The sequence below is a fragment of the Variovorax sp. 01N425 genome (assembly GCF_056399465.1).
On sequence record NZ_JBFTRJ010000008.1, the window covers coordinates 57672 to 115342 of the forward strand.

The following is a 57671-nucleotide window of genomic DNA, read 5'->3' on the forward strand; positions in this document are numbered from 1 at the left end:
TTCAGTGTCGACGTGCGCAACTATGGCGCCGTGTGGCTCTACGGCGTGCAGGCGGTCGACCTGCTCGAAGGCAGCGGCGCGACCCAGTTCGGCAGCTACACCGGCGCGGCGGTGCCGGGTCCCGGCCAGTACACGGTCGTGCCAGGCTCGATCGCCATTGCGGGCAACCAAGGCAACGGCGTGAGCGGGACCGTGGCCGCCGCGAACAACGGCTTCACCGGCACCGCCGCCGCCCAGAACCTGCTGGCGCCCGGTGCGGTGCTGCCTGTCGGTGCGCAGGTCACCGTGCAGTTCGACGTTCGCATCAATGTCAGCGGCCGCACCGGCACGCTTCTCAACAGCGTGCGTGCGCAGGGCGCCCTCACGCCCGGCGGCGCGCCCGTGGCCTACGACGATTCGGTCGACGGCGCCAGCCCGGACCCGGACGGCGACGGCAATCCCAACAACAACGCCTCGCCCACGCCGGTGTCGATGCAGCTGCCCTCGCTCTCGCTCGCCAAGACCGCTTCGCTGCCGCGGCGCGTGGCCCAGGGCGTCTACGAGATCGACTATCGGCTGCTCGTCACGAACACGGGCGTCGCGCCGGCGCCGAACGTGCGCGTGATCGACAACCTGAACTGCACCTTCGACATGGACAAGCCCGAGGGCCTGGTCGCGTCGTGGGAACTGGTGGACGCGCCCAAGGTTCGCAGCGGCTTGCTCAACGCCGCGGGAAGCTTCACCGGGCGCGCGGCCTGCGACCGCGAGGCCCTGGCCAGCAGCGATGCATTCAGGCTGCCGACCGAGGCGGTGCTCAGCCTCACCGACGGCAGCCGCGGCCTCGAGCCCGGCCAGAGCGAGGAGGTCAGCTTCAGCGTCCGCATCACGCAGAAGCCTGGCGCAGGGGACCGCCGCGCGACCTTCAACAACAAGGCATGGGCTGCGGCTTTCGACCAGAACACCATCAACGTCACGCCCGCGATGCTGGTCGCGGCCACCGCGAATTCGGTGCAGTCGCTGCTGGCCGATCCGGCCGGCACGGTCTACAACGCCGTCACGCGAGAGCCCGTCCAGGGCGCGGTGGTCACGTTCACGCGGCAGTCGTGCAGCAGCGGATCGGTCACGCCGATGAACGCGGCGGAAATCTACGGCGGCTCCTCGGGCACCTACACGTTCAATGCCGACGGCAGCGTCTCGATGACGACCGGTGCCGACGGCAGCTATCAGTTCTACCTGCAATCGCCGCCGTTCATCGGCCTGTGCACCTACACGCTGCAGGTGGCGCCGCCGGCAGGCAGCGGCTATGTCTTCCCGTCGCAGCTGATCCCTGTGACGGCCGGCACCTTCGGCAGCTGCGGTCCGGTGGTGCCCGGTGCGCTGCCGCCCAAGGGGGCCGAGCCGACGACGCACTATTTCTCGGTCACGTCCGGCTTCAATGCTTCGAACGAGGCGTGCGACGTGGTGCACAACCACATCCCGCTCGACCCCGGCAATGTGCTCGGCCTGGTGCTGCGCAAGGAAGGCAGCAAGCGGCAGGTCGAGTTCGGCGACTTTCTGGACTACGCGTTGACGGTGACCAACAAGACGGGTACGCCGGTGACCGGCATCTCGATCAGCGACAGCCTGCCGCCGGGCTTTGCCTACGTGAGCAACAGCGCGCGCCTGAACGGTACGGCCACCGGCAATCCGGTCGGCGGCGCGGGCCCGAAGCTGGTGTTCAACTACCCGACGCTGACCCTGGGCATCGACCAGATGGCCATGGTGCGCTACCGCGTGCGGGTCGGCGTGGGCGCACCCACGAACGGCGATGCGATCAACCGTGCGCGTGCCCATTCGGGTCCGCTGCAGTCGAATCTTGCGAACTGGACCGTGCGCGTCACCGGGGGTGTGTTCTCGGACGAGGCCTTCATGTTCGGCAAGGTCTACATGGACTGCAAGGCCGACGGCAGGCAGGAGGGCAGCGACGAGATCGGCGTGCCCGGCGTGCGCCTGTTCATGGAGGACGGCACCAACGTCGTCACCGACGTGGAGGGCAAGTGGAGCCTCTACGGCCTCAAGCCGGTCACCCACGTGCTGCGCGTCGACCAGACCACGCTGCCGTCCGGTGCCCGCCTCGAATTGCTGGACAACCGCAACGCGGGCCGCCCCGAGAGCCGCTTCGTCGACCTGAAGAAGGGCGAATTCCACAAGGCCAACTTCATCATCGGCAACTGCGACAACCGCGCGACGCTGGACGACGTGGTGGCCCGCCGCGCGGCCATCGCCGCGATTCCGGACACCGAAGCCGAAGCCCAGGTGCGCATGCGCCTGAATGCGGAAGGGCAGATCGTTGCGGTGGGCGACTTGCGCTCGCTGCCCGCGAGCGGCCAGGCGCTGGCGAGCGGCAGCACGGGCTCGACCACGACGTCGTCCGCGCCGCTGATCGCCATGCCCGATGCGCCGGCCAATGCCAGCAGCTTCGTCGGTGCCGCCTCCGGCAGCATGAGCGGCACGCTGGGGACGGCGGCTTCGGCGGCGTCGACCCCGGCAGGCAGCCTCTTTGCCGCACTGAACGGCTTGCCGGCGGCCGCGAAAGGCGTGTCTGCCGAAGGCGGTGCGGCAACCGGTGTCGGCGCCTTTGCGAGTCGGCCGGTCAACACCTCCGCCGCCATGCTGGAGCCGCGCAGTGCACCGCTGCTGCCCGAGGCAGTGCCCAGTCCCATCGAGCTGGAGGTGCTGCTGCCGCAGATCGAAAGCAACGCGCTCGGCTTCCTCGGCCTGAAGAACGGCGACACCGTTCCCGCACAGTCGATCAACGTGCGCGTCAAGGGCGAGTCCGGCCTGGCGCTGCGGCTCAGCGTCAACGGCCAGGCCATCGACGAGCGGCGCGTCGGCAAGAAGACGCAGCTGCCATCGAAGAGCATCGGTGCCTGGGAATACATCGGCGTGGTGCTGCAACCCGGAACCAACCGCCTGCAGCTCGATGCGGTGGACGATTTCGGCAATGTGCGCGGCAGCGAACAGATCGGCATCGTCGCGCCCGACAAGCTCGGCGCGATCCAGATCGACCTGCCCGAGACCGCCTATGCCGACCTGCGCACGCCCGTGACCGTGAAGGTGCGGCTGGCCGATGCGGCGGGTGTGCCGGTGACGGCGCGCACCCAGCTCACGCTGGAGGTCGACCGCGGCCGCTGGCTCGACGAGGACCTGAACCCGGCCGAGCCGGGGACGCAGGTCTTCATGGACGGGGGGGCGGCCGAGTTCCGCCTGCTGCCGCCGGGCGAGGCGGGCGATGCGCGCCTGCGCGTGAGCGCCGGCAGCTTCGTCAAGGAAGCACGGCTTGTGCTCTTGCCCGAGATGCGCCCGATGCTCGGCGTGGGCATCGTCGAAGGCGTGCTCGATTTCACCCAGCGCGGCAGCGTGCCGCTCGGCGCCATGCCGGCCGGCGCGGCCTTCGAAGCCGAACTGACGGGCCTCGCGGACGAGCGCGAGAACCGCCGCGCGGGCGCCCGCGCCGCCTTCTTCTTCAAGGGCACCGTCAAGGGCGAGTACCTGCTCACGGCCGCCTTCGACTCCGACAAGACGCGTAAGGACCGGCTGTTCCGCGACATCCGGCCCGACGAGTTCTATCCGATCTATGGCGACTCGTCGGTCAAGGGCTTCGATGCGCAGAGCACGCAGAAGCTCTACGTGCGCATCGACAAGAACCGCTCCTACCTGCTGTACGGCGACTTCACGACCAGCAGCAGCACGGAGGTACGAAACCTCAGCCAGAGCAACCGCGCGCTCACCGGCCTCAAGCACGTGTACGAGACCGCGGACGTGCGCGCGACCAGCTATGCGTCGCGCACCGCGCAGACACAGCAGGTGGAGGAGTTCCGCGCCGTCGGCACGTCGGGCCCCTATTACCTGAGCACGACCGGCGGCGAGTTCGTCGACAACAGCGAGCAGATCGAGGTGGTGGTGCGCGACCGCAACCAGCCCGACATCGTGCTGCAGCGTACGCCGGCCACGCGCTTCGTGGACTACACGGTCGAGCCGCTCACGCGCCGCATCCTGTTCACGCATGCCGTCGCGTCCGTCGATGCCAACTTGAACCCGCAGTCGATCCGCGTCACCTACGAGGTCGACAGCGGCGGGCCCAAGTTCACCGTGGCCGGCACCGACGTGCAGGTCAAGGTCGGCGAACGGCTGCAGCTGGGCGTGGTCGCCAGCACCGACCAGAACCCGGATAACCGCCGCAGGCTGGGCGCGTTGACGGCCGTGGCCCGCCTCGGCGACAACACCACGGCTGCGGCCGAGGTGGTGCGCACCGATTCCGACGAGAAGGGCAAGGGCGAAGGTGCCCGCGTCGAAGTGCGCCATCAGACCGAGCAGCTCGCGGTGGTGGCGCTGGCGAGCAAGACCACCACCGGTTTCGACAACCCGGGCGCGAGCTTTTCGGCGGGACGCACCGAGGTCTCCGGCCGCGCCGAGTACAAGATCGACGAAGACATGGCGGTGCGCGCCGAAGTGCTCTACAGCAAGGATGCGCTGCTGGAAGGCGACCGCAAGGGCGCGAGCGCGAGCTTGCGCAAGAAGCTGGACCACGACATCGTCGCGGAGGTCGGCCTGCGCCACGGCCAGAGCCGCAGCGGCCTGGCCTCGGGTTCGGGCTTCGACTACGGCGAGATCTCCACCTACAACGGCAATCTGGGCAGCCGTGTCGGCGCCGGCAGCGTGACCGCGCTCGGCGGCGCCGCGACGGCCAATGCCAGCGCCGAGAGCGAGAGCCTGACCACCGTGCGCGCGCGCCTGTCGGCCCAGGTGCCGGGCGTGCCGCTGGCCCAGGTCTTCGTGGAGGGCGAGCAGGACCTGAAGAACTCCGACCGCCACACGCTGGCCGTCGGCGGCAACTACGCGATCACGGACAAGACGCGCGTCTATGCGCGCTACGAGCTCATCTCCAGCCTGTATGGCGCCGCCCAGCTCGATGCCGCGCAGTCCAACAACGTCGGCATCCTCGGCATCGAGAGCAACTACATGGACGGCGGGCGGCTGTACAACGAATACCGGCTCGCAGACAGCATCGACGGCCGTGCCGCCCAGAACGCCATCGGGGTGCGCAACACCTTCAAGCTCACCGACAGGTTCAGCCTGACCGGCGGCCTCGAGCACACGCGCCAGATGGGCGGCTACGCCAACAGCGCCAACAACGGCACCGGCTATGCGGCCGGGCTGGGTGAATCCACCGCGGTCACGGCGGGCGTCGAGTACCTCACCGACACCTACAAGCTCAGCGGCATCCTCGAAGGGCGCAAGGGCGACGACGCGAACACCCGTCTCTTCAGCACCGGGTTCGGCTACAAGATCACACCGGCGTGGAGCCTGCTGGCGCGCAGCGTGGTGAGCGACAGCGAAGGGCAGGGCGCGAGCGGCGGCAACGAGCGCCACCTCCAGCGCCACCAGATCGGCCTGGCGTACCGCCCGGTCGACGACGACACCTGGAACGCGCTGATGCGCTATGAGCGTCGCTCGGAGCGCATCGTGGGCCACGGAAATGCGGCCGGCGCGTTGACCGGGGGCAGCGCCTTCGGCGGCGAATCCGGCAACGCCAGCCTGCCGGGCAGCACCAGCGCGGACATCGTCTCGGCGCACCTCAACTACAACCCGGCGCGCGGCCGCGTGCTGAGCGCGCGCTACGCGGGCAAGCTCTCGCGCGTCGACGACGGCTTCCTGGCCAGCAGCTACTGGGCCCATCTGCTGCAGGCGCGCTACACCCAGGACATCAACAAGGACTGGGACTTCGGCGTGCAGGCCGGCCTGCTGTACGGCAAGGGCGGCGCGCTGCAGAAGACCCTGGGCGTGGAGGTCGGCTACCAGATGGCGAAGGACCTGTGGATCTCTGCGGGCTACAACTTCGTGGGCCTCAACGACCGCGACCTGACGGCCAACGAATACACCAGCAAGGGCGCGTACATCCGGCTGCGTTTCAAGTTCGACGAGACCCGGTTGGGCTTCCCATCGGCCGCTGCCGGTGCATCGAAACCTGCGGCTGCCGCGCCTGCAGCGCAGCCGGCATCCGTCGCCGGCAGCGGCGAACCTCTGCTTCCCACGTCCCCAGAAGAAATAACCAGTTCAGGCCAATGAACATGCAACGACTCAAGAACACGCTGCGCTCGATGGCGGGCACGGCATGGTGGTGGCTCCTGTGCGGGGCGTGGCTCGTGGCCGTGCCGCTTTCCGGGCATGCACAGCAGGTGCTCAGGCCGCAGACCGGTACGTTGATCAACGGCACGATCGTGGGCTCCAGCAACGGCTTGTCCATGAGAACTTACTGCGTCAGCGGGTTCCCGACCGGCCTGACGATGTGGGAGCGGCTGAACAGCGCCGCGGTCAGTGGCACCTTTGCCAATCTGACCGGCGGTTTGCGGGCCTATGAGCTGCGCTGCTCGCCGTTCACCGTCACCGAGGGCGCGACCGCCGCGACCATCACCTGGGGTGCGGCAACCCAGCGTGGCGTCGCTGGCCGACCCATCAACGGCATGACGCTGCGCGGTCCCCAGGCGTGTCCGGCCGGCACGGTGATTGCAGTGATGGGTGGCGTCGACCGCATGTTCAATGGCGCATCGGGCAACATCTATCCGACGCAGCTCACCTTCACCTGCCGACCGGTCACGGTGGTGGCAGGCGACTGGTTCCGCGTGGCGGCGACCGGCGGCGCAAGCTACACGCTGGGCATCACGACGAACGACGGCGGCACCGGTCCCGGCTCTGCAGTGCCGGGACCTCTGCGCGCGCCGCGCACCGTTTGCCCCTATTCGGCCACCAACACCTGCAATGGCCTGGAAGACCTCGGCGGCGGGGAGCTGATCGACGGCTTCTCCGGCGTGCGAAGCGAGTTTCCCGATGCGCGCGTTTCGCAGCGCATCAGCTTCGTCAACTACGCCTGGAGCCAGGCGCTCGGCCCCAGCACGAACACCGCCACCTGGCGCCCGACCGCGGGCCGTCTGCCCTTCTACCCGCCGACCGTCGCCAACAACACCGCCCGCTACCAGGACACCTACGAGACCTACGCATCGGCAGGCACCAGCTACAGCGGCGGTGCCCTGGCACCAAGCAACGTCAGCGTCCAAAACGTCGTCAGGACCGGTACCTGCAACACCTCGCACACGCTCGCAACGCAGGAGGACTACACCTGCACGAACATCATCACCGGCCGGCCCGACCTGCAGGTGCGGGTCGCCGTGCCGCCGGATGCCTGGACCAGCCACGGGCAGGAACGCATCGTCAGGCTCACGGCCAAGAACTTCGGCCCGGGGAGCACCACGGCCGCCGACAACTCGACCGCCGTGCTGGCTCTTCCCGCCGGATGGAACACCGGCACCTTGCCCGCCAACTGCGCAAAGGCCGGTTCGCCGGTGGTGGTGACGTGCCAGCTCAATCCCACGCTGCTCGCGGGCTCGAGCGGGCCCGGCATGACGGACGGCGGCGAAGCCAACTTCGACATCCCGGTGTTCCCGCAGCCCACCGTGGCGGCCGGCAGCTACCCGGTCGTCAATGGCGCCAGGGTTTGCGTCCAGGCGGCATCGTCCGGCAACCCCCACTACTGCACGGTGCCCAACGATACGAACCCGAACAACGACGACGGCATCGCGGTGGATGAAACCGACACCATCGTCCTCGCCTACCTCACGCCGCCGCTGATGCCGCCCCGCGTCACGACCACCGTGGTCTCCAACGGCGGGGTGGGTTCCTTCGCGTTCACCGGCACCAACGACGCGGCGCCTGTCAGCCCCATCGTCACGACGGTGGCCGGCGAGGGGGAATCGGGGCCGACCATGGAATTGGGGGTCGCGCGGAGCGACACGATCCTGCAGCAGTCCGCCCCGCCCGCGGGCTTCGCGCTGCGCAGCATCTCGTGTACCGGCATGGCCGCGGGCGGCACCGCGACCTATGACCTGGCGCTGAGGCGGGTGACCCTGAATGCGGCGGCCACGGACTACGGCGCCAACATCGCCTGTACCTTCACCAACACCCGCGTGGTCGTCACCGTCAGCAAGCTGGGCGAAGGCGGAACGGACAGCTTTTCGTTCACCGGCTCCAACGGCTTCGCGGCGCAAAGCATCACGACTTCTGCGGCCAACGTGCCAGAGGAGGGCGATCCATCCGGCCTGACCACCGTGGGCGCCGCAACCACCATCACCGAAGGCGTGCCGCCCGCCGGCTGGAAGCTCAAGGGCATCGCCTGCACGGGCATGGGCGCGGGCGGCACGGCCACGGTGAACCTCACCTCGCGCTCTGTCACCCTGAATGCAGCCGCCACGGCAGCCGGCAGCAACATTGCGTGTACCTTCACCAACACCAAGCTGCCGACGATGACGGTCAGCAAGGTGTCGATCGGCGGCACGGACAGCTTCGCCTTCACCGGTACCAACGGCTTCACCGCCACCAACGTGACGACGGAAGACGACGGCGTTGCCATCGCGGCGGCGGAACAGGTGCTCACGGCCGCGAACACCGCCACCAGCATCACCGAAAGCGTGCCGCCGGTCCCCTATGCGTTGACCGGCATCAGCTGCACGGGCATGGGCCCGGGAGGCAGTGCCACGCCGAACCTGGCCACGCGCACCATCGCGCTGAACGCCGCGGCCACTGCACCGGGCAGCGAGATCAACTGCACTTTCACGAACACGGTGCAGCCGCAGCTCAAGCTGGTGAAGACCGCCGGCGCCGCGAGCTTCGCAGTGGGCGTGCCGTCGAGCTACACGCTCACGCTGAACAACATCGGCCCGGTACCAACCTCCGCTCCCGCGACGATCAGCGACACCGTGCCCGCCACGCTGACGCTCGGCACCATGCCCGCCGGCTGCAGTGCAAGCGGGCAGGTCGTGAGCTGTACCGTGCCCGCGGGGCTCGCCGCCACCAGCGGCGCTGCGGCCTTCGTCATTCCGGTCACGCCCTTGCCGGGCGCCTCGCCGAGCGTGGCCAATACCGCGACGGCCACGGGCGGTGGCGACCCGTCCTGCACCGCGACGGGCAATTGCATCAGCAGCGTGACCACGCCGGTGCTGGGGGAGCCCCGCATCACCCTGCGCAAGACCAAGACCAACATCGCCGGCACCCACACCTTCGGCTTCACGCTGACCGGCGTGACCAACCCGACGGACAGCATCGCCGTGACCGCGCTGGCCACGCCGCAGGCCTCCACCACGGTGCACGTGGGCACGCCGGGCGTCGAGGCCTCCGTGCAGGAGTCGGGCGTGCCCGCGGGCTGGCCGGCCAACCCGGTGTCGGTGTCCTGCCTGGACTCCGCAGCCGCGACGAGCGGCAACCCAGCGACGCAGCTGGCCATACTCAACGGCAACACCGCAACCCTGCCGGCGAGCGTGATGCGGCCCGCGGCGGCCATTGCCTGTACCTTCACCAACACGGCCACCGCGCGCGTCGCGGTGAACAAGACCGCGTCGGCGACCGCCGGAGCCGGCGGCAGCATCACCTACGGCCTGAGCTTCGCCAACACCGGCCCGGTGGCCACCGGCACTTCGCTCGTGGTGAGCGAGCAATTGCCGCCTGGCGTGGTGGCCAATTCGGTGGTGCCCGGCACGGGTGTCACGTCGGTGAGCTGCGGCACGCTGCCGAGCGCTCCCGGTGCGCTGCTCAACTGCACCATGACGCTGCCCGCCGGCGGCATTCCGGCCACCACCGGCGTGCGCGGCTTCACCCTGAACGCGACCGCGCCGATCGTCGACACGGGGACCGTGCTGACCAACTACGCCAGCACCAACGTGAGCGGCGCGGGCCTGCCGGTTACGGCAGCCGGCGCCGGCTGCTTCTCCAGCGGCGCGGTGAGCTGCGCCAACGCACAGACCACCATCGTGGTCGGCCCCGCGGCCGGCGGGCAGTCGGGCGTGCGCATCGTCACCGACAACCAGTTGGCCAACGGCACCGCGCAGGACGTGCTCGAAGCGTTCATCCGCGATGCCTCCGGCAACGCGGTCCAGGCCGGCACGGTGGTGAGCTTCGGCGCCACGCCGAATGTCGCCTTCAACGGCGGCGCGGTCGGCGCGGCCGGCAGCTGCACCACCACGGCGGCAGGCCTGTGCCAGGTGAGGGCAACCAGCACCGTGGCCGCGGTCTACAGCACGACGCAGGTCACGGTCGGCGGCGCTGTGCTGAGCGGCAACTTCAGCGTCGGTGAAGACAGCTACCTGCCGAGTCCGCAGCCCTACCGCTTCGGCAGCCGGCCGACCGTGACCATCCGCAAGACCTCGCTCGGAGGGGTCGGCACGTTCAGCTTCACCGGAAGCAACGGCCTGGTGGCGCGGAACATCACGACCACCGTGGCCGGTACGCCGGTTGCAACGGCGGTGCAGACGCTCACCGCGGCGAATATCGCCACCACCATCACCGAAGGCGCGCCGCCCGCGGGCTACGCGCTGATCGATGCCTCGTGCACCGGCCTGGGCGCCGGCGGATCGGCCTCGCGCAACGGGCGTGTGCTCACCCTCGATGCGGCAGCCACCGCGCCCGGTAGCAACATCGTCTGTACCTTCACAAATTCCCTCGACACGGGCACACCACCGCCGCCCGTTGCGCCGACGGTGATGTGCTCGACGAACGCAGCGGTGTTCAATACCGGCTTCGACGGTCCCGTCGGGCCGCCGGTGGCCACCGGGCGTGACCCGGTGTGGGAATCGGGCATCGGCACGGCGACCGGCGGTCCGGCCAGTGTGGCGGCATGGGCGCGCTCGTACGTCGGAAACAAGGCGCCCGCCAGTTGGATCGCGTCGCCGTTCGGCAATGCCAATTGGGTGTCGCAATACCCGGGCTCGCATACCGGCAATGTCGACATCTACCATCGCTTCACTTTCAACATGGCGCCGTCGGTCAATCCGGCGACCTTTGCGCTGAAGCTGGACTTCTATTCCGACAACTCGGTGGCGGCCATCTATGTCAACGGCGTGCTGCAGAGCGTTCCGGGCGTGCCGCAGGCCCCCACCAATCCGTACTTCTACGCCGGCTTTGTCGCGGGTGCCGCGGCCACCACCAACCTGGTGAGCAACTGGCAGACCGGTTCCAACACGGTGATCGTCCACATCAAGAGCGGCGCGGGAGCCCAGGGCTTCCTGGCCCAGGCCACCACCAGCGCGTTGTGCGCGCCCGCGACGATCAATCTGCAGAAAACCACGCTCAACGGCGCCGGTGGACCCTTCGGCTTCAACCTGACGAACACCACGCAGGCCAGCGGCACGGTCAGCACTCTTGCTGTCGGCACGCCGGCGCAGGTGGACGGCAACACGGCCGCGGCGGGCGTGCAGGCCTTCAGCGCCAGCGTGAGCAACAAGGTCATCAGCATCACCGAACCCGCGGTACCGGGCTGGCACTTGACAGGGGCGAGCTGTACCGACGCCGGGGTGCCGGTCGGCAGCCTGGGCACCGGCGCGAGCGGGCGCACCTACACCATTCCCGCGGCCAGCGTGCAGCTGGGCAAGTCGCTGCAGTGCGTGTTCACGAATTCCGCCTCGGCCACGGTGACCATCCGCAAGGTGTCCCTGGGCGCGACCGGAACCTTCGGCTTCAGCGGAAACAACGGACTGGCACCGCAGAGCCTCACCACCACCGCGCTCGGCACGCCGGTTGCAGGCGCCATCCAGACCGTGGCGGTACCGAGCACGGCGACGATCATTGCCGAAGACCCGCTGCCCACCGACTACGCACTGACCGGCGTCAGTTGTACCGGCCTGGGCGCGGGCGGCACGGCAACGCCTGACCTGCCGAACCGCAAGGTGACGCTGGATGCGGCCGCCACGGCGCCGGGCAGCAACATTGCGTGCACCTTCACCAACACCTACACGCCGCCGTATCCACGGGTGCAGATCGTCAAGACCACCATCGGCGGCACCGGCAGCAACCTGTTCCGCTTCGCGCTCAGCGGGCTTTCGACGGCAAGCGACAGCATCACGGTGGTGGGTGACGACACCGTGGAAGGCGCGGCCAACATCACGGGCACCGCCAGCGCCGGTGTCACGATCAGCGAAACCTCGCCCGAGGGCTGGCCGGCCAGCCCGGTGAGCGCCAGCTGCGTGGACTTGAACAGCGCGACTCCGGCCGCCACGTTCGGCACGCTCACGGGCAATCAGCTGGCCATTCCCGGGGCCAACATGGTCGCTGGCGCGGCCATTACCTGCACGTTCGTGAACGGCTATCCCAAGAACGTGACCGGCCGGGTGTTCCTCGACAACGGCACGGGGGGCGGAACCGCGAACGACGGCCTCATCAACGGCGGCGAGGTCGGGCAGAGCGGCATCAGCATGCGGCTGACCGACTGCGCGGCAACCACCTTGTCGACCGCCGTCACGGACGGCAGCGGCAAATACGCGTTGGCCGTGCCTTTCACCATCGGTACGGGCGATGCGCTGTGCGTGGAAGAGACCAACACGGTTTCGCGCATGTCCACCGGTGCTTCGCTGGGTGCCGTCCAGCTGCCTTCCGGCCAGACCGTGGCGAACGCAGGCACCGGCTACACCTACACCCGTGACGGAACGCCGGATCGCATTGCCTTCACTTGGAACAGCAGCGGCCACGCGGGCCTGAACTTCGGCGACGTCGAGCGCAACACGCTGGCTGCCGACGGCGCCAAGAACGGCCTTCCGGGCAGCACGGTGAGCTATCCGCACACCTTCACCGCGCGCACGGGCGGTGAAGTGAGCTTCGATATCCCGAATGCCGTGGACACGCCTGCGATCAGCGGCTGGAGCGGCAAGATCTTTGCCGACACCGGCTGCACCGGCGCGCTGCAGGCCGGCGCGGCGCTGCTCTACCCGCCGGCCGTGCCGGTGACGGTGGCCACGGGACAGAACGTGTGCATCGTGATGCAGGAGTTCATTCCCGCCAACGCGATGAGCGGCAATAACAACACCAGCACCGTGCAGGCCAGCTTCGTCTACACCAACGCCGGCCCGGGCCTGAACGCCACCTACACGGTGACCGACATCACCACCGTGTCGACCAGTGCGCTGGAACTCAAGAAGGAAGTACGAAACGTGACACGCGGCGGCAGCTTCGGCATCAACAACCAGGCCAAGCCCGGCGAGACGCTGGAGTACCGCATCGCCTATACCAACAACGGAACGACCCCGATCAGCGGCTTGACAGTCAACGACACGACACCGCAATTCACGGCCTTCATTGCGGCGCAGGCGGACACGACACCGGCCACGCTCGCGAGCTGCCAGAAGAACACGCCCGCCAACCCGGCCCCGGCTCCGGCCGTGGATTGCAGTGCCGCGCAAGCAGAGGGTGGAACGGGTGCGCTGAGCTGGAAGTTCGCGGGGCCGCTGGACCCTGGCGCGTCGGGCACGGTCCTCTTTACTGTCAAGGTGAACTGAGCATGAGAAATACCTTGCCAAGAGCCGTCGACGGCGGCAGCGAATCGGACGCACGGTCCACGCCAGCGTGGCATCGAACGGCGGTGCAATCGATGAGATTGGGGAGATCCGAAGGCGCGCGCATTGCGGTGCTCGACCCGGCGATGCGTACGCGCGAATACGGACGCCGAGCCGTTCGACGACTCGGACATCAACCGAAGGCATTCGCGAGCACTGCCGAGCTTGCGCCGGAATTCGACATGGTCTTCCTGGCTGTAGAGGGCGATGCCGAGTCGGCCCTCCTGCAGCTCGCGGAGGTCAAGGCGCTGGTCGGGCGTGGGACGCCGGTACTGTGCCTGGCTTCGCGAGATCAAGTGCCGGTGCTGTCGGACTCGCACTGGAATGCGGCGAATGACGTGATCGTGCGCCCCACATCATTCGTCGAGTTCTGCTGTGTCGCGCGCATGTTCATGCGGCGCTTCGGTGTGCATGTGCACGAATCCGATCCAACATGGGATTGCTATCGCTTTTCTCTGATGAGCGATGCCGTCGAGGTTTCGGGTGAGAGGGTTCACCTTCGCGCGACGGAAGTCGACGTCGCGTTCGAACTGTTCTCCCATGCAGGCCAGACGCTCACGCGCGAGTGGTTGTACTCGACCGTCTGGGACAAATACGAAGACACGCAGTCACGAACCCTCGACGTCTGCATTTCTCGTTTGCGGCGCGTCTTGGATCTCAGGGCCAATGGCTGGGACCTCCGGGCCGTCCACGGCATGGGATACCGGTTGGACGGGCCCGCCGGGGAAAGTCGCGGCATCGCCTCGCGCGAGGCGGAAGGTGGTTTGGCAAAGGACGCATCGATCGCCCCGACTCCTCCTGGGCCTCGGACATTTTTCACAGTTGCAAACAAATGAATATCGCCTATGTCGGCTAGCCGACATAGGCGTTCAATCGCTTTTCACCTCGACGTTTCACCACGATAGATTCCGCCCAATTCGAGGTCTTGCACGGTCGCTCTGCCTCGGAAAACGCGATCGGCCGGAGATTCGAAGTGCAGTGCTTCAGTCCTTGGAGCAACTCACGCAGCACAGCGTGGTCGGCGATCTATGTCTATCTAGCACGAGGGAGTAAATGTGAACAAGTCATTTCGCAGCATCTGGAACGAGGCGCTCGGCGCCTGGGTTGCGGCCAGCGAGGGGTGCACCGCGCGCCGCAAGAAATCTTCAAGCATCACGATCGGCGCGGCCCTTCTGGCCACGGCTGTTTTCGGCAGCGCATCGCCCGCCTGGGCGGCCAACGGATGCGGTGCTGTCGCTTCAGGCGGGACATGTGCGTGTCGAATGCGACCTGGCGCAAAGGCGCGGCCTATTCGCTATCTGTTTGCATCAAGGCGGCGGCCAAGTAAAGGCCTTGAATTTGCCACGCCGCAAAAGCTGCGTGTGCTCCCGTGGAAGAACCCGAAATTCCAGCCATTGGAAGCGCGGTGCTTGCTCTGATAGCAGATGCCAGCGACCTCAGCGATCGCGGGCGGAGGATTTGCCGCGATCGCATCCCACACCGCCGCGCTGGCCTGCTGCCACACGTCGATTCGATCGAGCACCATGTCCGGGTCGAGACCGAAGACTTGAGCCGTTTGACGATGCTCGAGGTTGACGAACAGCGCCGGCGCCATCAGCGTGTACATGACCCAATGACGCGCAGGCAATTCCGGGTCGCGAACCTCGACCAGATCGGGCAGGTCGAGACCATTGCTTTCCAGAATGCGAAGCGCACGGGCCTCGACGGCTGCCGTCAGCAGACTCTCGGCGGTATAGAGGATTGAGAAATCCGCCTTGCGCCCCGACGGAGGGTCGATCCGCCCGTTGCGGTATTTCTCGGGCGGAGCCTTCCAGTCGCCATCCGGATGGCGGAAGACGCGGTGGAATTCCGAACCAACCGGAAGACCCATCATTGTGACGACGCGGCCTTCCCAAGGCACCGCGGCGACTGTCGCGTTATTTTGGATGCTCATGCAGTTGCGTGATTCAGGTCCTCCAAAGCATGGTCCATCACGAAGCTGCGCCGTTCAGCGGGCGTCAGTGCATATAGCGCTGACAGCACCGACTTGTCGACTCCGGATCGCTGCGGATGCTCACCCTTGAGCACCTCCACCCCGGTAGCACCGCCGAAGGCTGCTTGAACCGAGCGCAAGAAATCCCATAGCAAGTTGGTCGGCGCCGCCTGATCGCGATACAGGGCAATCAATGCGACCAAAAGCCCGCTGTCGACACCCCGATGAATCTGAAAGGCCGGGTACTTTCGGCCGTTCTCGCGCCCAGGCGGAAGCACTGAAAAGAGGTTGCCCTTCTTCTCTCGCTCATAGACGTTGGCGCGGGTGCAGTTCATCGTGGTTGCCATGGCGTCCGCCGAAAGCAGATCCTCATTAGCCGAAGGGCTTGGGGATCTGGACGCTCGAACGGGTTGGCCCAGTGGCCGATGGTCGCTCATGACCATCACTTTGAGATTCTTGGCCCGGCTCGGCAACCTTGCGAGTTCGCGGTGCACGTCCAGCGATTCCGACGACACAGATCCCCAGTCGACCCAATTTTGGGCAGGCATGGTCTGTTGAATGTCGAGAAGCATCGCAGGTGTCACAGCAAGTAGCACGGTCGGTTCGAGAAGGGAGGAGGACTTGACTTTGGAAGAAGTTTTTGAAGACATGGCCGGGTTTTGCCGCTCAAGCGGCATCAAATTCACGTCAGTGAAACGGTTGCCGCGCAGGCCGGGAAGATGTGTTCATAGCGAACGAGATCGTTCGCCGCACCCATCAGATTTGCTTGGCGGATGCGTCCGCTCTGACTGCACAGTCCGCGTTGGGAGTCCGGGACAGCGAGATCGGCAATCGTGCGCAGATAACTTCTCAGCACTTTGCCCAGCGCTCGCGGCACCGTCACGACAGACTCGAGACGATCTCCCCGCAAGATGGAAAGCACATCTGAAAGATACGAGCTGATCAGCACCATCTTCCGAGGAGGATCGAAGCTCAGGCACTCGCCGGGTGGCGCCAACAGGGCCAGGTCGCCGTTGTCCTCTCGAATCAGCAAAGTTCGCCGACCGCCGCGCACGGTTACTTCAACGCTGCGTTCGAGCAGATCTCTATGAAGCTTCTCAATGAATTCTTGAGCTTGCTCCCGACCCGCCGCTTCCGGATCTGGTTTGACGTTCTTGCCAGCCCCCTTCTTGACCAGGGTGATCTTCTTGCGCTCGCCTTCGCCGACGCCATTGGAGGCCTTCAAAAAACGCAGCAGCGCGTACTTGTCCGCCTCGGTCACCAGATCGTCAGGCCCGGACTTCGCGACACCGGCACAGCGAAATTGCTCAAGAAGCGCTTCGGGACTCTTTCGAAGCTCCGATGCAAACTCATGGACGGTTCTATTGCTCATAGAGCGCAAGTCTAGCGGATCATTCAAGTTTGTCAAGTTTGTCAAATTTGTTTTCGTCCAGGAGTCTGTTTCATCCGGGCAAAAATACAAGGCCAATGCCGCCAAGCGGCGCGCGCTCTCAGAGGTCCGTGGCGTTCCGCTGCGAGCAGTGCATGGTCATCCAGCGAACTTCTCAAATAGTGTGGGCGTTTTTCTCAACTGACGCGAGTTTGGCGCGACCGTTCCCGGCTGACCTTGCCCAACCCAGGACCATCGACAATCACACTGTCGACAACATTGTGCGTGTTGAGGCAGATGTCATAGTTTCGGAATTTAGTGAATACTCTTCCAAAACACCCGGCGCAGCGTTAAAGTTCGGAATATCAGAAATATTGTGGTGAGCACGCGCATCCACGCGAGTGTTTAGTAAATTCCGAAATGAACTCCACCGGCGTCAAGCAGAAGGTGATCCGCGCTGCCGACCCAGTTGCATCGCCCCCGATCTTGGTGCGCGGGCAGGGCGGCCTTGGGCAGTACGTGCGTCAAGCCAGAAAGCGGCAACAACTTCGCATCGACGACGCGGCGAGCCTCTTTGGCGTCTCTGTCGACCTGGTCTCGCGACTTGAGAATGGAGCGGGCTCCGTCCGGCTGGACAAGCTGCAGGCGGTACTCGACGGGCTTGGTCTTGGGCTTGTGGTCGGCCCCAAAAGTGACCTGCAGAGTTTTGTAGACAGGCAGAAGGCGTCGGACGATGAGCGGGTCTGAGGACAACGTGTATCGCTTGCGCGTGACGCACGATGGTGGCACCCCGGTCGGCGAACTCGCCTACTCAAGAGCGGAAGACCGGTGGTCGTTCCGTTATGACCACGCATGGGCGCGCCAGGGTGCCTTTCAACTCTCGCCGGCGTTTCCCTTGGAGCCGCCACCGGACGGCTATGACTCTCATGCGATCCGACGCTTCATCGTGAACCTCTTTCCGGAGGGGGCGCCTCTTCGCGCCGCGCTCGAGCAACTCCACGTCGCACCGAGCAACGCATTTGCACTGCTGCGGGAAATGGGAGGGGAGACGACCGGGGCCCTGGAGTTCCAGCCCTTCGATCAACCACCGGCTGCGGCCGCTCGTCGAGAACAACGCTTTCTGTCGCGAGAGGAGCTCAGCGGCCGTATCGATGCTGCAAAGGAAGGCGGCCTCACGGTGTGGGACGGCCGGGTGCGAATGTCGATTGCGGGCTATCAGGACAAGCTGGCCGTATGGGCTGCGCACGACCTCGTCCATGACACAGAGGCCAGCATGTGGCTGCCGGAGCCGCCACTGGCCTCGACTTTTATTCTCAAGCCGCAGCCGGCCGGCCCACGTACACCTCACCTCGTGGCCAACGAGCACTACTGCATGACGCTCGCAGGGGCGTATGGCGCTCAGGTGGCCCGTGTTGCCATCATGCGGCTGAGGGTTCCGGTTCTGGTCGTCGCCCGGTTCGACCGGCAATGGCGCGCCGAAGAAAACCACGATTGGGTGACAAAGCTGCACGTCATCGACGCCTGCCAGGCTGCCGATCTTTCGGTGGATTCCAAATATGAGCGCCATCTGGGCAATTCCCCCGCCCTCGCACCATATCGCGATGGGATGAGTCTGCCGCGACTTTTTGGTCTTGCCGCTCTCATGCGCCGCCCGGCGGTGGCGCGGTTGGAGATGTTGCGTTGGGCACTGTTCCAGCTGGCGGTCGGCAACTCCGATGCGCATGGAAAGAACTTTTCATTCTTCGTCGACCGAACCATGCTTGAGCCCGCGCCGTGGTATGACGTCGTGAGCGTGGCTCAATATCCGGAACTCGACCAAAGCTTCGCAATGTCCTTCGGCGATGCCTTCGGATGGGAAGAACTCAACGCGATGGAGCTTGCGCATTTCGCCCACCTATGCGGCATCGATCAAAAGCTGTTGCACCGGGAGACCGAGCGGCTGTCCCGTGCGATGAAGAGAGCACCCGAACTTCTTTCCGCCCCGGTGTACACCGAAGAGGAGCGTGACTTTCTGCACCCGATATGCGAACTGGTGCAGCGGCGCAGCCAAACGTTGGTGGAGCTGGCGGCCGGCGCCAGTGCCTTCACCGCCGAGCACTTCTAGCGGGTGCGGCGCCATCGGGTATGCCATTCACGGCCATGAAGAAGTACACCAGGACGCGCTGAAGCCTGATGGCGCCGGTGCTCAAGATTGGCAAGACGATCTACTCTGGCGTCGGGCTCGTTGAGGTTCCCGAGATGCCGGGCCCCGTTCTGGGGAATAGTCGGTTGCATCCTGCGCGGCGCCCCGAGACTGACGATGAGAAATACGACCTAAGCGCTCAGAGTCGTGCCTTGGCCGCCAACTCGGCCACGGACACGCCGAGGCCGGCGGCGATCTGTACAACGGTCATCACGCCAGGGTTTTGCATCCCCCTTTCGATGCTGCTCATGTAAGAGCGATCGATGTGGCTGCGATGCGCAAGTTCTTCTTGTGAAATGCCATGCGTCTTGCGCAATGCCTTGATGGCGGTCCCAAGCGCCAACAGCGCTGGGTCGAGGATCCGGCCGAGGTGGAAGGGCTGCGCCTGAGAGATCTCCAAAAATACGGATCGCCGGATGGCCCTACTTTTCAGCAGGAAGTACAGAAGTACCAATCGCAGGGCCTGCAAGGCGATGATGTCTACCACTCGATCATCGAGGGAGCATCGAGGACCAGCGCGGAGTACAACAACAAGTTCGGAATCAAGAAATGACGGCCAGCCATCTGGAGACCCCGATCTCGTGGACGAAGACCGGTGACGCGGAATTCCCTTTTCGGGCGACCGACGCGGACGGCGAAGCGCTCGTCGTTCGATTGAACGACTTTCCCGAAGAGCCGATGTACACCCTTCTGCGCAACTCGGTTCCGCTGGAAAGCTTTGATGATTGGCCCAAACACTGGCGCGTCGAATCGTGACTTGGCTCAAGGGCCTGAGGAGGGTCCCAATGCGGCGAGGCAGGCACTCACGTCGTGGATTGGATTCGCGCTGCCGGTGCTCGCATGGGGGTATTTCGCAACGGATCGTTGACATGTGGCGCACCGGCATGTCTTCGAAATTCAGTTTCGAATTCGTGGACCATCCCGCGTGCGTGAAGCCCTCCCTCGAGCGCTTTCCTGCGCCACGCGATCGCCATCGCATTCGATGCTTCGTCGGTCCACTCCTGGTTTGTGAACATGAGGAGATTCTGCCGCTGCTGCTCATCTCTGTTACCCCGACTGCGCATGCGCTGTCGCGCGCAAGCCAATGCTCAACACGGTGCCTCTGCATCATTTCGCTTTCGTGAACGCCCGTATTGGCCAGATCGCCATTTGAAGGGTGACAGCGGTATCGGCATCGAGGCGTTTCCCTGAGCCATTTCTTTCTTCCCCTTGCCTCTACCAGCGCCGAACCGCTGTCGAAAGCCAGTGTGCGCGGCGCAAGTGAAGCCCGCGTGAAGTCTGTGCAGGAGTCCCGTGAGACGATACCGGCCGTCTTGCAATAAGCCACCCTCGGATCGGAAAGGCATGCGCCTGCGTGCGGTGAGGCGTGCTTGAGGTCAGGCCTTCTTTCCGATCGATCGCCGACAACAGCGATACCTCGATCGAGGCGACGGCCCTTTGCGAAACAGCGAAGACGGCTTGTGGCAACGGGCTGTTGAGCTGCGAGCCGATCAAAGGTGTGCTTGACCCTTTCGGGAGCGCACGCGGAGCCTCGAAGCCAGGCCTCCTGCAATGCACGTCGGGACGTCTCGCTCGCGTACCGACAACCGCGATCCGTGTGATGGATATGCCGCAGCCGCCATCTACGAAGATGATTTGATATGACTTGCGAATTCGAGCAGTGACTTGCGCTGTTTGGCGTTCAACTGACCGAACCACAGGATGAGCTTGGCGAGCTCGTCATCCGCGGCATAAAAGTAGGGGGCCGGAACGCCAAGCTCGTCTGCCAGCCGATGCGCGAAAGAAATGTTTGGCTCATGGACCCCGCTCTCGTACCGAGAAATGCGTGCACTGGCGGTGCCATCATCCAGTCCCGCCTTAACGCCAAGCTTGTCTTGCGGCAAACCTGCCGCCAATCTCGCAAGTCTCAAGCGAGCACCGAAGACAGAGCGAGGAGATGGGTTGGGAGGCACTCTACGATAGTCGTAAGTCCGACTTTTCGCGTATCTACGTTTTTCGTAGGACCAGGACCTGCGCGTTCCGCTTCAGGCAGGTCTCTGTATGCCCCATCGAGCAATTGCATCCCCTCCTACCTAGCGCCCGGCCTCTGCGACTTCCGGTCTCGGTGACGCGCGCCCCGCCGCGGCAACCATCACCTGTCGTGCGCAGCCTGTCCGCGGCGCGCATCGGGGCGCAGGTGCGGGCGCTGCGCATGGCGGCTGATGTATCCGGTGGGGCGCTGGCGAAGGCCTCGGGGATTTCGGCCTCGATGTTGTCACGCATCGAGCGGGGCCTGGTCTCGCCTTCGGTGGAGACCCTGGAGCGTCTCTCGAAAGGTTTGGGCGTGTCGGCGCCGCGCTTCTTCGGCGATCAGGCGCGGCGGACGGACTTCTGCCATGTGCGTGCGGGGCGGGGCGTTGTCGTCGATCGGATCGGTGCGGTCTCCGACTACCGCTACGAGTTGCTGGGCCACCTGCTGTCGGGCAACCTCTTCGTCGAGCCCTACCTGGTCACGCTGCTGCCCGGCGCCGATCCCTACGTGACCTTCCAGCATCCGGGCCTGAAGTTCCTGTACTTCCTGTCCGGGGAAGTCATGTACCGCTACGGTGGCAAGTCGGTGGCGGTGGGGGCGGGGGATTCGCTGCTGTTCGAAGCGACCGCGCTGCACGGCATCGAAGCGATTCAGAGCGGGCCGGTGTCGTACCTGTCGGTGGTTTTCACGCTGCGCGAGTAGGCTGTTTTTGGCGGCATTGCCGCGCAGCGGGGCAACGCATGCCCATTCGATGGTCCCCCCCCGAATTCTCTGCATGCCGAATTCGCCTCTCTGTCCATAGCGTTCTCTCGGTGTTCGGCATGCCGAGCTGGTCAATGCTCAGCAGGTAGGGCGGTATTGACGTCGCAAGCGATCATCTGCCTTCCATTCTGATGTCTGACGGTCAGTCGATCTGAATCTTGGCATCCTTCACGATGCGCTCGTAGGTGGCCGCTTCCTTGTCGATGTAAGCGGAAAATTCGGCCGGAGTACCCGGGGAGGGCACAAAGCCCTGCGGCCCGAGGCGTTCGGCCACGAACGCAGAGCGCATGGCCGTGGCAACCTCCGCCGAAAGCCGCTCAAGGATCGCTGCAGGCAGCTTGGGCGGCGCCCACAGCCCATACCAGGTGACCATTTCGAAGCCGGCAAAGCCGGATTCCGCGACCGTCGGCACATTGGGCATGGAGGGCAGGCGTTCGCGCGTGGTGACGGCGAGGGGCTTGAGCTTGCCAGCCGCGATGTTGGGAGCAGAAGACGGGATCGCGTCGATGATCACGCTGATCTGTCCTCCCAAGACATCGTTGAGTGCACTGCCCGTGCCCTTGTAGATGACGATGGGCACGTCGAGCTTGCCGTCTCGCTTGATTGCCTCCTGCGCCAGGTGCATCGGAGATCCGATGGCCGAAGTTCCAAACGCATACTTCGACGGCTCGCGGCGGGCCGCCGCGAGGAACTCTTGCAGATTCTTGCCCGGCACACCCGGGTTTGCCACGACCACCATCGGCACCGACCCCAGCAGAGAAATCGCCGTGAAATCGGTCTTCACGTTGTAGGGCGTCTTCTTCATGAGAAAAGGGCTTGCGACAAGCGTCGGCGATTGAAGCAGGAGCGTGTAGCCGTCGGGCGGTGCCTTGGAGGCGATGTCGCTTCCGATGGATCCGCTGGCACCAGGGCGGTTGTCCACGATGAACGGCTGGCCCATCTGGTCCCCCAGCTTCTGGGCCAGCACCCGGGCCACCAGATCGACCGTGCCGCCCGCCACGTACGGCACGATGATTTTCACGGGCCGCGAGGGATAGTTGTCCGCGATGGCCGGGATGCTTCCAGCACACAGCGCAGCGGTTGCGATCGCTCGCAGGAAGATTCTCTTGTTCATTGTTTGTCTCCGGATGATTTGAGGCTCGGCCTTGCGAGCGCCGTCTCAACAGCAATTCATCTTCAGCAAGCGAAGGGCGTTGCCGAAATAGATGCCATCCTGTACGTCCTGTGGAAGATCCAGTTCGTCGATCGCCTGGGGGATGGTCCTCAGGAACATCGGTCCCCCTTCCGGATCGAAGGGGCAATCGGTTGCAAAGACCACCTGCTTCGGATCGAAGAAGTCCAATCCGCAACGAATCCCCGACTTGCCGCCTGCCAACGCCGTGTCGACATAGAACATCTTGAAAAAATCGATGGGGCGCTTCTTCATGCGCTTGAGCAGCCCCTCGTAGTCTTCGCCCGATGTCCGGGAGCCGAACTGGTCGAGTCCCGGGCCGACGCGTCCGTCGAAGTACGGAATCATGGCGCCCATGTGGTGCGTGATGACTTTCAGCTCTGGAAGGCGTTCGAAGAAGCCCGAGAAAACCATGCGCGACATCGCCGCGCTCGTTTCATAGGGCCAACCGAAGGTCCACCAGATCTCGTACTTCGACTTCTCTTCGCTCGCATAGTCCGGCATGGACGCGCCGCGGGCCGGATGCATCCACACCGGAACGTCGTACGTCTTGCTGGCCGCCTCGAAGATGGGCCAGAACTCCGGATCGTCCAGCGGCCGTCCATTGACGTTGGTGAATACCTGGATGCCGCGTGCGCCGAGGACCGCGATGGCGCGCTCCATCTCCTCGAGCGCTGCCGGCACGTTGTTCATGGGAAGGGATGCGACAAACGCGGGGAACTTGTCCGGATGCGCATCGCGGATCTTTGCCATCTCGTCGTTCGCCAGGCGCGCCATCTCGGGCGAGGTCTGCGGTCCGGCGATCAGCTCGATGGGAGGATTGGAAAGCGTCAGGACTTGCTGATAGCCAGGAAAGTCCTCCATCATCTTCAGCCGCGCGTCGAGGTCATGGAGGACCGGAATGGTCAGCCATCGCTTGATCGCGCCTTGATCCTTGGCGATCTCGGCCATCCTGTCGAAGTAGGCCTTCGGCAGGATGTGTGCATAGCTGTCGATCTTTCGCATTCTTGCTTTCGTTGGTCGACGCCATGGGTCGGCATCAGGTTCTTCATGCGCTCGCGACAGCGGCACCGTCGGGCCGAGGATCGCGTGGAACTTGTCGCTTCAATTCACTATTGGTGAATTATGAAGTGAAAAAATGGACCCCACAAGGCCCCATGCGTCGTTGCGGCTAGCGCAGCGCGTAGGCGGTGACGACGTCAATGATGTGCAGCATCCGCTGGGTCAGCATCTTCTGGCTGCCGAGCTCGCAGCTGAAGCCGACAGAGAGCGTGTGGATGTTGGACAGGTAGAAGTAGGCGCAGCCCGCCATCGTGATGTACAGCTGCATGGGGTCGATGCCCGCGCGGAACACCCCGTCCTTCTGTCCCCGCTCGAGGATGTTCGCAAGGGTCTGCAAGAGCGGGGAATTCAACTCCTTGATGCGGGGCAGGGCGGCCAGGTGCTTCGCCTTGTGCAGGTTCTCGCTGTTCAGGAACGTGATGAACTCCGGGTGCGCGATGTAGTAGTCCCAGGTGAATTCGACGAGCCGGCGCAACGCAGCGAGCGGCGCCATGTCCTTGAGATCGAGGTAGAGCTGCGCGTCCCGGATCTCCTCGTACACGCTCTCGAGCACGGCGGAGAACAGTCCATCCTTGTCCTGGAAGTAGTAGTACACCAACCGCTTGTGCACGCCGGCCTCGGCTGCGATCCGCTCCAGCCGCGCGCCGCCGAGACCATGCACGGAGAACTCCTTTCTCGCCGCCTCGAGGATGGCCTTGCGTGAACGATCCGCATCGCGCGTCCGGGCTTCTGCTGTGCTCGCTGTCTTCATGGGCAATTCTTCGACGCGGCTCGCCGTTGCCGAGCCGCTAGGGTTAATGCGTAGGCAAGTATGGCTGACATGCAGGGCTTTCCGCTCCACAATTCACTAATTGTGAATTAAAGCAATGAAGCGGCGCACTCATTCATGTGGGTGGTCCATCCCGGTTCCGCCGCATTCCCATCAACCATCGAGGAGATCTCGTGAAGAAGAAAACCATCGCGGCCGTGGTTGTGCTGTCCTGCGCCGGTGCGGCCAGCGCGCAATCGTCCGTCACCTTGTTCGGAGCGCTCGATGCGGGTGTCAGCTACTACAGCACGACGAGTTCCTTCTACAACAACACCGGCCGCCTGCTCCTGCCAGGGGCCGACATCAAGCGCAGCCAGACCACGCTCTCCAACAGCGGCACCACGCCGAGCCGTCTGGGATTCCGCGGCACCGAGGACCTGGGCGGCGGCCTGGCCGCGAGCTTCTGGATGGAAGCCGGCCTGGCGAACGACTCGGGCACGGGTGCCGGGCCGGGCAGCGTCATCGTCTTCAATCGCCGCTCCACCGTGAGCCTTTCAGGTCCGTTCGGCGAGGTCCGCCTGGGCCGGGACTACACACCCACCTACTGGAACGACGCCGTCTTCAGCCCGTTCAGCACGCTGGGCGTGGGCACCAACGTGGTGTCGAGCGTCGGCAGCAACCTGCAGATCGCGAAGGGACCCGGCTCGGCGGTCTCGGCGACGGACAACTACATGCGCACCAGCAACAGCATCGGTTACTTCTTGCCGCCAGGGCTGGGCGGCTTCTATGGCCAGGTGCAGTACGCGCTGCACGAGAACGCAAGCCAGAGCAATGTGCCAGGCACGCCGAGCGCGAAAGGGCGTTTTGCCGGCGGCCGGCTGGGTTATGCCGCCGAAGCGCTCGACGTGGCACTGGCCTATGGCGAAAGCACCGCTGCGGATGCGACGGCACTGGACGCCGCGGGGGTGGCGACCGGCGCCCGGCTGCGCGAGAAGATCAAGACCCTCAGTCTCGGTGCCTCCTACAACTTCGGGGCTTTCAAGCTCTTCGGGGAACTGTCGCAGGTGCGCGATGTTTCCGTCTCGACGGTACCTGTGCCCGTCCTGGGCGCGCTCAGCACGCGCGAGACCGACAAGTACAAGGGCGGCCTGCTCGGCGTGACGGTGCCTGCGGGCGCCGGTCTGATCAAGGGCTCTTACTCCTGGGTGAAGTTCGACAATGACCTGGGGGCTGCTGCCAGCCCCTTTGCCGCCGACCGCGATGCCTCGGTTCGCAAGCTCGCCATCGGCTATGAGCACAACCTCTTGAAGCGCACCGCGCTGTACGCCACGGTGGCGCGCATCCGCATCAAGAACGGACAGAACAACCCGGCCATCATGGCTGCGAGTACCGGCGGCACGGCAGGCTATCTTTCCAGCGGTGCTGGTGTGTCGGGCTATGCGCCTCGCGGCGCGATGGGCTACGACTTCGGCATCAGGCACGTGTTCTAGGACAGGAGGAAAAGACTGCGCTGCGCATGAGGTGCCATTAGGAATCGCTGGTTGCATGCCGAGCCAGCATTGTGGGCTCGGTCAGGCTTCCCCAAGCATTGACCAACTGTTGGACGATTTCGGCGACTACCCTGCACGCAGGCGAAAGCTTCCCCTGCTTTGGGAACGCCAGCGTCACGTGACGAAAGAAATCAGGCTTTACGAGCTTGCTGGCTCGAAGGCGGCCCTGTTGAAGCTCCTCCGCAATCGAATACGGCCCCCATCATCGAATAGAGGTCTGTCGTATTTGCCACGAGTTCTTTCTGCATCGTCAATGAATCAGCGGGAGCGCCGCGGGCGCGAGCCGCTTGCCCGCCACCTTCAGGGTGTCATCCGAGCGACCCAGCACGAAGAAGTGGCCCTCGTGGTCCTCCTGCACCAGGTCGCCATGGGTCCAGCAACCGGGCACCGCCCGCCAGTAGGTCGACTTCAGGCGCGCGAGGTGAGGCGCCCCGGTCCCGCACGCGCGATGCTCGCGACCTGACGCGACAAAGAAGGCATCGGTGACCACGCGCTTCGGCACAGGTGCAGGGGCGCTGCCGCTCCGTCGGACCGAAGACATGCTGGGGCAAGTCTGCGCACAGGTACTGGAGATCCTCCGCGTCGGTGGCCTGGCGCACTGCGCGGCGTCGCGCACGTCCCGCATGAAGCTCGAGCAGTTCCTGCCGCATGGCGGCCGCCACTTCGGCCCGAGCGGGAACGCCCCGAACAACGGCGCGCTCGCCCGTGCTGCGAAAAGTCGATCACCCGAACCAGCGATCGCTGGTCGAAGTCCGCCATTGCAGGTGCCTCATGCGTCGTGTTTGCGCGGGTCGCCCGCCGACATGCGCCGGACGGCCGGCCGCTCCATCGACCTGCGCATGGTCGGCAGCCCTGCGTCGACGCCGATCTGCAAGCGTGTCGACTTCCTGGTGCGTCAGGGACCTTTGGCGCTCAGATCGAGGAGGACGGTCGGGATCAACTCGGACACCGTCGGATGGATTGGCACGGCCCAGCGCAGCGTGTCGATTGTCTGGTCCGCGTGCATCATGTCCAGGATGCCGTGGATCGCTTCGTCGCCGCCTGTGCCCAGGATGGCCGCACCCAGGATCTTGCGGGAGTCGGCATCCGCCACGACTTTCATGAACCCCTGGCTCTCGCCTTTCTCGACCGCACGGCCGACCCGGGTCATCGAGCGCTTCGAATACAGGAGTCGCCGTCCGTCTTTTGCCGCCTCGGCGTCGGTCATTCCGACCCGCGCGAGCGGTGGATCGATGTACAGCGCGTAGCCGGGCAGGCGCTGGCTCACGCGCCGGTCGGCGCCGTCCAGAAGGTTGGCCGCGACGATCTCGAAGTCGTTGTAGGCCGTGTGCGTGAACGCCCCGCGGCCGTTGCAATCGCCCAGTGCCCAGATGCCCGGCACGTTCGTCTGAAGCTGGTCGTCCACGCCGATGTAGCCGCGGGCGTCGACTGCAATGCCCGCTTGTGCCAGGCCGAGATCGTCCGTGTTGGGGCGCCGTCCCATCGCGAGGAGCACATGGGTGCCGGTCACCGATGGTTCGCCCTCCTTGCAGTCCACGTCAACGCAGACGCCGGTTTCGTGCGCCTTGAAGCTGATGCATTCCGCGCCGGTGCGTATGGCAATGCCCTCTGCCTCGAGGATCTCGCGGACCGCGGATGACACATCCGGGTCTTCGCGCGCGATCAGACGGTCCGCGCGCTCCACGACCGTGACCTCGGCGCCAAAGCGGCGGTACATCTGCGCGAACTCCAGCCCGATGTAGCTGCCGCCCACGATGACCAGGCGGCGCGGCAGCGTTTCCAGCGCGACCATGTCGGTGTTGGTGAGAAAGGGCACCTCGTCGACGCCGGGCAGGTCAGGCACCTGCGCGCGTGCGCCGACATTGATGAAGATCTTCGGCGCGGTCAGTCTTTGGTCGTTGACATCGACAGTGCCCTCGGCAACGAACCGGGCGTGGCCGCGAATCAGTTCGACATTGCGCATGCCCGCCAGCCATTCCTCGTTGCCCCTGCGCGAATCGAGGATCACCTTTCGAGCGCGGGCGGCAACGGCCGGCATGTCCATCGTGACGGGGGATGCCACGGAGAAGCCGTAGTCGCTCCCGCGGCGGGCCGTGTGGGCCGCGTAGGCGCTCGCAATGAGCGTCTTGGTGGGTTTGCAACCCGTGTTGACGCAGGTGCCGCCGACCAGATGGCGCTCGATCAGCACCACCTTGTGTCCCGTCGCATCCAGCCGTCCTGCAAGCGACGGGCCCGCCTGCCCGGCGCCAATGATGATGGCATCCACCGCTCGCTCGGCCATGTGCTTTTCCTTTGTGTTGTGGAAGCGTTGAGTCGATCCTGCAGAGGCTGCGCCCGAACGGGGAGCGTCGGGTGCACCGGGCAGAACCGTGACCTCGGGGATCTTCAAGGACGGGCTCGTGCTCGACCATTCCAAAATTCCCCCGTAGTTTGCGACGGCGCGGGCGGCTTGCGAATCGGCCCAAGGTGCGTAGATTTGCTCCGATCCAGGGAGATGCCCGTCCCCTGGCTCGTCGTGACGGTCGGAGCCAGGCCGCCGGCGGTCCGGCGAGGGATTTGGATTCTTTGGAGAAGCCCGCGGATTGCTGAGCGCAGCTGCCGGCTCCTTCGATGTACCTCGTCTGTCGTGCGGCACCCTCATTGGCGTCTTGCGCCAGCCAAGCACGCCTTCTCGAGATGTGCAGGTGCGAAGACCAGGAATTTCTCTCAACAGCGTTGAGAGTTTGAGCCAGGCGGATAGGCCTGGAAGAACTGCCGCAGGCGGCAAAAATCGCATGGAGCAGTTCCAACTGCGACCGCCTGCCGTGCCGCTGCAGCTGGATGATGCATAGCAATTGCTATACAATTTAACGATGAAGACTGCTCAACTTCCCCCGGTTCGTGTGACGGCTGCCGTTCGAGAGCAGATAGAGGGCGTGCTGCTCGAAGGTGAAACGCTGTCGCATTTTGTCGAGCAGGCGGCGACCGATGCTGCTCGTCGCCGCAAGGCACAGCAAGATTTCGTGGCGCGTGGACGCGCCTCGCTAGCCCGTGCGCTCGAATCAGGCGAGTCCTATGCGGCAGACGAGGTGCTCGCTGCGATGAAGTCTCGGATCGACATCGCACGCAAGGCTGTCGAAAGGGGGCGCAATGGCATCTCGAAACGGCGCGCGTGACTTACCTTGTGCGCTTGACGCGTGAGGCATTGGAAGATCTGCAGCGTCTTGAAGCCTTTCTCCTCGAGGCGGCTCTCAAGCACGGAGACTGGGAACTGCCGGATCGCGCACTACTGGCCATCCGGAGAGAATTCCGCATCTTGGAGTCCAATCCTTTCACCTGTCGAATTGCCTTCGACGACCGATTGGAGCGAGAGCTCGTCATTCCGTTTGGTGCCTCGGGCTACGTTGCCTTGTTCCATATCATCGGTGAAAGAGAGATCGTGGTGTCTGCCATCCGGCATCAGCGGGAGGACGACTATCACTGACCGTGAGGTCGTCCACGCCATCAGGCATTGGGCCCCAGTGCCCCTCCTGCGTAGTCACCGTCCAGTGCATCGCCCGAGAGGCGGCGAGTCTCAGGTATGTGCCGTCTCGTCTTGCTGCGCCTCGCGTCGGCCCGAATAAAGCGAACGGAGCGTAGGGCTTGCTGCGATGTGGAGCGTGACACAAGGAGAACGAAATAGCTGCCACTTCCGGCTTTCCCTCCATCGCCGATGCGGTTCAAGCTGCCATTGGCCAACCGCCTGGCGTCGCGGGCTCAGGCGGGTCTCGATCCTCTGCCCGTGGTCAAGTTGTTCGGGCCTGACGTGAGGCCACTTGGCTGGTGAGCGAGATCGACTCCGAGGACGGGATATCGTCTTCGATCTGCGCGATCTCGAGCTCAGTTTCCGGGAGCCGGGGTTCGTGAGCCTTGGTGGTTTGACCGACCTGCGCGGCGTGTCGGGCCTGCCGATCGCACTGGACAGCATTTCCCGGTCGACTGGCGTCTGAGCGCCTTCGCGTAGGAGGCGCGCATGGCAGAACGCATCCAGGCCTGAGCGCCTCGCCGCCGGCGTGGCCGGCGACCTTCTTTCTGTCTCTTCCTTTCTCCGTCCTTTCCGTTCTCTGTTGTGCGTCGGTTCCGCCTTGCGCATACCCGGTACGAAGTCCGAGGCAGCTGTCGACTCTGATTTCTGCCAGTGGGCTCGACGGCCGAACCACTCCAGCCTTCGAGGGGCGCGGCCGTTGCGCCGGTCGGGGCATCTTGCCTGTGCCTGTGCCTGTGCCTGTGCCTGGCTCGCGTGCGGTGCGCGGACGGCGGCGACGCCTGGACGCCGATGCGCGCGAGGGTCGGAGAAGGGCCGGCCGACCGGGGAATCGTCGCGGGTCGCCGAGTGGCCGTGCATGCACGGCGGTCACTGGCCAGGCCGCTCGCCTCGGCGTTCGGCGGTTCCTGACAGAGCCGGAGGCGCGCGCTTCACAGCGGCCTCGATGGCACGCCGCCCTGGGGCGGTGCGGCGTCGCGTGCGGGTGCCTGCGGCCTGTCCGCGTGGCCTCTGCGTTCGAAGCCACCTCTTGGCCGACGCATAGCGCGCACGGGCCGCTGTCCAGGGCTGCGGGCTTTGCCACCGTCCTCACCCGGTCCTCGCTGCACTCGGCTGCGGCTTGCGGGCGGTCCCTGGACATCGGCCCTTTTCGCGCGCTGTTCATGCGTCGAGGCGGCTCCGAAAGCAGATGTTCAACCACCGCGGCACATGCCGCAGAAAGGCCCAGCCATGCACGCGAACTCAACGTCCAGCGCCACCCCGCGCGATGCGGGTCGCCCGGATCACGCGGGGACCCCCACAGCCACGGGCGTTCCCCCCGCACCCCCCGAGGACTCACCCAAAGCAGGTGGGGGTGTTGCCCCAACCCCGGACACCGCTGCACGGGGGCGGGACCGCATGGACGTGCGGCAGGTCGTGACGGACCGGATCATCGCGATGCTGGAGAAGGGCGGCAGCGTGTTCCGCGAACGCTGGACGCGGGCGGCGGCGCGCGGGGTGCCTCGCAACGGCAAGACCGGGGCGCCCTACCGCGGCGCGAATGTGCTGCTGCTCTGGGAGGCGGCGATCGAGGCGGGCTACGCGTCCAACGTGTGGCTGACCTACCGGCAGGCGCAGAGCCTCGGCGCCCAGGTCCGCCGGGGCGAGCGCGGCGTGCTGTGCGCGCACTTCGAGCGCAGGGCGCGGGAGCACCTTGACGATGCCGACGATGTCCTCTCGGATGGCGGCGTGGATGAGGAGCCCCTGACGGCCCGTTCCGGTGTGCGCGCGGGCGTGCTGCTGTGCCGGCCGTTCTGGCTCTTCAACCTGGCGCAGATCGAGGGGTTGCCGCTGGAGGTCGTGGACCGGGGCATCGCCGCGCCGGCGGCTTCGCAGGGTCCCGTGGAGCGGGCGATGCGGCTGCTCGGGGGCTGCCATGCGACGATCCGGCACGGGTTTGACCGGGCGGCCTACCTGCCGGCGCTCGACGAGATCCGTCTGCCGTGGCCGCGGCAGTTCACGAGCGCCGAGGCGCTGTGCGCGACCGCGCTGCACGAGCTGGTGCACTGGACCGGCCATCCCGAGCGGCTGAACCGCAGCTTCGGGCGGCGTTTCGGCGATGCGGCCTATGCGTTCGAGGAACTGGTGGCGGAGCTCGGCAGCGCGTTCCTCCTGGGGCAGTGCGGGCTGGTCGATGCCACGGTCGAGGGGCATGCGGCCTACATCGACGCCTGGCTGAAGGTGCTGCGGGCCGACCGCACGGCGATTTTCACGGCAGCGCGCCTCGCGGAGGAGGCGTTCGCGTACATCGTGGCGCGGGAGATGCCTGCCTTTGGGGAGGCCGCGATGGACTGAGGGCGCAATGCGCAGGGTGTCGCGAGGTCTCAGAGGGAGCCGTTGGCGATCTGGTCGAGGTACAGCTGGAAGCTTGTCCTCGCGCGGTACACCCCAGCGATGCCGGCCGTGCCTGGCGCCGGAAGCTCGTAGATCGAGTATTCGAGTGTCCCGTCTGCGAGCAGAAACAGTTCCAAGGCCCGGTTCACGAGGTCGAGTGCCTGCCGCTCGATGATGTCGAGCGCGGCCGCGAACAGTGCGCGCTGCGTGTCGAGGTCCAGGCCAGTTTCGGCGTTGAGACAGACAAGGCCGCAGTGGATCTGCGCCTTCGAATGAAGGCCGCCGAGGTTGCCCGGACCGCGCCACGAAAATCCACGGCGTTGTTGGTCACCAATGCGAAGTCTTCCGCCAGCACCTTCTCCATCAGGTCGCGGTCGAGCATGCCCTGCCAGCCTCGATCCCGTACGCACGTCGATTCGAAGTGGCCGCACGCAACGGCGATCTGCCGAAGCCGCGGGGTCAGGCATTCGTCGATGGGAAACTTGAGCGTCGTTGCGCCGGCGGCTTGGCCGAGCCGAGCCGGACGGGCCGGCCTCGTTGCGGATGCACCTGGGCATGAACTTGCGCGGCGGTCCGCGGGTCGCTCGTCAGCGAATACTCATCCAGCACGCGGTCTTCCGGGATTCCCTTTTCGAGGGAGGACAGAACGGTCTCGATGGGCAGCCGTGTCCCCTTGAAGCATGGCTTGCCGCCCATCACGCCGTCGATCTTCGTGATCAGTTCGTCCGCTGTATCCACCACTTTGGCGCGAGCGAATGCCTCGGACACAATGGCCGTGAAATCAAGCTGCAGGCCAATCCTCGGGTCCACGATCATCCAGTCGATGTCCTTCGCCATGTCATGAAGGCCGATCAAGTCTTCCCTGGATTTCGAGCGCGCAACGCGCGCGGTCAGCTCGCTCAGGATGTTCTTCCGAGCCGATGCCACAAGCCAGTCGTCCGACTGGAAGAAGAAACTTGCCCCGCAGGGCCAAGATTTACGCCAAGGTCGGTGCCGTCGGACCGGCGGAATTCGCACGCAACATGGGCAAGCACCGCGGAGAGGTCTGAGCTCGTCCGGCGAAAGTTCAGGTTCCCTTGAAGCGACTGATCCGCTCAGCGCCGCAGCGACCGAAGTGGCGAATGGGACTCCTCTGCGGCGTGGAGGACCCGCGAGAGCATTGTCCGCAGTCATGGTTCATCACACGTGCACTTGCCATCCAAGCAGGCGGACGGTGCCTGCAAAGCGTCAGTTGGATGGCATCCCTTCAAGCGTGTCCACCGCGGCCTGCAGCCCGCCCAGCACACGCTCGGCGACCCATGGCGAGAAATCCTTCGGCAACTGCGCCTGCACTTCGCTGATTGCGCGGGGCGTGCGTTCAATCAGCTGCTGGATGATGGCTTCGGCGTCGTGCGCATAGCCTACCTGTCGGGCGGTGCTGTTGAAGTGCCGGCGCTGGATGGCGGCCATGGTGTAGTGCTTGCTCTTCCCGAGAAGCGCCATGGCCATCTTGACCTCGCGTGGCGCCCACTGGTTGGGGCCCTTGCCGAGGATGGGATAGGCCGACATCACGTCATACATCTTCGTCAGCCGGAAGCCGCCGCCGGCCAGCAGATGAATGCTGAAGTTCTTCGCATGTCCATCCGGCGCGCGCAGCAGCCAGAACAGGACCTGCGAGGCCATCAAGGTGCGCATGTCATCCGCCGCGGTCGCGGACTGCTGCAGCAGTGCAAAGAGCTTGCGCAGGCCGGGTCCGCCTTCGCTCTCGTACTTCATGAGCGGCGACGTCCCCGTCGCCTGGCAGAAGTCTTCCTGGGGCAGCCGCAGGAGGCGGCCGTTCGAAATGCGCCTGTCAAAGCGTTCGACGACGAGGACGCGCTGTTTCCCGAACGAGGTGATGGTGGCGTCTGCCGTGGAGAGCCCGTAGGCGTGTAGCAGCTTCAAGCACAGCCACTCGTTGTCCACCGAGGTGGAGAAGTCGGCCCGGACGCCGCCGATCAGGCCCAACGGGAGCTTGAAAATGTGCGTGGTGGGGGTGGCGCCCCGCGGCTTGTGCCAGGCGCCGTTCCACCACAGATAGGCATCCTTTTCCTGCGCGCCGGCCAGGGAAATGCGGAAGTCGTCGTCCGGGTCCTCAGAAGCGCCGAACTTGTCGGGACTGACGACGCTCAGCAGGTGCCGCTCGATGGACTCGTCATCGACCTGCACCGCTTCCACCTGATCGGTGGCCGTGGGTGTCTGGGCCTCGTCGAGAAGCTGAACGGCGCCCACGCAGTCGCGCCCGATAGCGCGCAGAAGAGGGAAGGCGTCTACCGAGCCGGTCTTGAAGCGCGCCGCCACGCGCTTGCGAATGGCATTGCTCTCGGGCAACAGGTTGTCGAAGTAGTGTTCGACGGCGGCGCCCTTGATGGGCTCGTTGTGCGGGTTGAAGGGCAGGGACAGGGAAAGCGGGCGACCGACGTCCGATCGAACCCAGGCGTCGTCGTAGTGAAGCTCCATGTCGCCGCGGGCAGGGATTGTCCAGCGGCCGACGCGTTCACCGTTGGACCAGAGGCCGAGGGACTGGCTGTGTGACCGACGGCCCATTTCACCACTCGGTCGTGCGTGGCCCGGCCACTGGCGCGCCGCGCCCGCCCAGCTTCAGCTCGAGGCCGAGGGCCGAGCACCAGGTCAGGAGCTGTCTGACGCTCAGCTCATCAGGATGAAGCTCAAGGTGGGAGATCCGGTTCTGGCTGAGGTTCAATTTGGCGCCGATGGCCGCCTGATTCAACTTCATTCGCTTGCGCGTGCTGCGCAGCAGCTGCCCCAGCTGATCGCCAGACACCAGAGGTTGGGCGGGAAGCATATCCATGGAGTATCCGTATTCGTGCTATCTGCATTTTATCTTGCATTCAGATAAATTCCAGATAACTGAAAACAGGATAAACGAAAAACAGCACAAACTCAGCTACTCGAAAATGCCGCGGGCGCAATGCGCAGGGTGTCGCGAGGTCTCAGAGGGAGCCGTTGGCGATCTGATCGAGATACATCAACTGGAAGCTTGTCCTCGCGCGGTACACCCCAGCGATGCCGGCCGTGCCTGGCGCCGGAAGCTCGTAGATCGAGTATTCGAGCGTCCCATCTGCGAGCAGAAACAGTTCCAAGGCCCGGTTCACGAGGTCGAGTGCTTGCCGCTCGATGATGTCGAGCGCGGCCGCGAACAGTGCGCGCTGCGTGTCGAGGTCCAGGCCAGTTTCGGCGCTGAGACAGACAAACAGGGCCGCAGTGGATCTGCGCCTTCGAATGAAGGCCGCCGAGGTTGCCCGGACCGCCGCCGCCACGAAACTCCACAGAGTTGTTGGTCACCCATGTGAAGTCTTCCGCCAGTACCTTCTCCATCAGGTCGCGGTCGCGCATACCCTGCCAGCCTCGATCCCGTACGCACGTCGATTCGAAGTGGCCACGCGCAACGGCGATCTGCCGAAGCCGCGGGATCGGGCATTCGTCGATGGGAATGCACCTGGGCATGAACTTGCGCGGCGGTCAGCGGGTCGCTCGTCAGCGAATACTCATCCAGCACGCGGTCTTCCAGGATTCCCTTTTCGAGGGAGGACAGAACGGTCTCGATGGGCAGCCGTGTCCCCTTGAAGCATGGCTTGCCGCCATGGCGGTTGGGCCTTCGGCAGGGCCAGAGCGGGACATCGGGTCTATGCTGAAAGTTATAACTTACGAAACTCCATGATTGGGGGTTTTTGCAAGGTATGGCTTGCATCGTCGCTCTGACATGGTGGGTATCAGCTATAACTGGCAGAACTGCCAATTTTCTCTATAATGTCAGCCATGGCTGACAAAATAAGATTGCCAGACGAGCTGGGTCGCCAGCTGCGAGTGCAGCGCGAAGCGCTAGGGATGAGCAAGTCCGAGCTTGCCGAGAAGGCCGGCAAGGTTCGGGAAGTCATCTACCGGCTTGAATCCGGGGAAGACGCCACAGTGTCCTCGCTGCTCGCCGTGCTGGGAGCACTCGGTCTGGCGCTGCGATTGGAGCGGTCTGGCTTGCCTTCTGCCAGTGAAGTCGCTGCGCGATTCCACGACGACGACGATGCTCCCTGAAAAGATTCGTCTCCTGAATGTCTCGATCGGGGACGCTGCCCAGGCGGGCCAGTTGCTCCGGACCTCCACCTACGAGTTTCGGTATCTGGCGCCGGACGCGGAGCAGGCGACGGTGGCCCTGCTGATGCCGCCCAGCGAGCGCCTCACCTGGCAAGACGGGGACCTGTTTCCCCCGATGGACCAGAATCTTCCCGAGGGCGACCTGTTCATGAGGATCCGGGAGCTGTTCCCGAAACAGCCGATGACGCCGATGCACATGCTGGCGCTGGTCGGGCGCAACGGGATTGGGCGGCTGGGCTACAGCCTGGCCGACCAGGTTGCACCCTCCTTGCCTCGCACGCTGAGCAAGGCCGAACTGCTGGGCACGAAGTACACGCCGGAGGTTTTCAGTGAGTTGGTGGCGGCCTACTTGAGCACGGGGGCGGGCATTGCGGGCATGCAGCCCAAAATCATGGTGCCGGACCGATCGACGGTGCCCATCCCATCGCTCATTGTCAAGGCGGCAAGTGCGGCCTACCCCGGGCTGGCTGCCAACGAGTATCTGTGCCTGACGGCCGCCAAACGTGCAGGCATCGATGTGCCGTCGTTCGCATTGTCCGACGATGGTCAGATGCTGGTCTTGGACCGCTTTGACCTGGTCGTCCATGACGATGGTCGGGTCGAGCGGCTCGGCTTTGAAGACATCGCGGCGCTGGCGGGGCTGCGGGTGCGCGACATCTTGTCGGACCGCAAATACCATGGCAGCTACCAGCGTGTCGCCGAGTTGCTGCGCCAGTTCCAGCTTCACAGCAGCAACCTGCATCGATTCTTCGAGCAGGTGGCCTTCTCCATCATGGTCCGCAACGGCGATGCGCACCTCAAGAACTTCGGATTGCTCTACCGCTCGCGCCAGGACGTGTGGTTGGCGCCCATGTTCGATGTGGTGACAACCTCCATCTACAGGTACACCCAGTCCCCGGGCGGCCCTGAGCTCGAAGACCGGACACTTGCGCTCAAGTTGTTCGCGGGTAAACACCAGACGAAAGCCTATCCGACAACCGAAGAACTGGTGGATTTCGGCCGCCGCATCTGTGGTGTCGCCCAGCCCGTCGAAGTGATTGACCGGATAGCGGCTGCCATGGGCAAGACCCTGGACGAGGCCAGAGGCGACGCGCGTGTCACCAGGGCGCTATGGGAGCAGATGGCGCGAGCCTGGGAAGAGGGCCGCGCGCACGCGCGATGAACGGCCCGCGCCGGCCGGTGCTTTCTCTGCCGCGGTGCATGGCGGCGCTCCTCACATTTTGCCGGCAGCATCTTCTTGAGGCGTTCTGGTTCCGTTGCATCGCGGGTCCGCGCGCCACACAGGCGCTTGGAAGGTCGAGATGCATTGGCCGCGCGTTGGAAGGACTTTTCAGCGTGTCCGTACCGACTCCGTGGTCGGCCGGCACGCAAGCTTTCGGTCCAACCTGTCACGATAGCTGCATATGGGATAAACGGGAAATAGCATCCAACCAGCTATCGGAAGCGCCCCGCTTCGGGCTGAATCTCGGCGCCCGCCGACGACCAGCGTGACCACAGCGGGCTTGCCGTTCGGATTTGCGTTTGAATCCGAATCTCCCCATGCCCGCGCCGCGACAGATGCCTGTCGGCGATGCTCGAATGGCCGGTGGTATGCGCGTGCGGTGGCCGAAGCGCTAAGGGAAAAGCCAAGACTGCAGGCGGGTTGCCGGCGACTCTGGCGCATGCCGCTTCCTCCATCAGTGCGCAGCTTGCCTGAGCGGCGGCACTTTTGCGCGCGAAAAGAACGGCTATGAGCTGGGCAGGGGGCAGCCCGGCATTCACGCAGACCGGCACTTTCGCGGCCAGATCGTCTCGAGGCTACGATTTGGGTCTTCGCTACGGATTTGAAACGTCGCATCGACGGTGCGCGGCTGTCGGCCGCGAACTGGTGGGCCTGTACTGGGACATCGGGCAAGCCATCCGTGAGCAGCAGAGACGCCGCGTATGGGGCGAAGCAGTAGTCGATCGGCTCGCGCGCGACCTCAAGGCTTTCTTGGCAAGGACGGCAGGGTCTTCCGCTGCAAGCCTCTGGCGCATGCGCCAGTTCCACGAGACCTACACCACGCCGGAGTTTCTCGCACAGCTTGTGCGAGAAGGCGGGCGCGACACGCCGCGCCGCCGGGGATCCCGGGCGCTGGCGGCCGCCAGCCAGTCAGAACTCGCACAGGCTGTGCGAGAAATGGCAGAGGCCATGGGGCCACCATGTCAACCTGCTGGCCGACTGTGATCCGCGCGTGGGACACGCGTCACAACACCTCCTTCGCAGATGGGCCCCCCGTGCTGCCCTCATAGCCGCACAAGGACTTTGCCTCCGAAGTTTCGACGTCGTCCTGCGACCGGCGGGTTGGGCGCAACTGTGCATGTTGACAGGCGACGCGCGATCGTCCCCGCACTAGGCTTTGCCTCGTCGATCCGGTGGCGGCAGCCCGGACCACGTCCCTGGACTTCCGGAGGTTCCCGATGCACATGCGCGTTCCGATTCGTTGTTTCCGAGCGGCCGGCGCGATGGCCGTCACGCTGGCCACGCTTGCTTGTGCTTCGGACGCCCCCGGGCCCGATCGGTCCGAGGGCTTCTCGACCCTCGTGGCGCTAAGCGCGACGCGGCTCGATCTGTCCCGGCAGGTGGCGCTGACCAAATGGGACAGCCGCCAGCCGGTCGCGGACCCGCCGGGCGATCCGCGCGAGCAGGAAGTCGTTGCGGCGGCTGCGCAAGCGGCGGGCGCGCGCGGTTTGCCAGGAGAACTGGCGACCGCGTTCTTCACCGACCAGATCGAAGCGAGCAAGCTCGTCCAGTTCGCGCTCATGGCGAGCTGGCGGCGCGAGGGAGGAGCGCCGGCGGAACCTCGCGCAGACCTGAGGAACGAGCTCCGTCCGGCGCTCGATCGGCTCCGCCCCCGGTTCATCGACGAACTTGCCGCGATCCGGTCGCTGCGCGAGCGGCCGGATTGCCGCGAGCGGTTGGCGCATGCGGCCGCGCGGCACGTCGACGCGCATGGGCTGTCGCCGCTGTTCGCGATCGGGCTGGACCGCGGCCTGGCACGCGTGTGCGCCGAGTGAGCGCATGAACTTCCGGCAAGGACTTCGGGTCAGGAGGCCTTGCGGACAAGCCGCGGGTCCGGCTGCGCCACGCCGAAGAAACCGGAAAGTGCCAGGCAGGGTTTGCAGCACAACCGTGCTGCAATGTACGTACGAGGTCTGACCATGCCGACAACCACCATTCGTCTGGATGACGATCGCGAAGATCGCATCTCCGCGGCTGCGGACCTGGCAGGCAAAACTTCCCATGCTTTCATCGTCGATGCCGTCGCTCGCGCAGTCGAGCAGGTCGAAGCACAGGAAGAGCTGCATCGCATCGCCGAGAAGCGCTGGGCTGCGTATTCCAGCGCATCTGATCACTCAATCCGGCCCCATGGTCGCCATGTCCGGTGCTCATGAGCATCGGAAAGATGAATTTTTATACTTTAGTGTGATTCGGAAATTTTTGGGTCAGCGAATGTGGATAACTTTGCCGGTCAAAAGGGGAGGCACGGGAGTATTCACATTCGCGGCTCAAGCACCGATGCTCTGAAGCGGGGTTAGCTTTTTCGAACCGAAGCGACCTCAGGGAGCCGCGCTTCAAACTCGGCCACGAATGTGGCCAAGTCCAAGTCCAACGCGATCAGCCAATGTCGAAGCTCGACGAAGTCGACTCGCCGAATGCCTGTTTCGACCTTGGAAACATCGCTCTGGAGCATCTTGGTCCTCTTGGCGAGTTCCGCCTGCGTCAGACCCCGCGCCACTCTGAATTCTTTTAACAGCTTGAGAACGAGCCGACTTTCCCGGCTGTAGATTGTTTTTTGCATGGGCCACTTCCTTGTGACCCTGAGGCTGAATTCGAATATCGGATATGCGAAAATCGCATAGCTGATCGACGCAAAAATGCGTGTTCGACAGGCCCGTCGATGATTGCCCCCTCGTGAATGCCGTGAGCGGGCTTCAGCTCGTACCCAGTTCCGCCGGGAGTGAAATTCACGAACACCGTGGATGTTTCTTTGCTAGCATTTTTTCAAGACGAGAGCCGCAAGAAGCCCGGTACGCCACTGATCAGAGGCGCGTCGCTACAAGCAAGGAAACAGATGCGCAAACGGACTTGGGAGAAGACGGAAGCGGCGATTGCCGCACTGGCAAGTGCTGAGAACGAGGAACCTCCCACGTCGCGCGGGCGCAGCGGCATCGTCCGCTACATGTTCGACTTGCCCGAGCAAGCACGGCAGGAACGTGACGCGCTTGTGGCGGCGGCCAACAGGCTCAATGGCGCATTGCCTGTTCGGACCCTGGATGCCTCCTGTGTGCATGCTTCAAGCTGGGCGAACCGTCACTCCAGCGCATTCTTGTCACAGGAGTACGTGGCCCTGAAGGAGGAGATCCGTTCCTCGGGAGGAAATGTCCAGCCGATCAAGGTCCGCCCGATTCCAGTGGGGTCTCCGCGAGCCGTGTTGCCCGGAGCAACAGAGGCGGCAGCACCTGCGCAACAGTATGAGATCGTCTACGGCCATCGGCGGCACCGAGCCTGCCTCGAACTCGGACTTCCGGTGCTGACGCTGATCGAAGATCTTTCGGATGCCCAGCTGTTCGCGCAGATGGATCGGGAGAATCGGCAGCGGGAGGATCTGTCGCCTTGGGAGCAAGGGGTCATGTACGACCGAGCGCTGCAGGAAGGACTTTTTCCGTCCATGCGCCAGCTGGCCGAGACCTTGGGCTGCAATACTGCGACCGTCAGCCGTGCCGTCGCGCTTGCACGGCTCCCCGACGAAATTGTTGTTTTGTTTGCCTCCCCTATGGACTTACAAACCCGTTGGGCCGCGCCGCTGACCAAACTAGCCTCCGAAGGATTGCAGGTCGGTCTCGAACAGGCCCGCACGCGTCTGAAGGGAAATCCGCGGATGACTCCGTCCGAGATCTTTGCGGCGCTCACTGCGACAGATTCAGCAGCCGGAAATCGGAGGTTCAATGCCAATCCGGAGACATCGACCCTTTGCCTCGGTGGTCGACGAATCGGAGAAGTCTTGCAGGACGCAAAATCCGGAACGACGGTTCGCTTCTACGAGAAGTTGCCGCTGCCCATGTTCAGCGCTGTAGCGCAGGGCATTCAGCGCGCGTTGGACAAGTTTTGAGAGCCGTGCCCAACGTCACACCCAATCAACCGCTAGCAGCAGCAGCGGAGCTGCCACTGGTGCTCGATCTCGCCCGACAGATCTTCGACGTGATCGACGGGCGCCAAGCCCTGTCACCGACGAAGTTCATCGAGATGGTGGACCTGGATCTTGATGCCTTCGCTATCAACGCGCACGTCCATCGAAGCACGATCACTCGTTCGCCCACGGCACAAAACATCCAGTCGCATATCCGCGCGACCTTGCAAGTACTTGCTGCCGTGATGAAGACATCGGGAGGCGACCTCCAGCCCGCCATCTTCTGGTACAGGAATGAGTCGCTCGCCGCGTTTGATCACAAGACGGCTGAAGCGCTGGTGGCTGAAGGCCGGGCCGCCGACGTGCTCGATCTACTGGCGTCCTACCAGACCGGGTTTGTGGGGTGAGCAGCCTTGAGCTGATCGTTGACCGATGGACGACACCGCACATATCGATCTGATGCCCGAGCCGTCGGCGCCCAAGCTGATGTTCTTCGGCGATCCGCACGGAGACTTCGAGCCGGTGATCGCCGCGGTCGAGGGCTACCGGCCCGAGGCAATCGTCCTGCTCGGCGATCTCCAGCCTCGCCAGCCACTGCACGTCGAGCTGCAGCCGATCTTGGATCGCACCGGAGTCTGGTTTATCCACGGCAACCACGACACCGATGCCGACGCCGACTACGACCACCTGTGGGGATCGGAGCTCGCGGATCGCAACCTGCATGGCCGCATCGTTTCCATCGCTGGCTACCGGGTGGCGGGACTGGGCGGCATCTTCCGCAGCAAGATCTGGGACCCGCGGCGCCCGATCGAAGCCTCGTTCTTTTCGGACATTCATCCCCGGATTCTCGGCGTCACGCCGCCGCGCGGTGCCGGCGCTCCCCATTCATTCGCGCACCGCGAAGGCGAAATCCTCTCCTGGCTGCAGGCCCACGGCGCCTCCGGCGAACCCTGGGTCGCGCTCGACGACGCCGAGTGGCAATTCGACCGCCACAATGACCGGCTGGTGGTCTGCGGGTCCTTCGTGGGCTTCGACGCCGAAGCCTGCGCTGCCTTGCGCGCCCACTTCGAAAGGACCCACTCGTGAAGCTATTGATCCTCTCCGACCTGCATCTCGAGTTCGCACCTTTCAAGCCGGTGCCTGATCTCGAGTTCGACCTCGTCATCCTCGCCGGCGACATCCATTCGCCGGCCAAGCGGGCCATCGAGTGGGCGATGACGCGCCTTCCCGGCAAACGCGTGATCTACGTGCCCGGCAATCACGAGTACTACGGCGGCCGGCTGGGCACGACGCTGGCCGCTGCGCGCACCACCTCCGAAGGCAGCCATGTGCACCTGCTCGACGGCGACGAGCTCGTGATCGATGGCGTGCGCTTCCTCGGCGCGACGCTCTGGACCGATTTCGCGCTCGCGATTGAGGCACCCGAAGGGCGGGTCAGCGACGTCCCATGGGCGATGAAGCAGGCGACCAGCGTGCTGAACGACTACGCGCTGATCCGCACGGTCGACGACACGTCCGAGCCCAACACCTGGGGGGACATACTGGGCAGGCCGCTCCAGGCGGCCGACACGCTGCAGATCCACCAGGCCCAGCGGGCATGGCTGCAGGCGAAGCTCGCTGAACCGTTCGACGGTCGAACAGTGGTGGTGACGCACCATGCGCCGCACCGCGGTTCGCTCTCGGCGCAGTATGCCGACGACTGGGTGTCGGGCGCGTTCGTGAGCGAGCTGCCCCACGACTTCTTCGAGGTGCCTGTGCTCTGGGTGCATGGCCACACCCACCAGAGCTTCGACTACCGAGTCCGTGGCTGCCGGGTGGTGTGCAACCCGCGGGGGTACGTACGCCGCATGAGCGGTCGGATCGAGAACCAAGCGTTCGATCCGGCCCTGATCATCGACGTGCCACCGCCCGAGGACGACTGGCGACCATGAAGCTGTTCATCTTGTCCGACCTGCATGCCGAGTTCGAGTCCTTCGAGGTGCCGCAGGGTCTGGACTACGACGTGGCCATCCTGGCCGGCGACATCGTGGCGCCCGGGCGGGTCGCTGCACGCTGGCTGCGAGACCCGGCCCGCTTCGGTGACAAGCCGATCGTGCAGATCGCAGGCAACCACGAGTACTACGAGTCTGTGATGGGCCAGGAGCTGGCGGAGATGCGCCGCCAGGCACAAGCGCACGGCATCCATTTCCTCGACGGCGATGAGGTCGTGATCGCGGGCGTGCGCTTCCTGGGCTGCACGCTGTGGACCGACTTCGGCCTGCCCATCGACGACCCGGGTTTTGCGGGGCAGCCGGTGCGCCAGCTGTCGGACCGGCACCGGTCGATGGAGGCGTGCACGCGCTACCTGGCCGACTACGCCGCCATCCGCGTGGACGACCCGCGCACCTCGAATTCGCGGGGCACGCGGCGCCTGATGCCGATGGACACCTTGCTGATCCACCGCCGGCACCGCGCCTGGCTGCGCCGCAAGCTCGCCGAGCCGTGCGACGGTCGCACAGTGGTGGTGACCCACCATGCGCCGCATCGCGGATCTCTCGCGCCGCGGTTCGCCGAGGACTGGGCTTCGGGTGGCTTCGTCAGCGAAATGCCGGCCGAGTTCTTCGATGCGCCCGTGCTGTGGGTGCATGGGCACACGCACGACAGCTTCGACTATCAGGTGGGCGGCTGCCGGGTGGTGTGCAACCCGCGGGGGTACATGAACTGGCACGGGGAGTTCGAGAACAAGGACTTCGATCCTGGGTGGGTGGTGGACCTGTGATCGACGCCGCTTCTCTTACCAAGGGTGAGATCCGGATTGCCGCAATCCGGGGCGCCGAGCTCGTCGCTTTCCTGCACGAAAGCCAGGGCGGCGAGACACGGTCGGTCATCATCGAGTCCGCAAGGCCCACGGTGCGTGCACCTTCGCGTGCTGGAGGGAAAGCGATCACCTCTCCCCGGGAGATGCTGCCTCCGCCCGCGGCGGACTTTCGCAAGCGGCGTGTCCCGCAGGTCGGCGATGCCGCGGCAGTGGCCATGGAGCAGATCGGGTTGGCCTTGAGACGCCTCGGTCTTGATCGCTTAGCCCGCCGAAACGATCTCGCGGGCGCCTATGTGGTAAAGGCTACCGCCGAGCAGATCCGTGAACTGGCCGCAACGCCAGGGATTCAGGCCATCCGGCTGAACCGGCGGCATCGCAATATCCGCAAATCTGACACCCTCGCGCCCGAGGGCCTAGAGCGCAAAAAAGCATGACCATCGACGACGCGACCAGACGCTACAAGCACACGGGCAGCAGAGTGCCGGACTTCCTCTTCGCAGAACACTTCGACCACGAAGCCAAGGTCCTCACGATCACGGCCTGTGACTTCGACAGCGCAGCCTTTGCAGACATCATCTTGCGGCACCCGGAGGTTGTCGCTTTCGAAGATGAGACCGGCCCCTACGCCACACCTGCATGGTCTGTAATGGCCGTGATCGCGGGCACGAAGTTCTCAGCGCGCGTGGTGCGCCAGCGGCTCTATGGCAAGCCCGGCGGTGTCGGCGCAACGGTGCGCCTCACGCCGCTCTAGAACGGCTGCACCGTGGCCCATGGACGCAATCGGGCAACACCTGAATCTCGTCGCGGCCCTTCAGTTTTCGCCAGCACGACGCCGTGCGGGTTCATGTCCGTCCTCACTCTAGGTGGCAGCCGCGGAGCGGGAGACTTATAGCGGTGCAACCAGCCCACAACGGGATGCAAAGTGCCGTACGAGACCTTCGCAGACGTGGGAACGCGGCTGCCGTGGTTCATCGAAGAGGTCTACAACGCCAAGCGGCTGCACTCGGCGCTCGATTACCGCCCACCCAACGAATTCGAATCCCAGTTCACTCAGCAGGCGGCTTAGTTCTGATGACCCCGGTGGTCCAGTCGATGGGGTTCACTCCAATCTCGAGCCAGAGATCGGTGGAATCCAACACGCTGGCCGTTGACCTCAATTGCGCTGCTCGTGATCCCTTTAACCCTTGGTCACGGCGGCAGTCCGCCGGCCCACCTCGCGACCGCTTCCGCCACCGCATGCGGCTGCTCCGGTACCATCGCGTGGCTGGCGCGCGGGATGACCTGTACGGTCACCTTGTCGCCCAACACCGCCTTCAACTCGTTCCGGGTCGCCGGCGGCCGCCAGGGATCGTCGGCGCCCTGCAGGTCCAAGATGGTCGAATGGCTGACGGGCCACCATTGGTCCTTGGGCGGGCGGGTCTGCGCGTCGCGGTACGCGGCAGACAGTTCTGGATACCAGCCCTCCAGCCATGGGGTGGGATCATTCCCTGGGGCGAAGAAGGCGTGACGCAGTGCGGCCAGGCGCGCGTCGCGGGGTTGCGTGGGATTGGCGGCGACGAGCAGGGACGGTTGTACCCCTGGCGGAAATGTACGGGCCGCGGCTGCGAGCACTACCACGCCGCGAACGAGCTCTGGGTACCTAAGGTCGGCCACGCGCGCCACGAAGTGGCCGTAAGCGTGCCCCACGATCACGGCGCGGCCGTCTCCGAGGCGCCGCACCGCGAGCGCTACATCGCCGGCCAGCGCATCCAGGCTCAGCTCTTGCATCTGGCCGCGGCTTGCGCCCATTCCACGCGGCTGCGGGCGAAGCACCTTGAAACCCTTCGTCGCAAGCAGATGCGCGAGTTCGTCGTAATCCTCAGAATCGCGCTGCGACGACGGCAGTAACACCAATGTCGGTCCCGTGCCTTCGACGATCACATCCAACTGAACGTCCCCCTCGCGCAGCAGCTCGCGCCGGCGTGCCATCATCCCGCCCCCACGATGCGCGCAGGCAGACAGCAGCGAGAGGGCGCCCAGCGCCGCAAGCCATGATCGGCGGCCGTGCGACGCAACTTTTTCTGAAGTTCTCATTTGGTTGTCTCCTTCGCCTAGTAGTCTAGGGAGCGGCGCGAGCTCTGCCATGCGCTCGGCGGCAAGGCTGCTATTCGGTCACTGGCGCCGTGCATAGCTGAATCGGCGTATGGCGGTGGCAGCACGCATGCCTGACACCGCACCGCACTGCGACGACGGCGACCTATCCTGAACTTCCGTCACTTGCTGGAGGCTAGCGATCTGGCCGAGGACATCTTTAAGCAGGTCAACGCCTCCCTGGTCAAGAAGGGATTGCTTCTGAAGAGAGGCTCCATCGTGGACGCCACGATCATCGCGGCGCCCAGTTCGACCAAGAACGAGAGCGGCGAACGGGGCCCTGAGATGCACCAGACGAAGAAGGGCAACCAGTGGCACTTCGGGATGAAGGCGCACATCGGCGTGGATGCCGATTCGGGGCTGGTGCACACACGGTGATGACCACTGCGGCCAGCGAGGCGGACGTGGAACAGGTGAGCGGCCTGGTGCACGGCAAAGAAGATGCAGGGTGGGCAGACTCGGGCTATCGGGGAGCACAGAGCCGAGTAAAGCGGGACGTGCAATGGAACATTGCAGGCCGACCCAGCGACATGGCAAGGATGCCAGAGGGCCGGGTCAAGATCAGAGCGCGCAAGCAGGAGTTCCATAAGGCCCGCATCCGGGCGAAGGTGGAGCACCCGTTCCGCGTGATCAAGCGGCAGTCCGGCCTCGCGAAGGTGAGGTTCAAAGGGCTGGCCAAGAACACGGCGCATGTGATCACGCTGCTTGCGCTCTCGAACCTGGGATGATCAGAAGGAAACTGATTGCGATGATGGGGCAGGGGCGCCCGCAGACAGCGTGAATGGGCCACAGAGGCTCTCAAACGCATGGGATTCCCAGTGAGACAAGCCTGCGAGCGCGACGGGCCAAACACGCACCTTCGCCGGCAAGCCAATTTACGATTTCATCTAACGTTCCCTAGAGATCGCCCAATAGCCAGGTCGCAAGCCTCTTAGCCTCCTCGGCATTGACTTGTGCATTGGCAGGCATCGGCACGCTGCCCCAAGCGCCGGCGCTGCCCTTCATGATCTTCCCCGCCAAGGCATCGGCGGCACCGACTTGCCCCTTGTAGCGCCCTGCGATGTCTCTGAAAGACGGCCCGACAAGCTTCTTGCCGACGTCATGGCAGGCCATGCAGGCTTTGGCTGTAGCCAATCCCTGATCGGCTGTCGCAGGTACGCACAGGACAAGGGAAAGCAACGGAAACAAAAGCAGATGCTTGGTTCGTTGCGCCGCAGATCGGCGCCGGATCGCGATGGAGGGCAGAGGCATCTTCAGAATATTGAAAGGAAGGAATGTCATCTCAAGCGGAGTTGGAGCGCAGAGGCAGGCTGCGCAGCCGTTGACCGGTGGCGGCAGACACGGCGTTCGCCAAAGCTGCCAGCACAACCGACGTACCGGGTTCGCCAATGCCACCCGGCGCTTCCCGGCTCGGCACGATATGGACCTCCACCTTCGGCGCCTCCGACAACCGCAAGACCCGATAGTCATGGAAGTTGCTTTGCTCGACACGGCCGGCCTTGATGGTGATCTCGCCCCACAAGGCCGCGCTGACGCCGAAATGGATGCCCCCTTCCACCTGCGCCTCGACCGTGTCAGGATTGACGACCATGCCGCAGTCCACCGCACATACGACGCGGTCGACAACGATGTCGCCAGATGCATCGACCGTCACCTCGGCCACCTGGGCCAGGTAGCTGCCGAACGCGGCCAGCACCGCAACTCCGCGGCCACGCTTGGCGCCTTTCGCCGCCGCGGGGCGCAAGGGCGCATCCCAGCCCGCCTTCTGGACCGCCAGTTCCAGAACCGCCCGAGCACGCGAACGCTCGGGCAGCAGCGCCAGGCGGAAGGCCACGGGATCCTTGTTGGCCATCGAGGCCAGTTCGTCCACGAAGCTTTCCACCACGAAGCAGTTGTGCGTGGGCCCCACGCCGCGCCACCAACCTGTGACCATGCCGCCCCCCGGCTCCTCGCGCACATAGTCCAGCCTGGAAGCGGGCCATTCATAGGGACCCAAACCAGCCTCGACCGCGTCGTGATCCAGTCCATTGCGAAACAGGCCCGGCGCGACGCGAGCCATGATCGACGAGCCGACCACCCGGTGCGTGATGGCGGTCGGGCGACCTTGTGCATCGATCGCCGCACTGAGCTGGTCGACATAGGCCGGCCTCAGAATGTCGTGCTGAATGTCTTCTTCTCGCGACCAGATGAACTGGACCGGCCCTTGTACGTTCCGCGACAAGGCCACCGATTGCTCGACGTAGTCGGCTTCGAGCCTGCGCCCGAATCCGCCGCCTATCAGGTGGTTGTGGATGCGGACCTTGTCGGCTGCGAGTCCCGATGCGCGCGCCGCGAGGTCGCGGGCGCGTGTCGGTGCCTGCGTGCTCACCCAGACGTCGCAGCCATCCGCGCGAAGGTCCACGGTGCAGTTGATCGGTTCCATCGCCGCATGGGCGAGAAACGGCGAATGGTAGATGGCCGTGAGCCGCTTGGCCGCGCCGCGCAGCGCCGCGTCGGCATCACCCTGCGCACGCGCCACAGCGCCATCTTGCCGTGCGAGACCATCCTCCAGCTTCTTGCGGATCCCGGCCGTCGACATGCTCGCCGCCGGCCCGTCGTCCCAGACGACTTTCAACGCTGCAAGTCCCTGCTTTGCAGCCCATGAATGGTCTCCGATCACCGCCACGGCGTTGTCGATGCGCACCACCTGGCGTACCCCGGGCAAGGCCAATGCCGCGCGATCGTCCACGCTCACCAGCTTGCCGCCTGAAGCAGGGCTTGCCGCAACAGCGGCATAGCGCATCTTCGGCAGCCTCGCGTCGATGCCGTAACGCGCGCGACCATCGATCTTTTCCGCGGCATCGAGCCGCTTGACCGGACGCCCGATGAGCTTGAAGGCTTCCGGTGCCTTGAGGGTGACTTGCTGCGGCAACGGCAAGCCGGCCGCCCGCTGGCTCAGTTGCCCGTAGGCGAGTTGCCGGCCGCTGGGCGCGTGGATCACGACACCGTCGTGCGCGCTGCACTCGGCCGCCGCAACACGCCATTCCTGCGCGGCCGCCTCGACGAGCATGACACGCGCCATGGCGCCTGCCGTCCGGAGCGGCTCCCAAGCACCCTGAACGGAGTTCGAGCCCCCGGTGATCTGCGCGCCGCCGGCTCGGGGGTTGCCATAACGGGACGCATCGGGCGGCGCATGGGCGAGCTTGACGCGGGCGAGCGGGATCTCGAGTTCTTCGGCGATCAGCATCGACAGGGCCGTGTAGGTTCCCTGGCCCATCTCCACACGGGGCATGGTCAGCGTGATGGTGTCGTCGGCATCGATCCGGATGAACGCATTCGGCTCGAACGCAGCGCGCTTCTCGGTGGCGGCCCGTGCGCCCGCACCGTTGAATGCGACGCCAAGTGCGAGCGATCCGCCGGCAACCAGGAAGACCCGCCGGGACACATCGTGCGAGGAAGCGTTCATGCCTTGCCCCCGGCATCGGCCGCGCGATGGATGGCCACGCGGATGCGCGAGTAGGTGCCGCAGCGGCAGATGTTGCCGGACATCGCCGAGTCGATCTCGCCGTCGTTGGGCTTGGGCGTTTGCTTCAGCAGCGCGCAGGCCGACATGATCTGGCCCGACTGGCAGTAGCCGCACTGCACCACCTCTTCGTCGAGCCAGGCCTTCTGCACGCTGCGGCCCAGCGCCGTCTGCCCTATCCCCTCGATGGTGGTGACGCGCTTGCCGCTGATCGCCGACAACGGTGTCTGGCAGGCGCGGACGGCCACGCCGTCCAGATGCACCGTGCATGCGCCGCACAGCGCCATGCCGCAGCCGAACTTGGTCCCGGTCAGGCCGATTACGTCGCGCAGTGCCCAAAGGAGCGGCATGTCGCCGGGCAGGTCGAGTTCGGTCCGCTGGCCGTTGAGTTCGAAGTTCATCATCTCAGGCCACCGCAATCGCATCGACTTCGATCAGCCAACTCGAATCGACCAGCCCGGCCTGCACCACCGACATCGCCACCTTGTGGTCGCCAAGGTAGCGTTGACGGATCTCGGCACCCAGACGCCAGTCCTCCCGGTTCGCCAGCCAGATGGTGAGCTTGGCGAGGTTCGTACGCTCCATTCCGGCCGCCTTCAGCGTGGCGTCGATGTTGGACCAGACGCGGGTGGCTTGAGCCTCGAAGTCGCCCGCCAAGCGGCCGTCGGGCTCAAGTCCCATCGTGCCGCTGATGAAAAGCAGCCGCTCCACCGAGGAGGCCTCGATGGCCTGGGCGTAGGGGCCGATGGGCGTGAAGATGTCCGGTGGCACATGCACTTTCAACATGGGAGCTCCTGCAGCTTTGTCAGAGAATGGGCAATTAGGCATGGGAAAGGCGGCTCGGATAATGCGCTTTGGTCATCTCATGCCATCCATTTTTTGCATGACACATGAGTGAAATCTCGATCACAGCATTGCGCGTGTTCCGCGCCGTGGCGCGCTGCGGCAGCTTCACCGCCGCGGCTCGCGATCTCGGCTGCGCCCAATCGGCGATCAGCCGGTACATGGCCTCCCTGGAAGAAGGCTTGCAGCAGACGCTGGTGCTGCGCGGCCATCGCAGCGTGCAACTCACCGCCGCGGGCGAGCTGTATCTCGAGACAGTCAATCGCGCGCTCGATGAGCTGGATCACGGCGCGATGCGAATCGCGAGCGGCGGCGAACGACCGACGGTCAAGGTGCTGGCCATGCCGTCGTTCGCTTCGCGCTGGCTCATCCCGCGGCTGGCGCGGCTGCACCTCGCACGCATCGACGTCGAGATCGAGCTCGCCACGTCGATCTGGGACGCCGACTTCCGCAAGGAACGGTTCGATCTCGCGATCCACTACGGCGACGGTTCCTGGCCCGGCGCACAGCTGCTGATGCATGACAGCCTGGTTCCGGTAGCTTCACCCCGGCTGCTGAAAGGCCAAGCGCTCGCGCGCATCGGTGACTTGGACCGGTTCCCGTGGCTGCATGACTCCCTGCGAAGCAGCAAGTGGTCTCGATGGCTCGCAGCCTCCGACGCGGCAGGCTTGTCGAGCGCCCGAAGCATGAAGTTGCAGGACACCGAGGCAACGCTCACTGCGGCCGTTGCGGGTCTCGGCATCGCCATCGGTCATGTCGTGCTGGTCGACAACGATGTGCGGGAGGGCCGCCTGGTGGAAGCCTGGCCACGGCATGCGCCGCTTGCCGCCGGATATCACCTGATTTTTGCTAAGCGAGCTGCGCGAAACCAGCCCGCGCGCGCGCTGGCGGAGTGGTTGATGAAGGAGGCCGTCGAGTTTCGCAAGACACTGGAGGCGCCCCCCGTCTGAGCGTTGGTCCGATGCGAGCTAATGGCCTCCGTTGAGGTTGAGCCTGGCCCTTTGCTGCCCGACTTTCTAAGCGAGGGTCGCATACCAAGTTAGTAGGCCCTTCTTTTCGCGATATCCCAACGCTACAAGAATGTGCCGATTTCGCCGTGCTGCAGGCAGGCCATATCCAAGGCTGGTACGTTAGTACGGAGACTGGGGCGCGACACCGGTGCCCGGTCAGCCGCAGGCCAATACTGGCGATGCGAAAAAGTTGGCAAGATGGATTCTTGGCGGCGCATCGCGGAAGGAGCATCGGGCTGAACCGATACGCCCTGTTTACTGTCGCAGCGCCAGCACGCCATACGCGAAGCGCTTCAATCCCAGCGGATGCCGAGTTTTTTGACCAGCGTACCCCAGCGTGCGCGCTCCTTGTCCAGGAACGCGAGCGTCTGCGCTGGCGTTCCGACTACCGCTTCGGCTCCTTCCTGGGTCAGCCGGCTTTGCACTTCAGGCAATGCCATGGCTCGCTGCACTGCATCGCGCAGGCGGGCCACCACCTCCGCGGGCGTGCCTGCGGGCGCCACCAGCGTGTGCCAGTTCGACACCTGCACGCCGGGCAAGCCAACCTCAGCCGTGGTGGGCACTGCCGGCAGCACGGCAATGCGCCGCGGTCCGGCCACGGCCAACGGCAGAAGCCGCCCCGCCTCAATGTGCGCGCGCACCAGGGTGACGTCGGCCAACATCATCTGCACCTGCCCCGCCAACAGATCGTTCAGCGCCGGGCCGGTGCCTCGGTAGGGCACGTGCACGATGTCGATGCCTGTTTCATGCTTGAACAGCTCGCCGCCCAGGTGAGGAATGGTCGCGTTACCTGCGGAACCGAAATTCAGCGTACCGGGCTTGGCCTTGGCCAGCGCGACGAGCTGCTGCAGGCTGGTCACGCCGAGCTTCGGGTTGACGACGATGATCTCTGGCACTGCTACCACCTGCGTGATGGGTGCGAAGTCCTTCGCCGGGTCGTAGGGCATCTTCAGCGCGATATGGTTGGCCACCGTGAGCGCCCCCGCCAGCGAATAGCCGAGCGTGTAGCCATCGCGCGGAGCTCGGGCCACTTCGGCCATGCCATTGAGCCCACCCGCGCCCGGTTTGTTGTCCACGATCACGGATTGCCCCAATACCCGGGCGATGCCTGCGGCGAGCAGCCGGGCCATGGAGTCGGCTGAACCGCCGGGCGCCAGCGGCACCACGATACGAATGAGCTTGGAGGGGAAAGGCTGCGCTTGCGCGCGAGCGAAGGGCAAGGCGCCTGCCGCCATCGCGGCGACCAGTCGCAGTGTGGAGCGCCGATGCGGATTCATGATCATTTCCTTCAAAAAACGTGGCGCACGCCCATGGCGATCAACGAAGTGTTGGCGCCGGCACGCACGCCGCTGTACCGGGTCGTGGCGTCGCTGATGTCGTAGCTGCTGCTCGCTACGTTCTTCAGCCAGCTGTACGACGCATACAGGTCGGTGCGCTTTGACAGAGCGTAAATAGCCGTTGCGGTGACCTGGTGCGCATCGAAGTCCCTGGCCGTCCGGTCGTCGTAGTGCTTGATGGATACCAGTGCGCGCAGCAGCGGCAGGACCTGGTACGACGCACCGAGCATGTAACTGCGGTAGTGGCGGCTGAAGATGCTGGTCGCGCTGGAAGGAGCAGCGACTGTCCGGCTACCCTCCCATCGCCCGGCCTGGAACGCGCCCGAGAGGATGAGTCCTCCGATGGTGTAGCTCAGCCCCGCGGTCGACGCGCGGTCGTGTGCGCTGTCGGTGGCATTGGCGTGGCGCGCATGCGCCAGGCTGGCCAGCCACGCGCCACTGCGGTAGATCATGTTGAAGCCCAGGGTGGATCGGGCCCCGGAGCTCGCCGGGGCCGGCTGTTCGCCGAATGAATATTGCACACGCACGATGACGGGGCCGAGCGCGGGGGAGATGTAATTGACGGCGTTGTCGTTGCGCGCCACGGTGGTAGGGTTCGAGCCGGTCCACATGGTGCTGCTGACCGTGCCGATGCCGAAGGCCGTCGGATCGATCGGCGCCAGAGCATAGAAGGTTGGCGCGTAGTCGCGGCCCAGTTCGATAGTGCCGAATGTGGTGCTGGATAGGCTGAGGACGGCCTTGCGACCGAACATCCGGCCGCCTTGGCCAAAAGAGCCGTCGTCCACGTTGAAGCCGTTCTCCAGTTGGAAGCCGGCCGTTAGACCTCCGCCCAGGTTCTCGGAGCCCCGAAATCCCAACCGGCTGCCACTTTGACAGCCCGACCCGACACGCGTGCTATGCGCTCCGTCGATGTTCGATCGGGCCACGCACGCATCCACCAGACCGTAGATGATGGACTGGCCCTGTGCGCCGGACGCAACAAAGGCAAGAGCAGCTGCGCCCACGATGCTTGAAAGGCAATTCTTCATAGTGTCTCCTCGTTGTTATTGCGCCGGCAAGTCTAGGAAGCAGGCCTGCGCGAACCTAGAGGCGATGTGGCAATGCAGCTATGTCAATGCGGCCAGGGGTTGTCCATGCGGACAAGGCAGTCATGCGGAAGCTGTTGCCGGGGTAGGCGCGAACAGCCAGCGCAGTTGGGCAAGCGTGCACGCCTCGGCGAGCGCATGTGCCCGGCGGCCGCGCGCGGTCGTCGAAACGCTTTGCAGGTCAGTGAGATTCCGCGGAGCTCGCGTAGCCGATGCCGCAGCCGGCCGACATCGGCACGCGCACCATGCCGTTTTCCACAGGCAGTGCTTCGAACGGGTCGTCCAGCAGGTGCTGGTGCTCGGCCAGCTCGCAGGCATACGGCAGCGAGCGCAGGGTGCTGGCCGCATGTGCTGCGAAGGCTTGCATCAGCGCGGGTCCGAACGCCGCACCGACGCGGCAGACCACGCCGCCGGCCTGGCACAGCGCGGCGGCCTGCGTGAAGCGCAACAGCCCGCCGAGCTTGGTCACCTTGAGATTGATGACGTCAACCACCCGGTCCGTCACCAGTCGGTACACGTCCTGTACCGACTGCGCGCTTTCATCCGCCTCGATGGCGGCGGGTAGCGACCTCGTCAGCATCGTCAGTCCGGTCCAGTCGTCGGCCGGCACGGGCTGCTCGATCAAGGCAATGTCGTAGCGCTCCATGCGCGCAAAGGCGGCCATCATCGTCTTGGCGCTGTAGGCCTGGTTCGGGTCAAGCGTCAACGCGACTTCTGCGCCCACCGCATCGCGTACGGATGCGATTCGCTGGACGTCCGTTTGCGTGTCGCCCGACAGTTTGAGCTTGAGTTGCTGGTAACCCTGCGCCGCCAGCTCGGCGGCATGTGCACCCATCTGCGCCGGCGTCTTGACTGGCACGATGCGGGACTGGCGAATGACGTCGTGGTGGCGCCCGCCCAGTAGGACGTGCACGGGCACGCAGAGGCGTCGCGCGAGCAAGTCGTGCAGTGCCATATCGATGGCCGCTTTCGCCGAGACATTGAAGGCCAATTGCCGGTCACATGTCTCGACGATGGCGGCGATCTCGTCCAGGCCGCGCCCGACCAGAGTCGGCGCCAAGGCACGCAGCGCGGCCAGCACACCTTCGCCGTCGCCGGAGATGCTGGGAATGGCATGCGCATAGCCGTGGCCGGTGTAGCCGTTGTCGTCGGTCAGCGTCAGTACGTGGGCCTGCAGGCCAGGTACGGACGCGCGCGCGAACTTCCAGTTCGCATCGTGCAGCCTCTGAGTGCAGGGATGCAGGGAGAAGTCGGTGATCTTCATGGTGAGTCTGATTCGGGTAGGCGGCGAGCGCCAGCCCGGCATGTTGGCACACCGCCGAGTCATACAGCGCCCGCGTTCGCAGCTGTGGCGTCGGCAGAGTTTAGGCATGCAGAGACGCTTCGGCCAGCACGGTGCAGGCACACCAGATAGCCACTACCGCGCATGGCCCGCAACGGCATCTCCGCGGCTTCCGTTCCCCTTGTCGCCCGTTGCTGCGTTGCTGCACCTTCCGCACTTTCAGAGCGTGCTGACGCGGCCATGCCGCCGGACACATAACTGTCTTGTCCACGGACCCTCTGGGTCAGCCGGCCCGCCGTCCATAGACTGGCCAAAATCTTCGAGGCAGATCAATGACAACAACCAGATGGAGACGACTTCTGATCACCGGCGCTGCCGGCAGGCTGGGCAGCCACTTGCGCAGCGACCTGCGAGACTTGGCCGAGCACGTGCGTGCCACCGACCTGCGCGCGCTCCCGCCGGCCACCGAGGGCGAAGAAGTGGTGCAGGCCGACCTGTCGGACATGGCCGCCGTGCACGCGCTGCTCGAGGGTGTCGATGCAGTGGTCCACCTGGGTGCCGTCATGCCGCAGGCGCCGTGGGAGGCTGTGCTGCAGGCCAACATCATCGGCAGCTTCAACGTGTTCGAGGCGGCCCGGCAGGCCGGCGCCAAGCGCATCGTGTTCGCCAGCTCGCACCATGCGATCGGCATGTACGACCGCTCGCAGCCGCTTGATTCCGGTGCGCCGCCGCGCCCGGGCAACCTCTACGGCCTCAGTAAGGCGTTCGGCGAGAACCTGGCGCGCATGTACCACGACAAGCATGGCATCGAAGTGGCGTGTCTGCGCATCGGCTCATGCTTCGAGCAGCCGACTGACGAGCGCATGCTGTCCACCTGGCTCAGCCATGCGGACATGGTGCAGCTGTGCCGCCGCTGCCTGGTCGCGCCTGCCGTTGGCTACAGCGTGGTGTATGGCGTATCGGCCAACAGCCGCAGCTGGTGGAGCAATGACAAGGTCGACTTCCTGGGCTTCGCGCCGCAAGACAGCGCCGATGCCTACGCACAGGACATCGCGCACGCCGGTGTACCCGCCTCGGCGCCGTTGAGCGCGCGCGCGGCGCACCTGCAAGGCGGGCGCTTCACCGACCTCATTCCTTAGGAGACAAGCAACATGAAGATGATCAAGACCCTCGGCCTGCTGGCCATCGCCTGCCTGGCGGCATCAGCGGCGGCGCAAACCTGGCCTACCAAGCCCATCCGCCTCATCGTGCCCTATGCGGCCGGCGGGCCGACCGACGGCATGGGTCGCAACATCGCCGCCCGGCTGTCGCTGCGGTTGGGCCAGCCGGTGGTGGTGGATAACCGGCCCGGCGCGGGGGGCGTGATCGGCGTGGACGCGGTCGTGAAAGCGGCGCCGGACGGCTACACGCTGGGCATGATCGCACCCGGTCCGGTGGCCGGGATGCCGGCGCTGACTAAGGTGCCCTACACCCATGCGGACATCGACTACATCACGCTGGTGGCCCGCAGCACGGCCGTCATCGTGGGCCCTGCCAATTCCCACGCCAGCCTCAAGGAGCTGATCGACGCGGCCAAGCGCGCACCCGGCAAGCTGAACTACGGCTCCGCCGGCAACGGCACGTCGCCGCACATCGGCGGGGAGATGTTCAAGCAGGAAGCGGGTATCGACGTGACCCACGTGCCTTATCGCGGCAGCGGACCGGCCGTCACGGCGGTGCTGGCTGGCGAGATCCAGTTCACGCTCATCGACGTGGTGGGCGCGCTGCCGTTGGCGCAATCGGGCCGGCTGCGCATGCTGGCCACGGCGAGCAGCCAGCGTGTGCCGCAGACCCCCGACGTGCCCAGCACCGCCGAGCTGGGTCTGCCCAAAGTGCTGATGGACACCAACTACGGAATCATCGCGCCTAGGGGCTTGCCCGCCGCGGTGCACCAGAAGATCCGCGAGGCCACGGTCGCGGTGGTGAACTCGCCGGAGATACAGGCTTCCTTCAAGCAGCAAGGCGTGTTGCCGGTCACCACCACCTCCGATGAGTACCGCGCGCTGATGCTCGCCGAGCAGGCGCGCTGGACCGAGGTCATCGTCAAGGGCAACCTCAAGCTCGAATAGGCATTGCGCCGCGCAGTCTCCACGTCATCCCGCTTTTCTGAACCCGTCCATGAACACATTGAGCGTCGAGCTGCTGATCAACAACCGGGAGACTCCCGGTGCGTCCTACGTCGAAGTCAGAGACCCGGGTCGCACCGAGGACCGGGTCGGCCGTGTGGCGCAGGCCAGCGTCGTGCAGGTGGACGACGCGGCGCAGGCGGCCCATGCGGCGC

The 57671-nt window shown here is 65.0% G+C and carries 51 protein-coding genes and 4 pseudogenes (2 of these 55 cut by a window edge); 30 read left to right on the forward strand and 25 right to left on the reverse strand.

Annotated features, from left to right (window positions below; genetic code table 11):
• From AC1DSC_RS15765 to AC1DSC_RS15780, 4 genes and pseudogenes are all read left to right on the forward strand, one after another.
• Positions 1-6087: the 3' portion of a DUF11 domain-containing protein gene (locus AC1DSC_RS15765; protein ID WP_015865976.1), read on the forward strand. Its footprint begins 1218 nt before the window's first position; 6087 of the gene's 7305 nt are visible here — the last part of the coding sequence; the start codon falls outside the window, past its left edge; its stop codon occupies positions 6085-6087.
• A 2-nt stretch (positions 6088-6089) separates the two neighbouring features.
• Positions 6090-13328 carry an Ig-like domain-containing protein gene (locus AC1DSC_RS15770; RefSeq protein WP_015865975.1) on the forward strand — a complete coding sequence of 2413 codons (7239 nt, stop codon included), beginning with the start codon at positions 6090-6092 and terminating at the stop codon, positions 13326-13328.
• Between the two features lie 2 nt (positions 13329-13330).
• Positions 13331-14221: a response regulator transcription factor gene (locus tag AC1DSC_RS15775; protein ID WP_230537976.1), complete on the forward strand. Its 891-nt coding sequence runs from the start codon at positions 13331-13333 to the stop codon at positions 14219-14221.
• Positions 14222-14440: 219 nt separating this feature from the next.
• Positions 14441-14572, forward strand: a pseudogene (locus AC1DSC_RS15780) (ESPR domain-containing protein); the annotation flags it as partial.
• A gap of 107 nt (positions 14573-14679) precedes the next feature.
• On the opposite strand, the gene AC1DSC_RS15785 reads toward AC1DSC_RS15780, so the two are convergent.
• The 3 genes from AC1DSC_RS15785 to AC1DSC_RS15795 are packed head-to-tail and all read right to left on the reverse strand — an operon-like array spanning position 14680 to position 16729.
• Positions 14680-15318 (reverse strand): RES family NAD+ phosphorylase, encoded by a 639-nt coding sequence (locus AC1DSC_RS15785; RefSeq protein WP_015865973.1) that lies wholly within the window; start codon positions 15316-15318, stop codon positions 14680-14682.
• A complete protein-coding gene (locus AC1DSC_RS15790; protein ID WP_028254104.1) occupies positions 15315-16043 on the reverse strand; it encodes a hypothetical protein in 729 nt (242 codons plus the stop codon). Before AC1DSC_RS15790 ends, AC1DSC_RS15785 begins: the two co-directional genes overlap by 4 nt.
• Entirely contained in the window at positions 16040-16729 is a 690-nt protein-coding gene (locus AC1DSC_RS15795) for a hypothetical protein (RefSeq protein WP_015865971.1), read from the reverse strand. Before AC1DSC_RS15795 ends, AC1DSC_RS15790 begins: the two co-directional genes overlap by 4 nt.
• Before the next feature lie 417 nt (positions 16730-17146).
• On the opposite strand from AC1DSC_RS15795, the gene AC1DSC_RS15800 reads away from it, so the two are divergent.
• Positions 17147-17473 carry a helix-turn-helix domain-containing protein gene (locus tag AC1DSC_RS15800; RefSeq protein WP_015865970.1) on the forward strand — a complete coding sequence of 109 codons (327 nt, stop codon included), beginning with the start codon at positions 17147-17149 and terminating at the stop codon, positions 17471-17473.
• Positions 17460-18830 carry a HipA domain-containing protein gene (locus tag AC1DSC_RS15805; protein WP_015865969.1) on the forward strand — a complete coding sequence of 457 codons (1371 nt, stop codon included), beginning with the start codon at positions 17460-17462 and terminating at the stop codon, positions 18828-18830. Before AC1DSC_RS15800 ends, AC1DSC_RS15805 begins: the two co-directional genes overlap by 14 nt.
• 217 nt (positions 18831-19047) lie before the next feature.
• Here the strand turns inward: AC1DSC_RS15805 and AC1DSC_RS15810 are convergent, their stop codons facing one another.
• Positions 19048-19395 (reverse strand): helix-turn-helix domain-containing protein, encoded by a 348-nt coding sequence (locus AC1DSC_RS15810; protein WP_018907113.1) that lies wholly within the window; start codon positions 19393-19395, stop codon positions 19048-19050.
• Between the two features lie 62 nt (positions 19396-19457).
• Between AC1DSC_RS15810 and AC1DSC_RS15815 the strand changes: the two genes are divergently transcribed.
• A complete protein-coding gene (locus AC1DSC_RS15815; protein WP_015865967.1) occupies positions 19458-19664 on the forward strand; it encodes a hypothetical protein in 207 nt (68 codons plus the stop codon).
• 866 nt (positions 19665-20530) lie between these two features.
• Here the strand turns inward: AC1DSC_RS15815 and AC1DSC_RS15820 are convergent.
• Positions 20531-20860 carry a helix-turn-helix domain-containing protein gene (locus tag AC1DSC_RS15820; protein ID WP_027730014.1) on the reverse strand — a complete coding sequence of 110 codons (330 nt, stop codon included), beginning with the start codon at positions 20858-20860 and terminating at the stop codon, positions 20531-20533.
• Between the two features lie 188 nt (positions 20861-21048).
• Between AC1DSC_RS15820 and AC1DSC_RS15825 the strand changes: the two genes are divergently transcribed.
• Positions 21049-21621 carry a helix-turn-helix domain-containing protein gene (locus AC1DSC_RS15825; RefSeq protein ID WP_015865965.1) on the forward strand — a complete coding sequence of 191 codons (573 nt, stop codon included), beginning with the start codon at positions 21049-21051 and terminating at the stop codon, positions 21619-21621.
• Positions 21622-21823: 202 nt separating this feature from the next.
• Here AC1DSC_RS15825 and AC1DSC_RS15830 read toward each other — a convergent pair whose 3' ends face one another.
• The 3 genes from AC1DSC_RS15830 to AC1DSC_RS15840 form a co-directional block, all read right to left on the reverse strand.
• The gene (locus tag AC1DSC_RS15830; protein ID WP_015865964.1) at positions 21824-22795 is read right to left on the reverse strand and encodes a Bug family tripartite tricarboxylate transporter substrate binding protein; all 972 of its coding nucleotides are present in this window, start codon (positions 22793-22795) and stop codon (positions 21824-21826) included.
• A 45-nt stretch (positions 22796-22840) separates the two neighbouring features.
• Complete coding sequence (locus tag AC1DSC_RS15835) at positions 22841-23857, reverse strand: amidohydrolase family protein (protein WP_015865963.1); 1017 nt, start codon at positions 23855-23857, stop codon at positions 22841-22843.
• Positions 23858-24023: 166 nt separating this feature from the next.
• Positions 24024-24671 (reverse strand): TetR/AcrR family transcriptional regulator, encoded by a 648-nt coding sequence (locus tag AC1DSC_RS15840; protein WP_015865962.1) that lies wholly within the window; start codon positions 24669-24671, stop codon positions 24024-24026.
• 185 nt (positions 24672-24856) lie between these two features.
• On the opposite strand from AC1DSC_RS15840, the gene AC1DSC_RS15845 reads away from it, so the two are divergent.
• On the forward strand, positions 24857-26152 hold the full coding sequence (locus AC1DSC_RS15845) for a porin (protein ID WP_015865961.1): 1296 nt from the start codon (positions 24857-24859) through the stop codon (positions 26150-26152).
• Between the two features lie 310 nt (positions 26153-26462).
• Here the strand turns inward: AC1DSC_RS15845 and AC1DSC_RS15850 are convergent, their stop codons facing one another.
• Complete coding sequence (locus AC1DSC_RS15850) at positions 26463-26702, reverse strand: hypothetical protein (protein WP_041945802.1); 240 nt, start codon at positions 26700-26702, stop codon at positions 26463-26465.
• A 405-nt stretch (positions 26703-27107) separates the two neighbouring features.
• Complete coding sequence (locus AC1DSC_RS15855; protein WP_015865960.1) at positions 27108-28493, reverse strand: FAD-containing oxidoreductase; 1386 nt, start codon at positions 28491-28493, stop codon at positions 27108-27110.
• A gap of 571 nt (positions 28494-29064) precedes the next feature.
• Between AC1DSC_RS15855 and AC1DSC_RS15860 the strand changes: the two genes are divergently transcribed.
• The 3 genes from AC1DSC_RS15860 (at position 29065) to AC1DSC_RS15870 (ending at position 32048) form a co-directional block, all read left to right on the forward strand.
• Positions 29065-29367: a YlcI/YnfO family protein gene (locus AC1DSC_RS15860; protein WP_015865959.1), complete on the forward strand. Its 303-nt coding sequence runs from the start codon at positions 29065-29067 to the stop codon at positions 29365-29367.
• Positions 29364-29675: a type II toxin-antitoxin system RelE/ParE family toxin gene (locus AC1DSC_RS15865; protein WP_015865958.1), complete on the forward strand. Its 312-nt coding sequence runs from the start codon at positions 29364-29366 to the stop codon at positions 29673-29675. Before AC1DSC_RS15860 ends, AC1DSC_RS15865 begins: the two co-directional genes overlap by 4 nt.
• Before the next feature lie 1437 nt (positions 29676-31112).
• Positions 31113-32048 (forward strand): ArdC family protein, encoded by a 936-nt coding sequence (locus tag AC1DSC_RS15870; protein ID WP_015865956.1) that lies wholly within the window; start codon positions 31113-31115, stop codon positions 32046-32048.
• Positions 32049-32232: 184 nt separating this feature from the next.
• Here the strand turns inward: AC1DSC_RS15870 and AC1DSC_RS15875 are convergent, their stop codons facing one another.
• The 6 genes and pseudogenes from AC1DSC_RS15875 to AC1DSC_RS15900 all read right to left on the reverse strand — a co-directional run.
• The gene (locus AC1DSC_RS15875) at positions 32233-32562 is read right to left on the reverse strand and encodes a DUF5615 family PIN-like protein (RefSeq protein WP_329601378.1); all 330 of its coding nucleotides are present in this window, start codon (positions 32560-32562) and stop codon (positions 32233-32235) included.
• On the reverse strand, positions 32547-33014 hold the full coding sequence (locus AC1DSC_RS15880; RefSeq protein WP_478131825.1) for a DUF433 domain-containing protein: 468 nt from the start codon (positions 33012-33014) through the stop codon (positions 32547-32549). Before AC1DSC_RS15880 ends, AC1DSC_RS15875 begins: the two co-directional genes overlap by 16 nt.
• 300 nt (positions 33015-33314) lie before the next feature.
• Positions 33315-34652, reverse strand: a complete 1338-nt coding sequence (locus tag AC1DSC_RS15885) for a type II toxin-antitoxin system HipA family toxin (RefSeq protein WP_015865954.1) — start codon at positions 34650-34652, stop codon at positions 33315-33317.
• A gap of 1 nt (position 34653) precedes the next feature.
• Positions 34654-34917: an XRE family transcriptional regulator gene (locus tag AC1DSC_RS15890; RefSeq protein ID WP_015865953.1), complete on the reverse strand. Its 264-nt coding sequence runs from the start codon at positions 34915-34917 to the stop codon at positions 34654-34656.
• A gap of 142 nt (positions 34918-35059) precedes the next feature.
• Positions 35060-35386, reverse strand: a complete 327-nt coding sequence (locus AC1DSC_RS15895; RefSeq protein WP_018904967.1) for a hypothetical protein — start codon at positions 35384-35386, stop codon at positions 35060-35062.
• A 206-nt stretch (positions 35387-35592) separates the two neighbouring features.
• A pseudogene (locus AC1DSC_RS15900) lies at positions 35593-35817 on the reverse strand (DUF433 domain-containing protein); the annotation flags it as partial.
• 68 nt (positions 35818-35885) lie between these two features.
• Between AC1DSC_RS15900 and AC1DSC_RS15905 the strand changes: the two are divergent.
• The 5 genes from AC1DSC_RS15905 to AC1DSC_RS15925 all read left to right on the forward strand — a co-directional run bounded on the left by AC1DSC_RS15905 (position 35886) and on the right by AC1DSC_RS15925 (position 39629).
• On the forward strand, positions 35886-36155 hold the full coding sequence (locus AC1DSC_RS15905) for a helix-turn-helix domain-containing protein (RefSeq protein WP_150106895.1): 270 nt from the start codon (positions 35886-35888) through the stop codon (positions 36153-36155).
• Complete coding sequence (locus AC1DSC_RS15910; RefSeq protein WP_412512262.1) at positions 36112-37377, forward strand: type II toxin-antitoxin system HipA family toxin; 1266 nt, start codon at positions 36112-36114, stop codon at positions 37375-37377. Before AC1DSC_RS15905 ends, AC1DSC_RS15910 begins: the two co-directional genes overlap by 44 nt.
• 567 nt (positions 37378-37944) lie before the next feature.
• Positions 37945-38421, forward strand: a complete 477-nt coding sequence (locus tag AC1DSC_RS15915) for a DUF1016 N-terminal domain-containing protein (protein ID WP_080515792.1) — start codon at positions 37945-37947, stop codon at positions 38419-38421.
• A gap of 278 nt (positions 38422-38699) precedes the next feature.
• Positions 38700-39251: a chorismate mutase gene (locus tag AC1DSC_RS15920; RefSeq protein WP_041945873.1), complete on the forward strand. Its 552-nt coding sequence runs from the start codon at positions 38700-38702 to the stop codon at positions 39249-39251.
• A 144-nt stretch (positions 39252-39395) separates the two neighbouring features.
• Positions 39396-39629, forward strand: coding sequence for a CopG family ribbon-helix-helix protein (locus AC1DSC_RS15925; RefSeq protein ID WP_478081104.1), 234 nt, complete (start codon positions 39396-39398; stop codon positions 39627-39629).
• Between the two features lie 140 nt (positions 39630-39769).
• Here the strand turns inward: AC1DSC_RS15925 and AC1DSC_RS15930 are convergent, their stop codons facing one another.
• Positions 39770-40036 carry a helix-turn-helix domain-containing protein gene (locus AC1DSC_RS15930; RefSeq protein WP_015865950.1) on the reverse strand — a complete coding sequence of 89 codons (267 nt, stop codon included), beginning with the start codon at positions 40034-40036 and terminating at the stop codon, positions 39770-39772.
• A gap of 159 nt (positions 40037-40195) precedes the next feature.
• On the opposite strand from AC1DSC_RS15930, the gene AC1DSC_RS15935 reads away from it, so the two are divergent.
• The 8 genes and pseudogenes from AC1DSC_RS15935 to AC1DSC_RS15970 form a co-directional block, all read left to right on the forward strand.
• On the forward strand, positions 40196-41347 hold the full coding sequence (locus AC1DSC_RS15935; RefSeq protein WP_150106894.1) for a ParB/RepB/Spo0J family partition protein: 1152 nt from the start codon (positions 40196-40198) through the stop codon (positions 41345-41347).
• A 5-nt stretch (positions 41348-41352) separates the two neighbouring features.
• Entirely contained in the window at positions 41353-41772 is a 420-nt protein-coding gene (locus AC1DSC_RS15940) for a DUF2384 domain-containing protein (protein WP_150106893.1), read from the forward strand.
• Between the two features lie 25 nt (positions 41773-41797).
• Entirely contained in the window at positions 41798-42451 is a 654-nt protein-coding gene (locus AC1DSC_RS15945; RefSeq protein WP_436042084.1) for a metallophosphoesterase family protein, read from the forward strand.
• The gene (locus tag AC1DSC_RS15950; RefSeq protein ID WP_015865946.1) at positions 42448-43296 is read left to right on the forward strand and encodes a metallophosphoesterase; all 849 of its coding nucleotides are present in this window, start codon (positions 42448-42450) and stop codon (positions 43294-43296) included. The genes AC1DSC_RS15945 and AC1DSC_RS15950 overlap by 4 nt, the downstream gene beginning before the upstream one ends.
• Positions 43293-44123, forward strand: a complete 831-nt coding sequence (locus tag AC1DSC_RS15955) for a metallophosphoesterase (RefSeq protein WP_015865945.1) — start codon at positions 43293-43295, stop codon at positions 44121-44123. The genes AC1DSC_RS15950 and AC1DSC_RS15955 overlap by 4 nt, the downstream gene beginning before the upstream one ends.
• A complete protein-coding gene (locus AC1DSC_RS15960) occupies positions 44120-44596 on the forward strand; it encodes a hypothetical protein (protein WP_041945801.1) in 477 nt (158 codons plus the stop codon). The genes AC1DSC_RS15955 and AC1DSC_RS15960 overlap by 4 nt, the downstream gene beginning before the upstream one ends.
• Positions 44593-44913: a hypothetical protein gene (locus AC1DSC_RS15965; protein ID WP_015865943.1), complete on the forward strand. Its 321-nt coding sequence runs from the start codon at positions 44593-44595 to the stop codon at positions 44911-44913. The genes AC1DSC_RS15960 and AC1DSC_RS15965 overlap by 4 nt, the downstream gene beginning before the upstream one ends.
• Before the next feature lie 177 nt (positions 44914-45090).
• Positions 45091-45228: pseudogene (locus tag AC1DSC_RS15970) on the forward strand (IS3 family transposase); the annotation flags it as partial.
• Positions 45229-45350: 122 nt separating this feature from the next.
• Here the strand turns inward: AC1DSC_RS15970 and AC1DSC_RS15975 are convergent.
• Positions 45351-46235, reverse strand: coding sequence for an alpha/beta fold hydrolase (locus tag AC1DSC_RS15975; protein ID WP_015865942.1), 885 nt, complete (start codon positions 46233-46235; stop codon positions 45351-45353).
• Between the two features lie 165 nt (positions 46236-46400).
• On the opposite strand from AC1DSC_RS15975, the pseudogene AC1DSC_RS15980 reads away from it, so the two are divergent.
• Positions 46401-47073, forward strand: a pseudogene (locus tag AC1DSC_RS15980) (IS5 family transposase); the annotation flags it as partial.
• 116 nt (positions 47074-47189) lie between these two features.
• Here AC1DSC_RS15980 and AC1DSC_RS15985 read toward each other — a convergent pair.
• From AC1DSC_RS15985 to AC1DSC_RS16000, 4 genes are all read right to left on the reverse strand, one after another.
• The gene (locus tag AC1DSC_RS15985; RefSeq protein WP_015865941.1) at positions 47190-47471 is read right to left on the reverse strand and encodes a c-type cytochrome; all 282 of its coding nucleotides are present in this window, start codon (positions 47469-47471) and stop codon (positions 47190-47192) included.
• Between the two features lie 103 nt (positions 47472-47574).
• Positions 47575-49737 carry a xanthine dehydrogenase family protein molybdopterin-binding subunit gene (locus AC1DSC_RS15990; RefSeq protein WP_015865940.1) on the reverse strand — a complete coding sequence of 721 codons (2163 nt, stop codon included), beginning with the start codon at positions 49735-49737 and terminating at the stop codon, positions 47575-47577.
• A complete protein-coding gene (locus AC1DSC_RS15995) occupies positions 49734-50198 on the reverse strand; it encodes a (2Fe-2S)-binding protein (RefSeq protein WP_015865939.1) in 465 nt (154 codons plus the stop codon). The genes AC1DSC_RS15990 and AC1DSC_RS15995 overlap by 4 nt, the downstream gene beginning before the upstream one ends.
• 1 nt (position 50199) lies before the next feature.
• Positions 50200-50580, reverse strand: a complete 381-nt coding sequence (locus tag AC1DSC_RS16000) for a RidA family protein (RefSeq protein ID WP_015865938.1) — start codon at positions 50578-50580, stop codon at positions 50200-50202.
• Positions 50581-50684: 104 nt separating this feature from the next.
• Here AC1DSC_RS16000 and AC1DSC_RS16005 point away from each other — a divergent pair, with 104 nt between their 5' ends.
• Positions 50685-51587 carry a LysR substrate-binding domain-containing protein gene (locus AC1DSC_RS16005; RefSeq protein WP_015865937.1) on the forward strand — a complete coding sequence of 301 codons (903 nt, stop codon included), beginning with the start codon at positions 50685-50687 and terminating at the stop codon, positions 51585-51587.
• Between the two features lie 353 nt (positions 51588-51940).
• Here the strand turns inward: AC1DSC_RS16005 and AC1DSC_RS16010 are convergent, their stop codons facing one another.
• The 3 genes from AC1DSC_RS16010 to AC1DSC_RS16020 form a co-directional block, all read right to left on the reverse strand.
• Positions 51941-52924: a Bug family tripartite tricarboxylate transporter substrate binding protein gene (locus AC1DSC_RS16010; RefSeq protein ID WP_015865936.1), complete on the reverse strand. Its 984-nt coding sequence runs from the start codon at positions 52922-52924 to the stop codon at positions 51941-51943.
• A gap of 11 nt (positions 52925-52935) precedes the next feature.
• Positions 52936-54012 (reverse strand): porin, encoded by a 1077-nt coding sequence (locus AC1DSC_RS16015; protein ID WP_015865935.1) that lies wholly within the window; start codon positions 54010-54012, stop codon positions 52936-52938.
• Between the two features lie 238 nt (positions 54013-54250).
• The gene (locus AC1DSC_RS16020) at positions 54251-55333 is read right to left on the reverse strand and encodes a mandelate racemase/muconate lactonizing enzyme family protein (RefSeq protein WP_015865934.1); all 1083 of its coding nucleotides are present in this window, start codon (positions 55331-55333) and stop codon (positions 54251-54253) included.
• Positions 55334-55683: 350 nt separating this feature from the next.
• Between AC1DSC_RS16020 and AC1DSC_RS16025 the strand changes: the two genes are divergently transcribed.
• The 3 genes in view from AC1DSC_RS16025 to AC1DSC_RS16035 are tightly spaced (at most 58 nt apart) and all read left to right on the forward strand, a layout consistent with a single transcriptional unit that may run on beyond the window.
• A complete protein-coding gene (locus AC1DSC_RS16025) occupies positions 55684-56490 on the forward strand; it encodes an NAD-dependent epimerase/dehydratase family protein (protein ID WP_015865933.1) in 807 nt (268 codons plus the stop codon).
• Between the two features lie 12 nt (positions 56491-56502).
• Complete coding sequence (locus AC1DSC_RS16030; RefSeq protein ID WP_015865932.1) at positions 56503-57459, forward strand: Bug family tripartite tricarboxylate transporter substrate binding protein; 957 nt, start codon at positions 56503-56505, stop codon at positions 57457-57459.
• Positions 57460-57517: 58 nt separating this feature from the next.
• Positions 57518-57671 carry the 5' portion of an aldehyde dehydrogenase family protein gene (locus tag AC1DSC_RS16035; RefSeq protein WP_049826203.1) on the forward strand. It continues 1283 nt past the right edge of the window, so only the first 154 of its 1437 coding nucleotides appear in the window; it begins with the start codon at positions 57518-57520; its stop codon lies off the right edge, out of view.

Coding starts and splice junctions, on each gene's coding strand:
- AC1DSC_RS15835 (WP_015865963.1), bottom strand. CDS start 23,857: ATGCGAAAGATCGACAGCTATGCACACATCCTGCCGAAGGCCTACTTC.
- AC1DSC_RS15995 (WP_015865939.1), bottom strand. CDS start 50,198: ATGATGAACTTCGAACTCAACGGCCAGCGGACCGAACTCGACCTGCCC.
- AC1DSC_RS16015 (WP_015865935.1), bottom strand. CDS start 54,012: ATGAAGAATTGCCTTTCAAGCATCGTGGGCGCAGCTGCTCTTGCCTTT.
- AC1DSC_RS16000 (WP_015865938.1), bottom strand. CDS start 50,580: ATGTTGAAAGTGCATGTGCCACCGGACATCTTCACGCCCATCGGCCCC.
- AC1DSC_RS16005 (WP_015865937.1), top strand. CDS start 50,685: ATGAGTGAAATCTCGATCACAGCATTGCGCGTGTTCCGCGCCGTGGCG.
- AC1DSC_RS15885 (WP_015865954.1), bottom strand. CDS start 34,652: ATGGGCCGTCGGTCACACAGCCAGTCCCTCGGCCTCTGGTCCAACGGT.
- AC1DSC_RS16025 (WP_015865933.1), top strand. CDS start 55,684: ATGACAACAACCAGATGGAGACGACTTCTGATCACCGGCGCTGCCGGC.
- AC1DSC_RS15775 (WP_230537976.1), top strand. CDS start 13,331: ATGAGAAATACCTTGCCAAGAGCCGTCGACGGCGGCAGCGAATCGGAC.
- AC1DSC_RS15945 (WP_436042084.1), top strand. CDS start 41,798: ATGGACGACACCGCACATATCGATCTGATGCCCGAGCCGTCGGCGCCC.
- AC1DSC_RS15955 (WP_015865945.1), top strand. CDS start 43,293: ATGAAGCTGTTCATCTTGTCCGACCTGCATGCCGAGTTCGAGTCCTTC.
- AC1DSC_RS15870 (WP_015865956.1), top strand. CDS start 31,113: ATGGACGTGCGGCAGGTCGTGACGGACCGGATCATCGCGATGCTGGAG.
- AC1DSC_RS16010 (WP_015865936.1), bottom strand. CDS start 52,924: ATGAATCCGCATCGGCGCTCCACACTGCGACTGGTCGCCGCGATGGCG.
- AC1DSC_RS16030 (WP_015865932.1), top strand. CDS start 56,503: ATGAAGATGATCAAGACCCTCGGCCTGCTGGCCATCGCCTGCCTGGCG.
- AC1DSC_RS15915 (WP_080515792.1), top strand. CDS start 37,945: ATGAGCTGGGCAGGGGGCAGCCCGGCATTCACGCAGACCGGCACTTTC.
- AC1DSC_RS15795 (WP_015865971.1), bottom strand. CDS start 16,729: ATGAGCAATAGAACCGTCCATGAGTTTGCATCGGAGCTTCGAAAGAGT.
- AC1DSC_RS15925 (WP_478081104.1), top strand. CDS start 39,396: ATGCCGACAACCACCATTCGTCTGGATGACGATCGCGAAGATCGCATC.
- AC1DSC_RS15890 (WP_015865953.1), bottom strand. CDS start 34,917: ATGGATATGCTTCCCGCCCAACCTCTGGTGTCTGGCGATCAGCTGGGG.
- AC1DSC_RS15965 (WP_015865943.1), top strand. CDS start 44,593: ATGACCATCGACGACGCGACCAGACGCTACAAGCACACGGGCAGCAGA.
- AC1DSC_RS15830 (WP_015865964.1), bottom strand. CDS start 22,795: ATGAACAAGAGAATCTTCCTGCGAGCGATCGCAACCGCTGCGCTGTGT.
- AC1DSC_RS16020 (WP_015865934.1), bottom strand. CDS start 55,333: ATGAAGATCACCGACTTCTCCCTGCATCCCTGCACTCAGAGGCTGCAC.
- AC1DSC_RS15800 (WP_015865970.1), top strand. CDS start 17,147: ATGAACTCCACCGGCGTCAAGCAGAAGGTGATCCGCGCTGCCGACCCA.
- AC1DSC_RS15920 (WP_041945873.1), top strand. CDS start 38,700: ATGGCCGTCACGCTGGCCACGCTTGCTTGTGCTTCGGACGCCCCCGGG.
- AC1DSC_RS15930 (WP_015865950.1), bottom strand. CDS start 40,036: ATGCAAAAAACAATCTACAGCCGGGAAAGTCGGCTCGTTCTCAAGCTG.
- AC1DSC_RS15785 (WP_015865973.1), bottom strand. CDS start 15,318: ATGAGCATCCAAAATAACGCGACAGTCGCCGCGGTGCCTTGGGAAGGC.
- AC1DSC_RS15855 (WP_015865960.1), bottom strand. CDS start 28,493: ATGGCCGAGCGAGCGGTGGATGCCATCATCATTGGCGCCGGGCAGGCG.
- AC1DSC_RS15975 (WP_015865942.1), bottom strand. CDS start 46,235: ATGAGAACTTCAGAAAAAGTTGCGTCGCACGGCCGCCGATCATGGCTT.
- AC1DSC_RS15860 (WP_015865959.1), top strand. CDS start 29,065: ATGAAGACTGCTCAACTTCCCCCGGTTCGTGTGACGGCTGCCGTTCGA.
- AC1DSC_RS15770 (WP_015865975.1), top strand. CDS start 6,090: ATGCAACGACTCAAGAACACGCTGCGCTCGATGGCGGGCACGGCATGG.
- AC1DSC_RS15990 (WP_015865940.1), bottom strand. CDS start 49,737: ATGAACGCTTCCTCGCACGATGTGTCCCGGCGGGTCTTCCTGGTTGCC.
- AC1DSC_RS15815 (WP_015865967.1), top strand. CDS start 19,458: ATGACGGCCAGCCATCTGGAGACCCCGATCTCGTGGACGAAGACCGGT.
- AC1DSC_RS15805 (WP_015865969.1), top strand. CDS start 17,460: ATGAGCGGGTCTGAGGACAACGTGTATCGCTTGCGCGTGACGCACGAT.
- AC1DSC_RS15905 (WP_150106895.1), top strand. CDS start 35,886: ATGGCTGACAAAATAAGATTGCCAGACGAGCTGGGTCGCCAGCTGCGA.